This window comes from Rhizobium sp. G187, from assembly GCF_051549525.1.
Classification (GTDB): Bacteria; Pseudomonadota; Alphaproteobacteria; order Rhizobiales; family Rhizobiaceae; genus Allorhizobium.
This window is the reverse complement of sequence record NZ_JBPUGM010000005.1, coordinates 343160-400267: the sequence shown is the minus strand read 5'-3', so window position 1 is coordinate 400267 and position 57108 is coordinate 343160. Positions and strand designations below refer to the sequence as shown.

Sequence of the window (57108 nt, the reverse complement as noted above, 5' to 3'; positions counted from 1 at the left end):
CCGACAAGCCCTTGGCGCGGGCCGTGCGGATGTAGTCGGACTTCATCACGCTTAACATGGCCGAGCGGGTATGACGCATCAAGGTCGCGGCGAGTGCTGTGCCCAGCACGAAGGCCGGCATGATCATGGTTTCGATCGACCGCACCGGATCGACAAAGATCGACTCGTAGCCAGAGGCCGGCAACCAGCCGAGTTTGACCGAGACCAGCAAGATCAGCATGATGCCGAGCCAGAAATTCGGGATTGAGAGGCCTGACAGCGCGACGATATTGGCGATATAGTCGATGACAGTGTTTTTCTTGACGGCAGCCAGGATGCCCATGGGAACGCCGATGACAAAGGCGAAGATCATCGACATGATCGCCAGCTGGATCGTGACGGGAAGTTTCTCCCCGATCAGTTCAAGCACCGGCTGGTTGGTGCGCAGCGACATGCCGAAATCACCCTGAAGCACGTTGGCGATCCAGTAGCCGTATTGGTAGATCACGGGGTCGTTCAGACGATATTTGTCTCGCAGGAATTCGATCACCTGCGGATCACGCTCTTCGCCGGCCATGGCGAGGATCGGATCGCCCGGCAGCAGCTTCTGCAGCGAGAAGACGAAGATCGACACGATCAATAGCGTCGGTATGGCGACCAACAGCCGTTTTCCGATGTAGATATGCATGAACTTCCGGTCCTGATTTCAAAGGATGCCTGCGGAGCGTCAGACGCTCCGCAGGAGAGATCGAGGCGGATCAGCCCTTCTTCACGCCGAGCAGGCGGATCATGCCATCGGGCGACGGAACGAAGCCGGTGACCTCTTTCTTCGTTGCCCAGATCCACGACTGGTGGCCGAGATAAATCACCGGCAGGTCCTCATTGAGAATCTTGCCGGCGGCATCGTATTTCTGCTTGCGCACGGCATCATCCGTCGAAGCGCGGGCTTCGTTGAGCAGCGTATCGACTTCAGGATTGCAGTATTTGGTGTCGTTGATGCCGCCCTCGCAGGTGACAAACTGGTGCAGGTTGCCGTCGGGATCGACGCGGCCGGACCAATCGGAGCGGCTGAGCTGATAGTTGCCGGCGGTCTGTTCGCTGAGCAGCGTGGCGAACTCGGTGGTCTTCAGGCTGACATCGAAGCCGGCCTCGGCCACCATGGCCTGGACGATCTGCATCATCTGGGCCGCAACCGGATTGTTGGGGATCTGCATTTCGATCGGCACCCGCTCGAAACCGGCTTCCTTGATCAGGGCCTTCGCCTTTTCGAGGTCGCGGGCCGGAACCGGCAGCTCCTTGTTGAACCACGGGCTGTTCGGCGGGAACGGCTGATTGCCGCCAACGGCCGTGCCTTCATAGACGACCTGGTTGAGCGCCTCGCGGTCGATAGCGAGCGAGAAGGCCTGGCGCAGGCGCTTGTCCTTGCCAAACGGATTGTCGGCGCGGGCGCCATTGGCGATGTTCACGTAGAGCGCCATGTAGCCGATGTTGACGACGTCGGAATAAGTCAGGCTCTCGTCTGCCTTGACGGATGTTGCATCGGTTGCCGCCAGTCGCTCGATCATGTCAAGTTCGCCTGAGCGCAGGTTGGCAAGACGGACCGTCGTGTCAGGGATCGGTAGATAGGTCACCTTGTCGATGAAGACCTTATCCTTGTCCCAGTAGTCGGCGAATTTTTCGAGCACGATACGGTCCTGCTGCACACGCTCGACGAATTTGAATGGTCCGGCGCAGACCGGCGCGGAGCCGAAATTGGCGCCGAGTTCTGCGGCAGCCTTCGGCGAGACAATCATGCCGGCACGGTCGGACAATTGAGCCAGCAGTGTGACATCGGGCGCCTTGAGCGTGAACTTTACGGCGTAGTCGCCGGTGGCTTCCACCTTGTCTACAGAGGACAATTCGCTCTTGCGGCGCGATTCCGGCAGGGTCTTGTTGCGCTCAATGGTGGCGACGACGGCTGCTGCATTGAAAGGCGTACCGTCATGGAACTTGACGCCTTCGCGCAGCTTCATGGTCAGTTCTTTGCCGTCTGCCGACCAGGCCCATTCGGTGGCCAGTTGCGGCACGATCTTCAGGTCGGGCGAAACGTCGACAAGCTTGTCGCACATGGCGGTGTAGACGATACGGCCGACAAAGGTTCGCGATTGGGCCGGATCTAGTACGTCGGCATCGTCCTGCAAGCCGATGCGAAGCTCGGCCGAGAGTGCGGGGCCTGCAAACATGGCGCTCGCCAGGAGTAGGGCGGAAAATCGGGACAGTATCTTCATGGTCGACAAATCCTCTGGTGTGGTTTTCTGTTCTCATGGGTGTCGCCGATTATGGCTCCGGCGTTTAAGGGTAGGCCGGCCGTAGCCGGAATGCGTTTGGTCAGGGCAAGTCGCCCTGCGGGTCGCCCTCCAGATGGTCCATGGATGTCTGGCGGATCAGCCGCTCCTGCAGCATCAGGAGATGCTGTCTCATGGCTTCGCCGGCTTTGGCCGGATCACGGGATGCGATGGCATCGATGATCGTTGCATGCTGGGCATTGGACACGTTCATCGTGTTGGCGCTGTTGCGGGCACGCTCCCGGATAGCCTGCCAGGCATCGTCCTGACGGACCCGGTTGATCACATCGAAGATCGACAGAAACAGCTGATTGCCGGCCGATTGCGCGATTTGGCGGTGCAAAGCGCCGTCCCAGAGTTCCTTGGCGTCGGCGTCCTCGCTGCCGGCGATTTTCTGGGCCAGGTCGCGCATGCGGTCGATATCGCTGCCCTTGGCGCGAAGAGCGGCGAGCTGCGCCAGCTGCGGTTCGATGCGCAGACGGACTTCCATGATCTCCATGAAATTGGTCCCAGCCACGATGGTCTCGAGCTGGCCGCTCCACTCGTCAGGCTTCTGGCCGGCATAGGTGCCTGACCCCTGCTTACGCCAGATCGCGCCTTCCGCCTCCAGAACTTCAAGCGCACGACGGATTGCCCGGCGGCTCAGCCCAAGTTTTTCGGACAGGGTGCGCTCTGTCGGCAATTTGCCTTCCGTGCCGAGATCTCCGTGCCGAAGAAGATCCCGCAGCTTCTCGAGAGCGTAATTCGAATTTTCCTTGGGAGACGTCTCTGGCATGAATGGTCCGAACCAATTTGTGATTGGTTCAGTGAACGTTGAATCTCACCGTCCGTCAAGACAGTTTTTGTGCAGAAAATAATCCGCCTAATTTCAGGGCAATTCCGGAGATGAGACGGACTGCAGCCTCACTTGGTTAAGCGACCAAGCACTCCCGGCCCTAATGTCATTCAAAGCTTCTTTTGAAGGGGCCATAACGGCCGAGCCGTGGCTCAGGAGACTGGCTGCTCAGGTCAACTCGAGTCCGCCGGACCTTTCCGTGCAAACACCAGATCGAGCAAACGGGAGCTTGGATTGTTAGTCCGGCAACCGAGCTAAAGTTTTGGCTCGGCAGCCTTCCAATCTCGTCTTAGCCGATTGCCATGAGGCTTGCGTTTCCGCCGGCCGCAGCCGTGTTGATGGACGTCGAAACTTCTTCAACCAGCCAATTCAGACAATAAGCCTCGATATCGTTCTCGATTTCTGACGTCGTGGCAGACTGGACGAGCACGAGCGGACCGTCGAGCGCCGCAATCGCCTGGTTCACCTTCACGATCCGATCTGCGTCACCTTCGACAAGAGCAGAGCTGAAGGGCCCGTCCTTGTTCCAGTCTGATGTCCACGTGATGCGGTGAGAGACGCTCGCCGGGATATCCGTCAGTATCGGGCGAAGACCAAAGGCCTCATCGATGACGAGTTGGTTGCCGGTTGCCAGTGCTGCCGCAATCTGCCTGTAGAGCCCCCGCTCACTCACTGGGGCAAGCAGCACACGGCCCCGGGGGTGAAGCGAGTAGAGATTGCGTTCGCCGACCGGGCCGACAAGCTCCTTGTGCAAGCCGACAGCCGAAAGGCTTCCGAGTTCGTGAGCGGCATCTGCATCCTCGGTTCTGCCCTTGGATGAGAGCCAGACCGCAAAATCGGCGATTGCGGGATCTTTGTGAACGGAACTGTGCTGCGGTGGCACCGGCGCCTTTTGAACGAGACGGCCGATATAAAGCGGACCGCCGGCCTTTGGTCCCGTGCCGGAGAGGCCGCGACCACCGAATGGCTGGACACCGACAACGGCACCGATGATGTTTCGGTTCACATAGAGATTGCCTGCCTGCACCCGGCTCGTCACATGCGCGATTGTTTCGTCGAGGCGTGTGTGCAAGCCGAAGGTCAGGCCGTAGCCAGAGCCGTTGATGTCATCGATCAGCCGGTCGAGGTCCTCGCGGCGGTAACGGATGACGTGAAGAACGGGCCCGAAGATCTCCTTCTTGAGATCGGAGAGTGACTTGATCTCGATGATTGTTGGAGCCACGAAGGTCCCGAGGTCGGCGGAGGCGGGAAGCGGCAGCTGATCGACCTTGCAGCCCAGCCCCTTCATCCTTTCGATGTGCGCGTTGATGTCTGCCTTCGCTGCTTGCGTAATGACAGGACCGACATCGATGTTCAGCCGGTCTGTGCGACCGATCGAGAGTTCCTGCAGCGCCCCCTTCAGCATCGTTAGCGTCCGGTCGGCCACATCCTGTTGCAGGCAAAGCACCCGCAGGGCGGAGCATCGCTGCCCCGCGCTGTCGAAGGCAGATGCGATCACGTCGCCGACCACCTGTTCGGCAAGGGCGGAGGAATCGACGATCATCCCATTCTGGCCGCCGGTCTCGGCAATCAGGGGAATGGGCTTGCCCACCTTCGAAAGACGGTTGGCCAGCTGCGACTGGATCATCCGCGCAACGCCCGTCGAGCCGGTGAACATCACGCCCGCCGTTTCCGGGGCGTCGATCAGGGCTGCCCCCAGGCTTCCACCGCCCGGTGTGAACTGGAGGGCTGCGCGCGGAATGCCGGCCTCATGAAGGATCTTCACGCTTTCGAAGGCGATGATGGGTGTTACGCCCGCGGGCTTGGCCATCACCGAATTGCCGGCGACGAGCGCTGCAGCAACCTGCCCGGTAAAGATCGCAAGCGGGAAGTTCCATGGGCTGATGCAAACAATCGGGCCGAGAGGCGCGTGGGAGGGGCCGAGCGTGCGTCTTGCCTGCTCAGCATAGTACCGCAGAAAATCAATGGCTTCGCGCACTTCACCAATCGCGTTTGCGGCCGATTTTCCAGCCTCCCGCATGATGATCCCCATCAGGGGTTCAATGCGTGCTTGCATGATGTCGGCTGCGCGGTCGAGGCACCGTGCCCGGTCCGCCGGCGCGACCTTTGCCCATTCCTGTGCGCCCATTTCCGCCAGCTTGGCAATCCTAGAGGCCGCATCGATCTCGACCTCGGTCACCTGACCGATGATGTCGCCGTGGTCGGCCGGATTGACGACGGGCTGGATCGAGCCCTCAATGGAGCCATCTGCCAGAAGCGGTGTGGCGTGCCAGGAGGTTTTCGCGGTTTCAACCAGGCTTGCGGCGAGCCGCGCCAGTTCCGTCTCGTTCGAAAGATCGATGCCTGCGGAATTCTGTCGCTCGGCTCCGAAAAGGTTTGCCGGCAGCGAAATCAGGTCATGTGACTTCCCAACTGGGCTGAAGGCTTCCACGAGGTCAACCGGATCGGCCGTGAGGTCGTCGACTGAAACCTTCGGATCTGAGATGCGATTGACGAAGGACGAGTTCGCACCGTTTTCAAGCAGGCGACGGACAAGATAGGCGAGCAGTGTCTCATGCGTGCCAACAGGCGCATAGATGCGGCAGGGTCGGTCGAGGTTCTGCTTGCCGACGACTTCGTCATAGAGCGGTTCCCCCATGCCGTGAAGGCACTGAAACTCGTATTTGCCCACTTGAAAATCAGGGCCTGCAAGATGGTGGATGGTGGCAAGCGTCTGAGCGTTGTGCGTGGCGAATTGCGGGAAAATCGCATCCGTCGCCGCCAGCAGTTTTCTGGCGCAGGCGATATAGGCCACATCGGTGTGGATCTTGCGCGTATAGACCGGGAAGTCCGAAAGGCCATCCAGCTGGGCGCGCTTGATTTCAGCGTCCCAATAGGCGCCCTTGACGAGGCGTACCATCATCCGGCGACCGGAGCGGCGTGCCAGATCGATGATGTAGTCGAGGACAAAGGGGCAGCGCTTGCCATAAGCCTGAACGACGAAGCCGAGCCCGTTCCAGCCGGACAGGTCCGCGTCGAGGCCCAGCTCTTCAAGCAGGTCGAGCGAAAGCTCAAGCCGGTCGGCTTCCTCGGCATCGATATTCAGGCCGATATCATAGCTGCGTGCCAGCAATGCCAGCGCCCGAACACGCGGCAGAAGCTCGTCCATGACGCGCTTCGACTGGCCACGGACATAGCGGGGGTGAAGGGCTGATAACTTGATCGAGATTCCTGGGCCTTCATAGACGCCGCGCCCGGCTGACGCCTTGCCGATGGCATGGATCGCGTTTTCGTAGTCCAGGTAGTAACGCTCGGCGTCCTTGGCGGTGGTCGCCGCCTCACCCAGCATGTCGTAGGAATAGCGGAAGCCGCGTGCTTCAAGCGGACGGGCGCGCTTCAGGGCTTCGTCGATTGTCTCGCCGGTGACGAACTGTTCGCCCATCATCCGCATCGCCATGTCGACGCCGCGCCGGATCACAGGTTCGCCGCAGCGTGCAATCAACCGGGTAAGCGCAGCCGAGAGGCTGCGATCGTTGACGGTCGAGGTCAGCTTGCCGGTAACGACCAGACCCCAGGTGGCCGCGTTGACGAACAGCGAGCGCCCGCCGCCGACATGGGATTTCCAGTCACCTTCGGAAATCTTGTCGCGGATCAGCGCATCCCGCGTTGCCGTGTCCGGAATGCGCAAAAGGGCCTCGGCAAGACACATGAGGGCAACGCCCTCCTGGCTCGACAGCGAATATTCGTGAACCAGCCCTTCGACACCCGTGCCCTTGTGCTTGGCCCGAAGCGCTTCGATCAGCTTGCGCGCAACGCCCTTGATCGCCGTCTTCTCGCTGTCCGAAACGCGCGCAGCCTCGACAAGCGGCGGGAGGCATTCGGTTTCCGGGCGGCGATAGGCGGCGGTGATCGCCTTGCGCAGTTCTGACTGTTCACGGATCGGCGGGGCAAACTGCGCGAAGGGCAGGGTGGAGGCGTCTGGCGCGTTTTCAGCAACTGTTTTCAGCATCGCAGCGGTCCTGGTTGAGCGTTGAATGGAGCCTGGCGGCTCAAAAATCCGGGAGATGTTCAGGGACAAGAAATCTGTCGAGCTTGTCTTTCCGGCCGTCCTCAGCGGGTTTGGCGGAGGGGATGCTGACAGCGGCACGCACTGCAGACAGGCCTATCGGACCATATCTGTCGATCAGCCTGTTTGCGTCACATGTTGCTTCGTCAAGATGCGTCGTCCTCAGACCCATCGACCCTGCCTCCAATTCGATGTCTGGAATGCTACCACAAGAGCGATAGTGAAGTTGTCTTGATTTTGGATCTTTGGGTGGCTAAATATCTTTTATAAGGGGAGATTTCAGATCAAAATGGCTACAAGTTCGGGTGTAACTGGTGATCTTGATCCGTTCGATAGAAAGATACTCGACGCTGTCGTGGAGGATGGGCGGATTTCGATTACCGATCTGGCCGTCCGTGTTGGTCTGTCCAAGACCCCCTGCCAGATCCGTTTCAAGCGTCTGGTCTCTGAAGGCTACATCGAAGGCTTCAGGGCAATTCTCAGTCCGGTCAAAATGCAGCTCGACCATGTGGCCTTTGTCGAGGTTAAGCTGTCCGATACGCGCGAAGAGGCGCTGAGGAGCTTCAACGAGGCCGTCAAGAAGGTCCGGGAGATCGAAGAATGCCACATGATTGCCGGCCGCTTCGACTACCTGTTGAAGGTCCGCACGCGTGATATTGGCCGGTATCGCCGGGTCCTCGGTGAGAAGATTTCCACTCTGCCTCATGTCGCAAGCACATCGACGAACCCGGCCATGGAAACGGTGAAAGAAGGGTGGAACCGCCTCTCGCAAGCGACGTGATGTTGCAGCAGTTTGGCCTCTTTTTACAATCTTCGCTGTAAGTCCAAATTGGTGATGGACCTGCCTCTACCGTCATTGGCTTTTCGGGAGGAGGGGATTGCCGCGAATAATTTGTACATGAGGCTAGTGGAAGCAAAAATCCGGATCTTTGTCTCAGGTCTTGAGTTAAACGACATTCCATCTGCAGTGAGAATGCCTGCGCGAAATCCCACCTTGTTCGCCATGCCTTGGCCGGTTATACTTTTTTTGAAAAACAGTATAACGCCGGAGGCGTGCTGATGAAGTCCATCGATCTCATGTACCAGACGATGCTCGCCGAATTGGGGCAGCGCTCGCTTGATGCTGCATGGACGGCGGACTTTCCTTCGGAAGGCCGTTTCACTCCAGCGACCGTGAAGGGGCGAAAGTACTGGTATTTCGACACGCCTGATGGACACGGTGGGACGAAACGCCGTTACGTCGGCCCTGCGGAAGATCCGGATATCGCCGCCCGGGTCGCGGATCACAAACGGGACAAGGACGATCTGCGTGCGCGACGGCGCATGGTCAACACGCTGACCCGCGAAGGCGGCATGGTTTCTCCCGATGCCATGTCGGGCGATATCGTTGCCGCGCTCGCCGAGGGCGGGCTGTTCCGACTTCGGGGTGTCCTGATCGGAACGGTGGCCTTCCAGTGCTATTCGGGCCTGCTCGGCGTCCGCCTTCCCATGGCATCGATCCTGACGGGAGATGCGGACATTGCTCAGGATTATGCCATCAGCCGAGAGGTCGAAGACAGTCTGCCGCCGATTGTAGAGCTGCTGCAGGGCGTCGACGCCAGCTTCAGGCCAGTTCCCCATCGATCGGGCGTTGCGGCGTCATCCGCCTTCCAGAACGCCGACGGCTACCGGGTCGAATTCCTCACCTCGAACCGGGGGTCGGACGATTACGTCGAACAACCGGCGAAGATGCCCGCCCTCGGGGGCGCCAGTGCCGATCCACTGCGCTTTCTCGACTTCCTCATCCGGGAACCGGTGAGGACAATACTGCTCCACCGGAGTGGTGTTTCGGTGGTCGTTCCGGAACCGTCCCGCTATGCGATTCATAAACTTATCGTGGCCAGCCGGCGACACACAGACGGGCAAGGTCCAGCCAAGCGGGAGAAGGACATCCGCCAGGCGGCACTGCTCTTCGAAGCCCTGCAACAAACAAGGCGATCTGCCGATCTGGCGCTGGTCTACAATGAAGCATGGGAGCGTGGACCTGCGTGGCAGGAAGGTTTGCGAACTGGGGCGGCCATGCTCCCAGGAGAGGATGCCGAGCGGCTACGGATTGCTCTGACCGAGGGAGCCAAGAAGAATCGGGAAGACATTGAGCTTCCGGTTTGAGCATTGACCAGTGCATCAAGAGGCGAGACTGTCGCATCTCTAACTGGCCCAACTGTCGCATTACCAAATAGCCCCTACAGCTTATGATCGCATAATATTAATTATGGAACTGAGAGAGAGCGCTACGAGCAGCGTCTTGTGCCGTATCGCTCTGCGAGTGATGGACGAGGGCAAGGTGCTGCATTGGGGTCTCTCCGAGATGGGGCTGAACACGCTTCGCCGCGCGCATGCGGTGCTGCCGATCACCGCGGTCCAAAGCGAATATTCCATGCTGTGGCGCGGCCCGGAAACGGGAGCAATTCCGGTATGCGAAGAGCTTGGCATTGGCTTCGTTCCTTGGAGCCCGCTCGGCGTTGGCTTCCTGAACGGCGCAATCGATGCGCGAACGCGCTTCGCCGAGGGCGACATCCGCGGCGTTGAGGGGCGCTTTGCACCGGAGAGCCTGCCGAACAACCTCGCTCTCGTCGAGGTCCTGAAAGTTTGGGCGGAACGCAAGCAAGCTCGTCTTGGTCAGATCGCTCTGTCCTGGCTGCTGGCCCAAAAGCCGTTCATCGTTCCAATCCCCGGCACCACCCAAATGGCACACATGATCGAGAATATTGGCGCTCCCTCCGTCTCGTTCTCACCGTCTGAGATCGCGGAACTGAACGCTGCCGTCGCCGCCGTCAGTATCAAGGGTGCGAGACTTCCTGATGTGGTGCAGGCGTATTCAGACGTTGAGGCGCCTGCAAAGACCTAGAACAGAAAGAGCCTGCTCGCGGTTTGGCCGCAAGTAGGCAATCACCTGAAGCGATATCGGCTTCTACGCACTCGATGACGAGTTCAGCAATTGGGGTGAATATGCAAGGTTTTAGCGCGCTCTGCCGACGCACGTCGAGCATCCCACACAAAAACGGCGCCTTCTCATCAACCTTGAGTGAACTCGACGAGAGTTGTGTAGCCGATCACCGCATTAGATGCAGGCGAATAGATCGCCTGATGCACTGACGTGGCTTCTGCCCCGGCGCGCTGATGCTCGGGGCAGTACGTCAGACATGCATTTCGTCTTATGCGAAACGGTGTTCCTTGCCGCTCATAGGTGACGCATGAATGACGTCTCCGGATTCAATTTTGAAATCACCGGGCACACGAGCGACAATCTGTTTCAGCAGAGGGTGTACGAGGTAGACGACGGTGTCTGCACCCAGCCTTTCGATATGACGGACTTGGCCCTGCCATTTCCCTTCACTCTTTGACAAAGCAAGATGCTCGGGACGGATGCCGTAAGTGGCGCAGCCTTCAGCGGCGGCAACCTCGCCATCGTAGAGGTTCATTTTTGGCGATCCGATAAAGCCAGCGACGAAGGGGCTGACGGGGTTGTGATAGAGGTCCATTGGTGAGCCGACTTGTTCGATGCGCCCAGCATTCAGGACCACGATCTTGTCAGCCATTGTCATCGCCTCGACCTGGTCATGGGTGACGTAGATCATGGTGGCGCCGAGCTTTGCGTGCAGGTCGGTCAGTTCCATGCGCATCTGTGAACGAAGCGCTGCATCAAGGTTGGAGAGCGGTTCGTCAAACAGGAAAACCTTGGGATTGCGGATGATGGCACGTCCGATCGCCACCCGCTGGCGTTGTCCGCCTGACAGGGCCTTCGGCTTACGGTCGAGCAGATGGGTCAGTTGCAGGCTTTCCGCAGTTTTTTCCACCTTCTCGGCGATCTCGCTCTTCGGAAGACCGGCGAGCGATAACCCGAAACCGATGTTTTCGCGCACTGTCAGATGCGGATAGAGCGCGTAGGACTGGAAGACCATGGCGATGCCGCGCTTTGACGGCTCGGCATGGGTCACGTCCTGGTTGTCGATAATGATCTGTCCCGAGGTCGAGGTTTCAAGACCTGATATCATCCTCAATAAGGTCGACTTCCCGCATCCGGATGGGCCGACGAAGACGCAGAACTCGCCTTTTTCGACTGTCAGATCGATCCCCTTGATGACCTCAAGGCTGCCGAAACTCTTGCGAATGTCCTGAAGAACAACACTGGTCATACGACTATCCTTTGACGGCTCCGGCGGTCATGCCGGCAACAATCTGTCGATTGAAGAAAATGTAGACGATGAGCGGCGGGATCGTGACCAGAAGAATGTTCATGAAGAGCAGATTGAACTGGGTCTGGAACTGGCCCTGGAAATTATAAAGTGTCAGCTGAACCGTGACGTTCTCGCGCCCCGGGAGGTAATAGAGCGGATTGGTGAAATCGTTGAAGATGGTGATCGACTGGACGACGATGACCGTGACTGTCACAGGCTTCAGCAGTGGCAGGATCACGCGGAAGAAGATCTGCAATGGCGTTGCGCCATCGATCAGGGCCGCCTCGTCTAGGTCGCGCGGGATCGTGGCAATGAAGCTGCGGAACAGGAGAACCGAGAAGGCAAGGCCATAGGCGACCTGAATGAAGATCATGCCGGTGATCGTCTTGAACAGACCGATAGACTGCAGCACCCAGATTGTCGGCACGACTGCTGGCGGGATCATCAAGCCTGCCAACACGAACGCGTAGATGACCGTGTTCCAGCGGGATGGACGTCGCTGGAGAACATATCCGACCATCGCACCGAAGAGAACGAGCAGCGTAACGGCGAAGACGGTGATCACGGTGGAGTTGAGGTAGGCAAGTAGCAGCAGGTAGTTGCGTGTTTGCAGGACCTGGAGGAAGTTTTCCCACAACTGCCAGTCCAGTGGCCAGGAGAAAGTGAGCCGCGAGGCATCCTGCCGTGTCTTGGCGGCAGTCAGAAAGATGAAGATGAAAGGCAGTATGAAGATCACGGACGCAAGCGCGAGCGAGACGATGCCCGTATAAAGCTGGCGGCGGGTCATAGGTCCACCTCCCGACGGTTGAACCAGGCCGTGAGCGGTAGAATGATCAGCGCGATCAACAGGAAAAGGATCACGTTGCCAGCGGTCGAAAGCCCATAAAAGCCGGCCTGATATTGCTTGTAGATAACGCTCGCGAGCACATCCGAGGAGAAGCCCGGTCCTCCCCGCGTCATCGCCCAGATCAAATCGAAGCTGCGAAGGCCGCCGATGAGCGAGAGGGTAACGACGGTGACAGTTGCTGGACGGACAAGCGGAACAGTGACGCGGAAGAACATCTGGGTTCGGGTCGCGCCATCGATGCGGGCTGCCTCATAGTAGTCCTGGCTGATCGTGGCGAGGCCGGCAATATAGATCAGCGTTGCCAGACCAACGCCCTTCCAGAGATCAACGAAGATCACCGAATAGAGCGCCAGTGAGGGGTCGGTCAGCCAACCGGGGCCCGGTAGTCCCATGCTCTTCAAGGTGACATTGATCATGCCGTTGGTCGGGTGCATTAACACGGCAAATGTGATCCCGATACCAATCGTCGACACCAGAACGGGGAAGAACACGACAGTCCGCAAAAAGCCCTGCGCCCAGATGCCGGACGTGAGTAACACGGCGAGCAAAAGGCCGATCACGGTCTTCGTGGCCGAGGTCGCTACGGCGTAGATCAGCGTATTGACCGTTCCCTGGATCAGGAAAGGCTCGCGCAGAAACTGACGGTAGTTGTCAAGGCCGATGAAATCGGCCGAAAACAGGTCCCAGCGCGTCAGGCTGAACCAGAAGGAGGCCACTGTCGGCACCAGAAACAGGACCGTGAATACGATCGCCGCCGGCAGCACAAACCAGTAGGGATAGGGGGATTTCTGCGTAACCATGTCTCTTCTCCGGTTCAGACCCCGCCCGGACCTGCGAGACCGGACGGGGTTCGAAGGGCGGGAGGTTACCAGTTCGGCAAGCCGAGTTGCTTGGCCTGCTTTTCGACATCCTGGTCATAGAGGGCTGCCGCCTCGGCAGCCGGACGAATGCCGGATCCGACTTCCACGGTAATCTGCTCGAGAGCCGGGCCCTTGACCGGTGAGAGGAATTCGAGCGCTGGCGCCGTGCGGCCCTCAGCCTCGAAATAGGGCAGCATGTCCTTCACCGCCTGGGGAACGTTGGCGGGAAGCTGGCAGCCCTTGATGAGATAGGGACCCGAAGGAACAGCCTTTGCCATCATTTCGCAGGCCTCCTTGGACGCGACCCAATCGAGGAATTTCTTCGCTTCCTCAGCGTTTTCGGCGGATGCCGGACTGTAGAGCGCGGAAGGCATCCAGATCGTCAGACCGTTATTTGCGGCGTCGTCACCCGGCTGGGCGAAGAAGCCGAGGTCGGCCAGATTGTCCGGATAGTTTTGCTGGATGTTGCCAATGCCGAAGGTCAGCATCGGGTAGTGGGCAGCTTCGCCCGTTGCGACCATGCGCATCCCATCATCGAACTTGGCAGCGCCGAAATCGGCATTGAAAAGTGCCGCCTTTGCCGTCTGCTCGAGGCGTTCGAAGCCCTTGGCGGCGGCGGGGGTTGTGGCGAACTTCGCCTTGTTGTCCGTGAATTCTATCGCGAAGTTCGGTGCTGCAGCGTTGACGTTGTAGTAATCGGCGAGCACGAAGAGCTGGGAGGTCCAGGTGTCGCCATAGGTCTGGGCGATAGCGACTTTACCAGCCGCCTTGACCTTTTCGCTATTGGCGATGAAATCAGCCCAGGACTTGGGAACCTCAAGTCCGAGCTCAGCGTAGATTTTCCTGTTGTAGAAGATCCCGCCGCCCATCGCCGGACCGAAAGGCACGCCACGCACGGTGCCATCTCTAGCACTGACCACAGGTTTGAAGCTTTCGGAGATATTGCCCGCATTCGGCATATCGGAGAGATCCACCAGCGTCTGCTCCGGCTTCAGCGCCTGGAAGAGCGAACCGGAGTTATACTGAAAGATGTCGGCCATCTCTCCAGTCGCAAGGCGGGTCTTGACGATGTTGTCGCCTTCCGCTCCACCGGCACGGTTTTCGATGTCGAAGCTGATATCGGGACGCTTCTCGCTGTAGGCCTTGGTTAGCACGTCGAGGAAGGTGATCGTTTCCTGATTGGCGTCGGCCAGTATCGTAAGCGTCACGTCGGCATGGGCCGCACTTGCCAATAGACTGGCGAGAGACGCAGCCAGGATGGTTCCTGCTGTCAAATTCATGGTCGTTTCCTCCTCTATTGACCACTTAAACATGTGTCGTATCCGTCCGCTGACGGTGCCGCGGTTCAGATGCGGAAGGTCATGCTATGCTCGCCCGCTAGTAGCCTGCTCTCCACGCCAGGCGTGACCGGGACACCATTCACGGTGAGATCCTTTCGGCCGTTTTCGGCCGTGATCGAGGCCGCGACCCCCTCGGGCAACACGACTCTGTAGGTCACCTGATCGCCCTTCAGTGTCCACTCGGCTTCGATGCGCCCCTGCTTTACATCGTGCCAGGCCTTGACGGGCGACAGCGCCGGCAGGATGGCAGGATCGAGCGTAACATGCGTGAAGCCTGCCCCCTCAGGCGTCAGCTCGAGCCCGGCCACATCTTCGAACAGCCACTGGCAGACGGCGCCATAAGCATAATGGTTGTAGCTGTTCATATCCGGATCGTAGATCGAACCATCCTCAGCCACCGCGTCCCAGCGCTCCCAGATCGACGTTGCGCCACGCTCGACCTGGTAAAGCCAGCCCGGGACCTTCCGATTGAGGAACACCTTTTCCGCAAGGTCGAGCATGCCGAGCCCGGTGAGTGCCGGCAGTAGCGCGGGAGTGCCGATGAAGCCTGTGCCGATCACGCCATCGGTTTCTTCCACCACACGGCGGAAATAGTCCCTCCCCGCCGCCTGGTAGTCATCAGGAACGAGATCATACAGGAAAGCCAGCGCCCAGGACGTCTGGTCGTTGTGTGCGATCCGGCCAGACGGCGAAAAGAACTCGTCGCGGAAGGCCGCGCGGATCTGGTTTGCGCGCTCGTCCAACTGCCGCGTCGCATCGTCACGACCGAGAATGCGGGCAATCCGCGCGGCGATCTGTGTCGAGATGAAATGATAAAGGGTGGCCGCACAATCGTCCGCGACGGTGGGTCGGGGCTTGCGGTTGTCGCCGACGGGCTGCAGCCAGTCACCAAAGGTAAAACCGTGCTCTCCCCAAACGGCTGGCGGGCGAATGATCGGACCGCCCGAAATACCCCAGAGATAGTCGAGCCACTTGATCATCGCCGGGAAGCACTCCGCGAGGACCTCTCTATTGCCGTAATGTAGATAGAGCTGCCAGGGGATGATGACGATGGCATCACCCCAGCCTGTCGAACCCGCCCAGTCGCCCCTGTCGTCGATTGGATGGAGCCGTGTCGGGTCCGGCGAGAAGTGCGGGACGGCACCATTATCACGCTGGTCGTGCATAACGTCGCGCAGATATTTGATGAGGAAGCGCTCGCTATCGGCGAGCCAGCAGGCAGTGCCCGCGAAGACCTGCGCATCTCCCGTCCAGCCGAGGCGCTCGTCACGCTGCGGGCAATCCGTGGGGATCTCGATGAAGTTCGAACGCTGTGACCAGATGGTGTTTTCGACGAGCCGATTGACCGCCGCAACCCCCGTGGTGATGCCACCGGTGGCGACCGGCACCGAGCTGATCGGCACCATCTCAATGGAGAGCAGACTGACGTCTCCTTCGAGCGTCACCCGGGCGTAGCGAAAGCCCATGAAGGTGAAGAGTGGGGCATAGCTTTCCTCGCCTTCGCCAGACAGGATGTAACGCAGTTCGGCGCGGGCGCTGCGATAGTTCCGGTTGTCGAAGACCTTGTCCGGTCCGAGGATTTCGGAGTGCTCGACGCGGACCGACGCGCCCGCCTTTCCACTGACGCGTAGCCGGATAAAGGCGCCGGCATTCTGACCGAAATCATAGAGGGTTCTGCCCTCGCCATCCTGCCACTGATCGATCGGAGTGAGCGGTGCGAGCTCCTTCACCGCATCCGCCTCGTGTGGCACCAGCAGGCCCTTGTCGAACTCGAGCAGGTCTATGCCGGCCTCGGCGCGAGGTACAATACGCGCATCATAGTCTTCACCGAAATAGATGCCATTGCGCGTCACGGGTGAGAGACCGCTCTTCCAGCTTGCGTCCGTCACGAGCGAGACTGCGCCGTCGGCCTCGATCTCTGCGATCGCCGCCACACGATCTCCCCAGCAATTGAAGATCGGGTTCGAGGCCCAAAGCAACTGGCTGCGATACCAGCCATCGCCAAGCCAGATCTCGATCCTGTTTTCCCCGACCTTAAGAAGCTCAGAGACTTCGTATGTCTGGTAGGCTACCCGGTCGTCATAGCAGGTCCAGCCGGGCGTCAGCAGATCTTCGCCTACACGCTTCCCGTTGATGAAAGCACGATAGAGGCCGAGCGCCGAGATTGCCAAGGTGGCTGTTGAGGGGAGGACATCCACTTGCCAATGCGTCTGGACGAAAGTTCCGGCAACCCCCTGCCCCTTGTCGATCTCGGGCGCGATCATCTCAGCCCGCGCAAATGGCTGACTATCAGATGCCAAAGTCGAGCCTGTCAGTGAGGGCCTGTCCATGGTGTCTCTACTCCCGCCGGCGCATACCCATCGAGCCGCACCGATCATTTTGTGTATCGTTCTATGTATATCATTCTACAAACTCGTTTGCCGCGCAAGCGCTTTTTGCATATAGTGGATCTAAGGATCATGCGCAGACGAGATTAACCATGGAAAAACAGAAGCTTGGCCCGCCGACGGATCGCGTGACGATCCGCCATGTCGCTGAGCATGCAGGCGTCTCGGTCGCCGCCGTATCCAAGGTGCTGCGCAATGCCTACGGCGTGTCAGAGGCTCTGCGGACCAAGGTCGAACACGCCATCGACCTTCTGAAGTATCGTCCGTCGACGGCGGCACGGGCCATGCGCGGGCGGACGTATACCGTTGGCATCCTTGTCGTGGAACTCACCAACCCGTTCGTCCCGGTTCTGCTGGAAGGGATCGACGCAGGTCTGGCCGAGGCGAATTACAAGGCGATGGTCGGCGTCGGTCGCGCGGCCTCCAAGCTTGAGACATCGATGATCGAGTCGATGATCGACACCAGGATGGATGGCCTGGTCCTGATCGGGCCGCAGATCTCTGGAAGCGTGGTCGCGCACTATGCGAAACAGATCCCCATCGTCGCCATTGCCCATCACGAACCCCAGGCGACCTTGTACGACACGGTCAATTCGGACGATTTCGCGGGGGCACAGATGGCCGTCGAAGCGCTGGCATCGTGCGGCTACAGCGACATCGCGATGCTGAGCTACGACCGCTCGGACAGCCCCAATTCGGTCGTCGCGGTGCAGCGTGAGGCAGGGTACAAGGCGGCGATGGCCGCAATCGGATCGGAAGAGAGGGCTCGTATCATCCGCAATCCACATCCGAGCGAGCCAAGGTCGAAGGAACTGGCGGCGTTGCTCTCTTCGGAAGACAGGCCGCGGGCGATCTTCGCCTGGTCTGATCTCGATGCCATTCCGCTGTTGGCGGCCTGTCACGAATTGGGCATCGACGTCCCCGGCACACTCGCAGTCATCGGCTACGACGACTGTTCGCTCGCCGGACAGCCGGCCGTCAGCCTCTCCAGCGTCAATCAGGATCCGCTAAGCCTTGGCGCACGCGCAAGCGAGCTGCTGCTTAGTCGCATCGAGGGGCGTGAAGATGCGCAGCACGTCATGCTGCCACCAAGGGTGGTGCTTCGTCGCAGCGTGTGATCTGGCGAAATCACGCACGTTAATTGCACCTGTCTCAACGAAGACGGCGCCAGCGGCTCCGCATTGAACCCTCTACGATCTCTGATCGCAAGGAATGGGTAAATGCCTTACGGCCGCCCTTACAAACGTTCCGCGAAACGACTTTTCAGCGTCGCGCAAATCTCGGAACGTCCAGCGAAGCTGCCAACATCTTTCGAGATTCCCTGACCAAAAATCCGCCAACAATACCAAAGTGGATGCTAAATTAACTAAAGCCGCAGATATGATCTACTCGTTCTGATGGAATTAACTGCTGTCTCACCACAGTGTACCGCCAGAAGGACGCCCCCCGCTCAGATTGGAGCGGCGGACGATGGCAGAGATTGACGCATAAGCTGATGTTGAACAGACGGGGCGGTAGGTCGGGAAATGGGTGAAGCGGCTTTCAAGACATCTAGCTTTTCTGCAGGAGCGTCTCCGACGGAGCTCTCGGACTATGTCGACCGCATGGAGGCGGCGCGCTCCTTGATTGAGAAGCGCTTCCTCGACGGTGGATCGGCACTGCTCTCCATTCTCGACGTCTTGAACAACCTCATCGCTTCGCTCGATCAACTCAACGGTGCGCTTGACGAGGAGACCGCGCGGGAAACCATGGCAAAGCTCACCTCGTCCATGGATCGCCTCTCCCAGCAGACCAGCATAGAGGCGGGGCGACAGGAGGGTTTCCAGGAAATCCTGCGGGCCGAACGGGCGCTTGAGCCCCATGTCGATCTCATGCAGGAAACGCTGCGCTATCTGCGCACCTTCGCCCTGACGGCCAAGATTACTGGAGCAAGCATTGCCGATTTTGCGGGCTTTGCCGAAGAAATCCTCGACCGCATCCAGGAGGGAACCGAACAGGTCGACGATTTCGCCGGCAAGGTCCTGACGCTGGGGAGCGGCCTCGGTCCAGCAATCCGCAAAAGCCGCGAAATCGTCTCCAGCTATGACGAGGCCGTGCCGCAGATCCTTCGAACGCTTTCGGCCGGCGCCGAGGATCTTGGCAACTATCGCAGGCTTCTGGTCGAACGGGCGACCAGTGTCCGCGCTGTCGCCAGTGGCATACAGATGAAGCTCGGCGCAATTCTTTCGTCCATGCAGGTCGGCGACATCACGCGTCAACGGATAGAGCATTGCCAGTCCAGCCTGCAGATCCTGTCGGACTATCTGGTATCGGAACCTGGACATGCGCTGACTGAGGCGCAGAGACAGTCGCTGATCCTGTTGATCCGTAGCCTCGTCTACCGGCAGTTGGAGCATACGATCGAAGATTTCGACCGAGACACCGGCAAGATCGTGGCGACCGTCTCCAGCTTTCGCTCGGAGCTTGCGGAAATCGAAGCATTGAGCGCCACCATGTCTGATCGTGCCTCGGGCGGTAACAACAACGCCATTCGACAGCTCGAGACAGGCATAGACAGTGCCCGAACTGCAGTGCGAGAAGTGGACCACGTCGGCGCAGAAGCATCGCGACTGAGCCTTGATACGGCAAATATCGTTCGCCAGCTGCTCGAAGGCATCGGCACGGTCCGCGCTGTCCGCACCGACATCCATTACATCGCGCTGAACACCAATCTCCGCTGCAGCCGGATTGGTGAAGAGGGCAAGGCCATCAATGTCGTTACGGCCGAGCTTCGGCATTTCGCCGGGAGGCTCGACGAGACCGCCGAGGATATCCTGGCCGAGCTCCACAGCCTCGAAGCTGCCGCCCAACAACTCGTCGGCCAGATGAAAGGTGAAGCTGAAGACAGCCTCGACGGACAGCTGGAACAGGTCCGCGACAATCTCCGTGCTGCCGGTGACCGGATGGATACGCAGCTGACGGCGCTCAATGAGCAAAGCCAGACCGCCCTCACCGAGATCAATGGCTCCCTCAGAAGACTGGATTTCAACGAGGCGCTTGGCGATGTGCTTCGCGATTGTGCCGCACGAATGGAGATCCTTGAAGACGTCGTGCCAGCAGAGGGGCTGACGGAGGCTCTCGATGTGATCGGGAGCCAGATCGGCCGGCTGTATACGATGGTCGCCGAGCGGGAACTGCATGCGCAGATCATGGGCACCGAGCTCCCTGCGTCATCCGCCACAGAAAGTGGCACTCTCAGTGATGACGACCTGGACGACGCATTCTTCTGAGCGGCGGCATCCGCAACCGGCGCGGCTCGCTCGTGAACCGTGCGTGTTGTGCCCATGCGCCTTTTCGGCAGGGACTGAGGAAGCGCAACCTGTCAAGGTTCAGACCACGTCTCGCATGCGAATACGCACCGCCGGGCGAGCAAGCCCAGCGCCGCTCACTCGATTTAAGCTTGAATGCAGCCCCTGGTGATCGTCCTCTGTCCGGTCGCGTCAGACTGGTAGATCACCGCCGTTTGTCGGCGGCGATGATCTCGGCGGCAATCGACCCAAGGGGCACCACGCGGTTGACGCCACCATGGGCAATGGCTTCCTTCGGCATGCCGAAGACGACGGAGGTCGCCTCATCCTGGGCAACGGTGTAGGCACCGGCGGCGTGCATTTCCAGCATGCCGCGAGCGCCGTCGTCACCCATGCCGGTCATGATAACGCCCATGGCATTGCCACCGGCCGCGCGCGCGGCCGATCGGAAAAGCACGTCGACTGAAGGCCTGTGGCGGGACACAAGCGGTCCCTGTCGGACCGAGACGTAGTACCGCGCGCCCTGCCGTTCGAGAACGGTGTGACTGCCGCCACCGGGCGCAATCAGAACATGCCCCCGCAATACCGTGTCCCCGTCTTCAGCTTCCTTGATTTCCATCGCGCAAAGACCGTCGAGGCGTCGTGCGAAGGCTGCGGTAAATTTTTCCGGCATGTGCTGTACGATAACGATGCCCGGCGAATTGGCTGGTAAGGCTTCGAGCATCTCGCGAAGGGCCTCGGTCCCGCCGGTGGAAGCGCCAACACAGACCACCATTTCCGTCGTCTTGGCCATTGCCCGGCCGGACGGCGGCGGCAGAACAGCGTCGGCTGTCAGCTTTTCTGGCGGGGCTTCCGACGGAGACCCGTTTCCAAGCCCGCGGCGCCTGACACCCGGACGGGCATGCGATGCCGCCTTCACGACATCGCAGATGTGGCTCGCCTGTTCGGCGAGATAGTCCGCGGCGCCGATCTTGGGCTTCAGGACAACGTCAACCGCACCCGCTTCCAGTGCCTGCATCAATGTTTCGGTGCCTGCTTCCGTCAGGGACGAACACATAACCACAGGGATCGGCCTTTGCGACATGAGCTTGCGCAGGAAGGTGATCCCATCCATGCGGGGCATCTCAACATCGAGCGTGATAACATCCGGAATTTCTTCCTGGATGCGCTTGGCTGCCATAAAGGGATCGCCAGCGGTGCCGATCACCTCAATATCGGGATCCGACTGCAAGACGTTCGTCAACGTCTGGCGAACGCTGGCGGAATCGTCGACGATCAGGACACGGACCTTTTTTCTCATCTGGTTCTCACAGTCGCTTGAAGACGGTATTGGCAATCTGGCGCAGCGGCAGGTTCATTCCGGAAATCGATTCCGAGTGACCGATGAACATGTGGCCGCCGACCGAAAGCTTGCTGCAGAGCTTGCTCATAACCTGAAGTTGTGTGTCTTTATCAAAGTAGATCAAGACGTTGCGGCAAAAAATCATATCTACGGGCTCGCCGATCTCGTAGGTCGGATCCATGAGGTTGAGACGGGCAAAGCCAATCCGCGACCGCAGCTTGGGAACGATGCGTACTTGGGCCCGTTCCCGATCTCTCGAAAAGCGGACATATTTGGACACCAGCGCCGGGGGCACCGGGTCGATCATCTCCTGGCTGAAGATACCCCGCCGGGCCTTGTCCAGCACGTCCGTCGAGAGGTCCGTTGCGAGAATAAAATAGTTGGGTCCGTTCTGCAGCGTCGAGAACTCCTCGAGCAGCATGGCGATCGTATAGGGTTCGGCACCGATCGAGCACGCCGAACTCCATATCCTGATCGGCTGGCTGCCGCGCCGGGCGAGTTCCGGCAGGATGTGACTGCACATGAAGTCGAAATGATTGGGCTCGCGGAAAAAATCCGTCTTGTTCGTGGTCACCACATCGATGAGGTAGACGGCCTCCTTGTCGAGCCCTCCCTCATCGAACAGGTATTCACAATATCGGTCAAAGCTCCCATGTCCGGTCACGCGAAGCCGCCGTCGCAGGCGACCTTCCAGCATGGTCAGCTTCGCATCGGTAATCTTGATCCCGCTATAATCGTAGATATAGCTCGCGAGGCGCTTGAAATTGCGATTGCTCAAGCGGTCTTCGAAATTGATCTGGGTGGCAGTGATGGATTCCGCGAACACGATACTATGCCACCTGCCGCGCGTCTAAGCTGGCGCGCTGGATCTCTTCACCCTGATGGGCGAAGAGCCGGGAAAGATCGATGATCACCACGAAATCACTTGTCCGCCGGACGACACCCTGAATGTAATCGGACTCCCAGCGCACCCCGATCTGCGGGGCACTGTCGATTTGATCCAAGTGAAAGGGTGTAACCTCGAAGACCTTGTCTGCCATCATGCCAAGTGTCAGCACCCGCCCATCACAGGGAATGTCGAGCACGAGTACGCGGGTATGGTGAGTGAGGACCGTCGCCGCCATGCCCAAACGTCGACGCAGGTCGATGATCGGCACGCCTTGGCCGCGCACATCCCTGAGGCCCAGGAGATAGTCCGGGCCCTGCGGAATTTTGAAAGCATGCTCGTGGTCGAGGATTTCACGCACCACCTCGACTGGAACCGCGAAGATCTCTTCACCCATGGCGAAGGTAACGAACTGGGCCTCGGACCGCGCCATCATGCCATCTCCCGAAATTCGTGGTCGGCTTCATCCGGTCCACCCATCGACATGTCGAGTTTGAAGCCGTTGACGCGGGCCTGCTGAGCTGCAACCGTCATGCCTGAAGCAGACTTGGCTGACTTGGCCGATGGGCTTGTGCCTTGCCGACCGGCGAATCCTGCACTCCGATGCTGTTTGGAGGCTTGATGAGGGCGACCTGCAGTGGACTGCGCGATTCGGAAGAAGCTGATCGATTCCAGCATCTCCTCAGCCTGCGCCGACAATTGTTCAGATGTTGAGGACATCGCCTCGGAGGCTCCGGCATTCTGCTGGGTCACCTTGTCGAGCTGCTGGATGGCCTCGTTGATCTGCGAGGCGCCGATATCCTGCTCGCGGCAGGCAGCGGAGATTTCCGACACCAGCTCCGCGGTCTTGCGGATATCCGGCACGAGCTTGTTGAGCATTTCGCCGGCTTGTGTCGCCACGTTGACCGTTTCACTCGAAAGCGTGCTGATCTCCGCCGCTGCAGCCTGGCTGCGTTCGGCAAGCTTGCGGACTTCGGATGCCACGACGGCAAAGCCCTTGCCGTGTTCGCCGGCACGCGCCGCCTCGACGGCTGCATTCAGCGCCAGAAGATCGGTCTGACGGGCAATCTCCTGGACGATGGAGATCTTCTCGGCAATCGTGCGCATGGCGCCAACTGCCCGATTGACTGCCCCACCCGATTCCTCGGCATCCTTCGAGGACTGGCGGGCAATCTTTTCGGTCTGCGATGCATTGTCGGCGTTCTGCTTGATGTTGGCCGCCATCTCTTCCATCGAGGCTGAAGCCTCTTCAGTCGCTGCCGCCTGCTCGTTTGCCCCCTGCGACAGCTGTTCACTGCTCGAGGATAGATTGTGGCTGCCGCTGGCAACCTGATCGGCGGCGGCACTGACTGTTGTCGCGAAGGATGTGAGGTTGTCGACCAGCGAATTGATTGCCACCTTCATGGCCTGATGATCACCTTCGCATTCGATTTCCACGCGCTCCATCAGGTTCCCCGATGAGACCTGATTGAGCACGCGGTTTCCTTCTGCGATGGGCACAAGGATCGCATCGAGCATGCCATTGATTCCGGAAACGACGGCTGCGAAGTCGCCGACGAAACGATTAGCCTCGCCTCTTTCGCTGAGCTTGCCCGCTGTGGAGGCGTCAATCAGGCGCTGGATCTCGGAGATGATGGCGCGGAAATTGGCACGAAGCGTGTCGATCGTATCGTTGATGAAAGCCTTCTTGCCCGGCAGCTGTTCCAGCTGCGCATGGAAATTACCCTCGCCGAACTCCTTGACGACCGCCATCGCCTTCTTCTTCACGGCGATATGGCCGGCGACCATTTCGTTGATGCCCTTGGCCATGGTGGCAAAGTCACCCTGGAATTTGTCAACAGGCACGAAGACGTCGATGTCACCTCTGTCGTGCTCGGACGACATGGTGTTCATTTCCGTGATCAGACCCTTGAGGTTGCCGCGCAGGGTCTCAATCGTATCATTGATGAAGGCCTTCTTGCCCGGCAGCTGTTCGAGCGGCGCATTGAAGTTGCCCTCGCTGAACTCCTTGACGACCGCCATCGCCTTCTTCTTCACCGCGATATGGCCGGCGACCATGTCGTTGATGCCCTTGGCCATTTTGGCAAAGTCACCCTGGAATTTGTCGACGGGCACGAAGACGTCGATGTCGCCCCGGTCATGCTCGGACGACATGGTGTTCATGTCCGTGATCAAACCCTTGAGGTTGCCGCGCAAGGTCTCGATCGTGTCGTTGATGAAGGCCTTCTTACCCGGCAGCTGTTCCAGCGGCGCATCGAAGTTGCCCTCGCTGAACTCCTTGACGACCGCCATCGCCTTCTTCTTCACCGCGATATGAGCGGCGACCATATCGTTGATGTCCGTGGCCATGGTGGCCAGATCGCCGTGAAAGCGATCAGCCGGCAGCACGACATCAATGTCACCTTTGTCATGCTCCAAGGCCATCCGATTGATGGCCGAATGGAGCGTGCCGACCGGACGCATGGCGACATCCAGCAAAGCGTTGACGGCGATCAGCACGTCACGAGCCTCCCCGGTCGCATCCTGTTCGCGAGCGCGGTGTGAAAGGTCACCGTCCGCAAGGCGTTTCGTGAGTTCCTGGATCTCCGAAATCGCCCATTCGGCGCGAGATGTCTTCCGCATTTGTGTGAGCAGGTTCATGATGCTGATGCTCCCCATTGTTTGACCGAGTGGACCTTTGGTCACGTTGATTGCAGGCTACTCAAGCGCTCTGGCGGAAATCGTCGTCTTCGTCGTCCGCTGCACCCATGGACATATCGAGGGCAAATCCTTTCACTCGCTCTTGTTGGCCGGCGACCGTGCCTGACGAGTGGGATCTGGTCGGCTTGGCCGGGCTTCGCGATGCACTCTGGCTTGCACGTTGCACGGGGGGCTGCGAGTGGGACCGAGACGACCCTGAAGTGTCGATGCGGAAGAATGAGATTGAAGCCTGCAACTCCTCGGCCTGCGACGCCAGTTCGAGCGAAGTCGACGAGACGCCTTCGGAGGCTCCGGCATTCTGCTGGGTCACCTTGTCGAGCTGCTGGATGGCCTCGTTGATCTGCGAGGCGCCGATATCCTGCTCGCGGCAGGCAGCGGAGATTTCCGACACCAGTTCCGCGGTCTTGCGGATGTCCGGCACGAGCTTGTTGAGCATTTCGCCGGCTTGTGTCGCCACGTTGACCGTTTCACTCGAAAGCGTGCTGATCTCCGCCGCTGCAGCCTGGCTGCGTTCGGCAAGCTTGCGGACTTCGGATGCCACGACGGCAAAGCCCTTGCCATGTTCGCCGGCACGCGCTGCCTCGACGGCTGCATTCAGCGCCAGAAGATCGGTCTGACGGGCAATCTCCTGGACGATGGAGATCTTCTCGGCAATCGTGCGCATGGCGCCAACTGCCCGATTGACTGCCCCACCCGATTCCTCGGCATCCTTCGAGGACTGGCGGGCAATCTTTTCGGTCTGCGATGCATTGTCGGCGTTCTGCTTGATGTTGGCCGCCATCTCTTCCATCGAGGCTGAAGCCTGTTCAGTGGCGGCAGCTTGTTCGGAGGCGCCCTGCGACAACTGTTCAGAACTTCCGGACAGTTGCTGGCTGCCCAGCGAGACATTGTCGGAGGCCGCAAGTGCATCTCGGACGACACTGCGAAGGCGTTCCGTCATTTCGAGCAGTGCCTGGCCGAGGACATCCTTGTCGGAGAGCGGTCGTCGAGTAACCGTCAGGTCTCCGTTGGAAATCCGGTTGGCCACTTCCGCCGTTTCGCGCAGACTATCGATCAGCGAATTGACGGCATGTTTCATCTTCTGATGGTCGCCCTCACAGTCGATTTCGACGGCTTCGGTCAGATCGCCGATCGCAACCTTGCCAAGAACGCGATTGCCCTCTGCGATGGGCACGAGGATCGCGTCGAGCATGCCGTTGATGCCGGAAACGATCGTAGCGAAATCGCCGACGAAACGATTGGCCTCGCCTCTTTCGCTGAGCTTGCCCGCTGTGGAGGCATCAATCAGGCGCTGGATTTCGGCGATGATGGCGCGGAAATTGGCACGAAGCGTGTCGATCGTGTCGTTGATGAAAGCCTTCTTACCCGGCAGCTGTTCCAGCTGTGCGTGGAAATTGCCTTCGCCAAACTGTTTGACCACTGCCATGGCCTTCTTCTTGACCGCGATATGGCCGGCGACCATTTCGTTGATGCCCTTGGCCATGCTGGCAAAGTCACCCTGGAATTTGTCGACAGGCACGAAGACGTCGATGTCGCCTTTGTCATGCTCGGCGGACATATTGTTCATTTCCGCGATCAGACCCTTGAGGTTGCCGCGCAAGGTCTCGATTGTATCGTTGATGAAGGCCTTCTTGCCCGGCAGCTGCTCCATCGGCGCATTGAAGTTGCCCTCGCCGAACTCCTTGACGACCGCCATCGCCTTCTTCTTCACGGCTATATGGCCGGCGACCATGTCGTTGATGCCCTTGGCCATTTTGGCAAAGTCACCCTGGAATTTGTCGACAGGCACGAAGACGTCGATGTCGCCTTTGTCATGCTCGGACGACATGGTGTTCATGTCCGTGATCAAACCCTTGAGGTTGCCGCGCAAGGTCTCGATCGTGTCGTTGATGAAGGCCTTCTTACCCGGCAGCTGTTCCAGCGGCGCATCGAAGTTGCCCTCGCTGAACTCCTTGACGACCGCCATCGCCTTCTTCTTCACGGCGATATGGCCAGCGACCATATCGTTGATACCCCTGGCCACGGTGGCGAAGTCACCGTTGAACTTCTCCACCGGAACGAAGACATCGATATCTCCATTGTCATGCTCGGTAGACATATGGTTCATTTCCGCGATCACACCCTTGAGGTTGCCGCGCAGGGTCTCGATCGTGTCGTTGATGAAGGCCTTTTTGCCCGGCAGCTGTTCGAGCGGTGCATCGAAGTTGCCTTCGCTGAACTCTTTCACCACCGCCATGGCCTTCTTCTTCACGGCGATATGGCTGCCTACGAGGTCGTTTACCTCTTGAGCAATCACGGCGATATCGCCCTTGAACACTGACGTCGGCACGACAACGTCGATATCGCCCTTTTCATGGGCTGCAGAGACATCGTCGATCGCCTTGCGCAAATCCGCGACGGGTGCCGTTGTGAGGTCAAGCAATTCGTTGACCATTGTCAGCAGTTCATGCGCTTCACCCGTCGCCGTCTGAAGGTTGGCACGACTGGCGATATTTCCCGTGGCCATGTTTTGCATCAGGCTGCGAATTTCAGCCATCGCCCAGGCCGCGCGAGATGTCTTTCTCATCTGATCTAGAACGGACATGCGGAATTTCCTCTTTCTGTTCTTTCGGTTCGCAACTGCTGGGCGAAACTCGGAGGTCAGGATTGATTGAATTGCCTGGACGGGCGGCCAAGCGCGTAGATTGCAAACAGATTTGGTACGATCACGAACTCGCCATCGCGCTTCACCAGGCACTCGATGAAGTCTGCGCGCCAGCGCATTCCGATGCTTGGCGGCGGCTCTCCCCGGGACCGTTGGAGCGAGGTCACTTCATGAACCTTGTCGGTGCGCACTCCGAGCAAGGTCGGCTCTCCGTCGATGTCGATTTCGATAACGATGATGCGGCTGTCGATGGTCGTCTGTGTCGCTTCCATGCCGAAAGCGAGCCTGATGTCAGTCAGCGGGATGACGCGGCCGCGAAAGTTGATCACGCTGCCGACGAAGTTGCGCGCGCCAGGCACGCTGGTTTCCGCGACGACGTCCATGATTTCGCGCACCAGTGTCGCCGCAATCGCGAACAATTCACCGTTGAGGCTGAAGGTCAGGACAGCCAGGTCCTCCTCACTCCAGATGCTGGCTGTAGTCTTCCTGTCGATCGCGATGTTCATGCTATTGCCCGCAACTGCGCCTCCTGTTGCTGCCCTGCGCTGACGATCTGAGCTACATCAAGGATGAGGGCGACGCTGCCGTCACCGAGGATGGTGGCGCCGGAGAAGGTCGTCACGTCATGGTGCAGCTTCGACATTGACTTGATGACCGTCTGGTGGTCGCCAATGATCTGGTCGACAACGAGTCCCACCCGCTCGTTGCCGGTCGAGATCACAACCATCTTCTGGTAAGTGTCCGGCGGCGTGCTGGTGTTGAAGACTTCCCTGAGCCGCAGAAACGGCACCAGGCTGTCACGCAGGGAGATGAAGCTGCGGCCCCGCGAGCGCTGATCTTCCTCGAGGGAGAGTTCGACGCACTCCTCGACGGCCGAAAGCGGAATGACGTAGTTTCCGGCCCCGACCCGGATCAGCAGTCCATCGATGATGGCGAGCGTCAGCGGAATGCGCAGGGAAATTTCAGACCCCTGGCCCGGCTCGCTCTTCACATCGATGATGCCGCGCAGGGTCTCCACTGTCTTCTTCACCACATCCATCCCGACGCCGCGTCCGGAAAGGCTGGTAATCTGCGCTGCGGTCGAAAAGCCCGGCTCGAAAATCAGCAGCATCAGTTCCTGATCGGTCAGTGGCTGACCCGGCGCGATCAATCCCGTGGATTCCGCCTTTGCCCGCACGCGGGCCCGGTCGATGCCACGGCCATCATCCTTGATGGCAATGATGACTTGCCCGCCGGACTGGCGAGCGGAAAGGGTCACCTTTCCTGCAACACTCTTGCCGGCAGCCAGTCGTTCGTCTGGTGGCTCAAGTCCATGATCAACCGAATTGCGAACCAGGTGAACCAGCGGGTCAGCAAGTCGTTCGATGACGGTCTTGTCGACCTCGGTTGTTTCACCGAGAGTTTCGAGCTCGATCGTCTTTCCAGTCTCGCGCGAAAGGTCGTGCACGAGGCGGCGAAAGCGAGCGAAAAGGCTGCCCACCGGCACCATTCGCAGACCCATCATCGTATCGCGCAGTTCTCCGGAAAGGCGCTCGACATCTTCGGACACCGAGCGAAGCATGACATCCGCGCTTGCATTGGCGAGCTGCGAAAGGCGTGACTGGGCAATCACCAACTCCCCGACCCGGTCCATCAGCTCATCAAGCCGTTCGGCTGGCACGCGCACGCTCTCGGCTGGTTTGCTACCTCGGTTGTCGGTGTTGGCGGCTACAGGTGCGGCTGCCTGCGGCGGCGCCTCCGGCATTGCAATCGGCGTCGGCTGCGGCTCTGTGGATACGGACGGCGCTTCGGGCTCTACCGCTTCAGGCGCTGCCTCGAATATCTCCGTCATCTCAAGCGACATCTCGTCGAGCACGAAGATGAACACGTCTTCAATTGCAGACTTGGGGACATTCCCGTGAAGGGTCACCGTCCAGCTGACATAGATTTCGGTTGGCTCAAGCGCTGGAAGATCGGGAATACGACTGGCATCGGCAATAACGGTGCATTCGCCGAGTTCGCGCAATTCATCCAGCAGACCAAGCGGATTGGTGCCATTGACCATGGCGCGAGGTGGCAGGCCGATCTTCAGGGTCCAGCCAATGCTCTTCTTGGACGTGGTCTCGGATGATGTCGGGATGGGATCAGCGCCCTTCTCGCCGGAAACGCCGTCCGGGGCTTCCGCCTTGCCGGATACCCCATTACCCGAAGCCCCCTCAATGGCCGCCTGAAGCTTGGCCAACAGCTCTTCGCCCGTTTCCTGCTGAACGTCATGCGGGCGATCGATCAGGGCTTTCATATGGCTCTGCGCATCCAGCACGGCCGAAACGAGCGCCGGCGTCGCCGGAACGCTGCCCTTGCGCACGGCGTCGAAGGCCGTTTCACAATGATGAGTAAAGGCTGCAAGCGCCTCGAAGCCAAACATGGCTCCCGAACCTTTGAGCGTATGCAGCCCACGGAAAACGGCATCGACCAAACCTTGGTTGGTGAGGTCGTTGTTCAGGTCGAGCAGGTTCAGCTCGATCTGTTCGAACAATTCCACCGCCTCGGTGCGGAAAACCTGAACCGGGTCGAGAGAACTCATCGTCCAAGGACCTTTCTGGCAATTTTCACCAGCTGATCGGAATCAAAAGGCTTCGTGATCCATCCTGTTGCACCGGCCGCCTTGGCCTGCGACTTGATCTCGCTGTCGGACTCGGTCGTGAGAAAGATGATCGGTGTTCCCGCATGCTTCGGTGAGCAGCGAAGGGCCTTGATCATCTCGATGCCGTTCATGTTCGGCATGTTGAGATCGGTGACGATCAGATCGAAAGCCCCTGACGTGGCCTTGGTCAGCCCGTCGCGGCCGTCGACCGCTTCTGTGACCTGATAGCCGGCATTCGTCAGGGCTATCTTGGTCGTCATGCGGATACTTGCGGAATCGTCAACAGTCAGGATCTGCGCAGTCATTGGATTGTCCCCTCATGAAACCAGAACGCCCGGCTTTCGGATGTCATGTCCGTGGTGAAGCCAGCCCGCTCCAGGACGCGCATGAGATTGGCGCTGGCGGGTGTTCTCATTGAAAATTGCTTGTCTTGGAGGGCAGCCGAAAGCCGCGCCGATTCCATCACCTGAATGAAGCTGAGATCTATCTCCGCATCCTCCGGAAGCGTGATCTCCAGCAAAGGCCGCGCTTCGAGCTCGCAGAGGAGCAATTCACGCAGTGTTGCGGCATGCGCAATCGTCAGGTTCTTGCCAACCTCCAGCGGTGCTGGAGCCGGTTCGTGAGCACTCTCTGTCACGCTGTTTCCTCCAACTTTTGCAGGCTTTGAGATCCCTGAAGCGGCGGCGTACTGCGCCATATGGCGACGGCATGCGGCGCGCTGTGCGGTGCAAGGCCGCCGCCGTTCAGGTCCTTCATCGGGGCAACGCTCATACCTCTCTCCCTGCAACCACTGATCCAGTTAGCAATTCATAACGTACTCACGTAACTGTTATCTTAATGACCCCAGCGGCGATCCGTTGCCGGATTTTGCCGTCGTAGCATGGTTGATTAGAGGTTAATTTCTCTTTGGCGCCCGGCAGGCGCCGGTTGTGTGGGATTGAGACAAGCGTCTCTGCGCTTGGCTTTCAAAGGCCATGAAAAGCCTTTGTGCGCAGGACTAAGGGCTTGAGAAGACGCAGATTTTAAACACTTATAGATTGCCGGTGCCCTGATCTCCATGCGTCGGTCTTGCAGACGGAAGAAGAGGTCCGCCGCGAAACGAAACTCGTCTCGTCCATCTCAAAACGAACCGCCCCGTTTCGAAATGATACAACTTATGATACCGGGACTGATGTGCGGGCCGGTCCGTTCACGCAAAAAAGAATCGCGGAGGAGAGAACCTGAAGCCTCCTGCTCTGTGTCCGGCCGCTCTGTTCATTGCGATTCGGAAGGAGTAAAAGGCTGAGGCAGAGACTGCCGGGCCGCCTCGGTGGTGCGCCGATCGTTTCGGCTGAGAGGCGTCTGTACGCCAAGAACATGGAACGGCTGCTGCACGGCCAATCCCTGCGTATCGAACCGGGTAAAGCAGGCGGCTTCGCCACCCAGTCTAGACAAGAGTGCGCCGGTGCAGAGGGCGCGCCTTTAGCTCAAGCGATCAAACGCGAACGGGGCACAGCTTTGCTTCGATCATGAAGCGGCACGCGCCGGAGCATCTCCAACGCGAAACAGCGCGCGTTCTGTCGTGCCTTGTCCAGGTTGCTCACACGGCCTTCATCCAAAGTATAAAGTGTCCCGCCGATGTCAAAAATGTCGCGAAAGGCAGAACGCTCGATGATGGGCGTGTTCAGGACATCAACATTGCGCTGGGCAAGCAGCATTTTCACAGCCAGAAGCGCCCGCGTCGTCACCATGGAATTCACCCGTGTCAGCACAACGGAATGCGGCACTTGCAAATTAGCCTTCTCCTCAAGATACCGGAGAAGCTCGAGCACATTCGCCCCGCCCAGGGCATCCATGGCGCAGCCTTGGATCGGGATGAGGACATGGTCCGAAAGGCCGATTGCCTTGGGCAGTAGCGGACTTTGCGATCCGGGTAGATCCAGAATGAAATAGTCCGCCCTGCTCTTATTCTGGCTAATCTGCCGATTGACAGTGTCTGCAGTTACGTAAGGAATGACGTTGAGCCTCTCATCGACCGACGAAAGGCCATGCCACCGCGCGATCCACTGCTGCGGATCGGCATCGAGAATGGTCACCCGATAGCCCTGCTCAGCCAGCTCCGTGGCAAGCAGCAAAACGGCGGTCGTCTTTCCCGCACCGCCCTTGGTATTGGCAAAGGTAATCACAGGCATCGGCGTCACCTGACCGTTTGGGAGCGCCTTGCATAACATGGCGCTGCGCTGCACGTTGATGATGTGCTCGGAACAGTGTTGCCCGCCATGGTTAATCCGAGGTAAAGATGCGTTCAGATCAGGCAACTGCGTGAGAGCGAGTTCTTCCCGCCAGATGCTGACAGGCCCTGTGAGTAGCGGGCCAATAGCGCAATAGAGCCTCACGCAGAAACGAGCAGACAGTCTCCGGAACAACACCAGAGGACATGGATCACGCATATCAGCGTCTGGGATCGTGAGGCTTGGCCGCATTGCATCACTACTCCCCAGTGCGTGGTTGACGACATAGTCCTCCAATGTCCAGCACAATGGGCAATGCGAATGAGATCGGACCGAGCGATTGCCGGGCGCCCTGGAAGATCCAGGCTATCGGGTTATCACCAGTTGGGTCGAGCAACGCATGCGACAGAGACGGTTAAACACTCAGTCGCAGATCTGCTAAACAGGCCTCCCAAAAAAAGACGCACGCCCCTTCTGCGAATCGCTATTCTACCAGTATCCAGATTCGTTGCGCACAGTCGTGGAGGGCTAGGTGAAGCGATACGTTTACTCCGCGGCAGGGCAAGTTGTCCGAAGAACGCTGGATTGCCCCGCGCTCGACCAGAACGATCATGCGCGCCGTATGGTATCGCTGGCTGGCGTTTGCGCTGTGGCTGTCTTTACGCTTGGCGCGTCAGCGACCGGAGCCATGGTGTGGGAGCAGTTGCAAGCAGGTCAGGCCCCCATCGCGGAGGCCGACGCGTTACTGGCCGGAAACTGCTATTCTGAGCTTGATGTTCATCGGGCCATGCAGGCTGTACGTAAGAATTACGCCCAGATCATCACCATCGCCTGGCAATTGGAATTGCAATCAAAAGCAAGCTAGGCTCAGCGGCAGCGCTTAACACGCTGGGCGAATATACAGCACCTCAACTGGACCCATAGTCCTTGTACGGGCTCGCCGATCGGCTTTAGGTTTTTCATCTGGCAGTTGCGGACGCAAAACCGCTTCTTACCTTTGCTGGACTTTGCTTTAGAGCCGTTTTCATGACACGCAGGATGTTGCGGATAGTTGCTTTTCGCAGTTCTGGGCGTCCTGCAGCAGCTTTGCCAGCCAATCGACGAAGACCCGCACCTTGTTGCTGAGGTGACGTGTTTGCGGATAGACGATGTAGAGTGGGATCGGGTCACGCGGCCAGTCCGGCAAGATCTCGACCAGCTCCCCCCGATCCACCGCATCCCGAACCGTGAAAGCAATAGCCTGGGCGATACCAATGCCGGCAACCGCCGCTGCAACATAGCTTCTGAATTCGTTGACTGAAGTGACATAGTCCAGCTGCACCTGGACTTCCTCGTCGTCGCGACGAAACTCCAGCGGAAACACTCGTCCTTCATAGGCCTTCATGTAACCGACACCGAAATGGCCCGTCTCAAGGTCGCGAGGATGCGTGGGAACGCCCATTTTTTGCAGATAACGGGGGGAGGCATAGGTGCGCAGCTCAAGGTCTGCCACCTTGCGGGCGACGAGAGACTGGTCGCTCGGCGTGCCCGCCCGCAAGGCACAATCGATGTTCTCTGCAATGTAGTCGACGATCCTGTCACCGATGTCGAATTCCAGCTGGATTTGGGGATACCGCGTATGGAAATCACACATGGCCGGCATGATGATGCGGTCGGCAAATGCTCCCGACAGCGCGACCCGCACTTTGCCGGATGGCTGTGCCTGTGAACTCGACAGGCTCCCATCCAGTTCATCGAGTTCAGACAAAAGGCGCGAGGCGCGCTCGTAATACAAGGCGCCATCGGTCGTGACCACGACCTGACGGGTCGTGCGGTTGAGTAGCTTCGTCCCCAGATGCGCTTCAAGCGCCTGAACCGATGTGGTGACCGTGGTTTTGGGCATCTTCAGAGAAGTCGCAGCCTTGGAAAAATTGCCGGTTTCTACGACCCGCGTGAAAACGCGCATTGCCGAAAGCTGGTCCATGTCGTCTACCTTGTTCAGAAATCGAGTTATTATCCCGTTTTGCGGAATAGAGTTGCCAGAAATTTGGATCTTGTGCGAACATTCAGGATAATAATATAAATACACAACAGAAGGAAGACGGCTTCCGTCTGCGATTGAAGAGCTGGCCCATGACGAGGCAATGGCAGAAGTCGGCCGAAGTGGAACTGAGCTTTCCTCTGGCCTTCCGGCTTTATGACGGGATGGGGACAATGCGGGCGCGACCGCTGGTTCTTTATCTCCGCGGCAATTCCTTCGGTGCCCGACCGAAACCGGAGTGCGATGCGCCTGCGGCGCTCGCCATGGCGGAGGCAGGTGCCATGGTCGTGGAAGCCGATTATGGAACGCCTTCGGGGAACACCTTTCCAGGGGCCCTTGAATGCGGATTCGAAGCGTTGAGACATCTATTGGCCAAGCGGAAGCGCTTTGCGAACAACCGGTCGCGGGTCCTTTTGGCTGGAGATGAGGCTGGCGGCAACATTGCGGCAAGCTTGGCGCTCAAAGCACGCGATGCAATGCCTGGTGAACTTGCAGGGCAGGTTCTGCTGTCACCCATGATCGATCCACGCATGGCGACGGCGTCCTTTCACCGTGCGGACGAAATCGGCATGCGAATACCCTGGTCGAACGGCTGGAGCCACTATCTGGCGTCAGCCTGTGGTTACCAGCACCCCTATGCGGCACCCTGCCTCTGTTCGCGGCTGGCAGATGTCGCTCCGGCCCTGATCGTGACTTCGGATGACGATCCGCTGCGCGATGAGACACTAGACTATGCGGCACGTCTGCAGTCGGCGGGCGTGTCCGTGACCACCCGGATCCTTTCCGACGATTGCGGATGGACCGGCCTCTATGACGGGAAGAATGGCGGGTGGCACTCGCGCTTCTCGACAGAATTTTCGCAGTTCCTCGAGGGACTGCCTACCTGACGGCGGGCTACGGCCCGCCTCCCACCACATAGCGGTTCGTTTGAACCGAAGGAGACTGTCATGACCGCAAGGATCAGGAGCGCGGCCCTGTGGGGAACCGCGATCGCCACCGCATTGGCAATTGCCGGCGGCACGCTTTATTTTGACCAGTCTCGGGAAGCCCTTGCTGCGGCTCCCGAAGTCGCAGCCGCCGCGCCGGCCATCCCGGTTACGGTGAGCACAGTCCAGCCGCGTACAGTCAATGTCTGGCGCGACTTTTCGGGAAGACTGGAAGCCGTTGATCGGGTGCAAATTCGCGCGAGAGTGGCCGGCGCCATCCAGTCCGTACATTTCCGTGAAGGTGGCCTGGTCAACCAGGGCGACCTGCTGGTGACAATCGATCCTGAATCCTACCGAGCTATCGTGGACCGCGCCCGCGGCGACGTGACATCGGCCGAGGCGAGGCTTGACCTCGCCAAGACAGAGTTAGATCGCGGAACAGCGCTCCTTTCTCGCAACACGATTTCGCAAAGCGATCTCGCGCAGCGTCAGAGCACCCATGCATCCGCCATCGCGGCCCTCCAGTCAGCGAAAGCGGCACTGCGATTGGCAGAGCTTGATCTCGCCTATACCGAAATCCGGGCCCCCATCGCCGGTCGGGTCGGCCAGTTGGAGGTGACGGTCGGCAATCTGGTTGCTGCCGGTCCCTCTTCTCAAGCGCTTACCACGCTGGTGTCAGTTAACCCGATCTATGCCGGGTTCACCATCGAAGAAGACTATCTGCAGCAAATCCTGGCCTCCCTGCCCCCGACAGATAGCCTGACGGGTCTGGACAATATTCCCGTCGAAGCGACGACCGGGGAAGGGCAGACACCGATTAAGGGCCGGCTGCAACTGATCAACAACGAGATCGACGCGTCGACCGGAACGATCCGCGTTCGCGCCGTCTTCGACAATCCTGACGGTCGCCTCATCCCAGGACAGTTCGTCCGCATCCGCATGGGCCAGACGGAGGCACGCGATAGACTGATGATCAGTGAGCGTGCCGTTGGTACGGACCAGGACAAGAAGTTCGTGTTCGTCGTTGATGCCGGCAATACCGTCGCTTATCGCCAGGTTGAGCTTGGTGCACTGGTCGACGGTGAGCGGATTGTCGAGAAGGGTTTGAATGCGGGTGACCGCATCGTGATCAGCGGCCTCCAGCGGATCCGCCCTGGCGCCGTCGTCGCGCCGCAGGATCAGACGGCGCTGAAGAACTGACATTTACCGGGCAGCACCCAGAGCCGTTCGAACAATCCTTTCCAAGAGACGTGCCATTCCCCGCGCCACAATCGCGGGGACCACTCTTTCCTTGTCCTCCGTAAGGGCTTTCGCCATGAATTTTTCCCGTTTCTTTGTCGACAGACCCGTCTTTGCCGGTGTGCTATCGATCCTGATTGTCGTTGCTGGTCTGATTGGCCTGCGCGCATTGCCGATTTCGGAATATCCGGAAGTCGTACCGCCTTCGGTCGTTGTGCGCGCTGTCTACCCTGGCGCTAACCCAACCGTCATCGCAGAGACCGTCGCGACACCGCTTGAGGAACAAATCAATGGCGTTGAAGACATGCTTTACATGTCGAGCCAGGCGACCTCCGATGGCGTCCTGACCCTGACCGTCACGTTCCGCCTGGGCACCGATCCGGACAAGGCGCAGCAGCTGGTGCAGAACCGCGTTTCACAGGCCGAACCACGACTGCCCGCAGAAGTGCGGGCACTGGGCGTGACCACCGTGAAGAGTTCACCGGACTTGATGATGGTGGTTCACCTCGTTTCGACCGGCGACCGCTACGATCTGACCTATCTGCGCAACTACGCCACGCTGAACATCAAGGACCGCCTCGCCCGCATCGATGGCGTCGGCCAGGTGCAGGTCTTCGGTGCTGGTGACTATTCCATGCGGATCTGGCTCGATCCGCAAAAGGTGGCGGAGCATGGTCTGGCCGCCAGCGATATCACCAATGCCATTGCCCAGCAGAATGTTCAGGCTGCAGCCGGTACGATTGGTGCGTCTCCGTCGCTGGCTGGCGTGGATCTGCAACTCAACGTGAATGCTCGCGGCAGGCTCCAGACGCCGGAGGAATTCGGTGCAATCGTCGTGAAGACCGGCGAAAGCGGTGAAATCACGCGACTGCAAGATCTCGCGCGGATCGAGCTCGGTGCCGCCGATTACTCGCTGCGCTCGTTGCTCGATGGTCAACCGGCCGTCGCCATCCCCATCTTCCAGGCACCGGGTTCCAACGCCATTGCCATTTCGGATGCAGTCCAGCAGACGATGAGCGACCTCCAGTTGGCCATGCCGGATGGCGTACGCTACGAGATCGTCTACGATACGACGGAATTCGTCCGCTCCTCGATCGACAAAGTGGTCGACACACTGCTTGAAGCCGTCGCTCTGGTCGTCCTCGTGGTCATCCTGTTCCTGCAGACCTGGCGCGCGTCCATTATTCCGCTGATTGCCGTTCCCGTCTCGATCATCGGCACGTTCGCAGTCATGTATGCCTTTGGCTTCTCCATCAACGCCCTCACACTGTTCGGCCTGGTGCTTGCAATCGGTATCGTCGTCGATGACGCGATTGTCGTGGTCGAGAATGTCGAGCGCAACATCGAGAACGGGCTTTCACCGAGGGAGGCTACCTACCGCGCCATGCGGGAAGTGTCCGGCCCGATCATCGCGATCGCGCTGGTGCTTGTCGCAGTTTTCGTGCCGCTTGCCTTCATCACCGGCCTCTCCGGTCAGTTCTATCGTCAGTTCGCGCTCACCATTGCCATTTCGACGGTGATCTCGGCGATCAATTCGCTGACCTTGTCGCCAGCTCTGGCTGCCCTTCTCCTGAAGGACCATCACGCGCCCAAGGATCTCGCTACCCGCGTGATGGACAGGGTACTTGGCTGGTTCTTCCGTGGCTTCAACCGGGCCTTCGGCGCGGCATCAAACGGGTACGGACGTACGGTCAGCGGACTTTTGGGCCGCAAGAGCATGGTCATGGTTCTCTACATGGCACTGGTCGCCGCGACCTATGGCATGTTCAGCGCAGTGCCGGGCGGTTTCGTACCCGCACAGGACAAGCAGTATCTCATCGGCTTTGCCCAATTGCCCGACGGAGCCACGCTGGACCGAACGGAAGAGGTCATTCGACGCATGAGCGCGATTGCACTGGAAGAGCCCGGCGTCAAGAATGCCCTCGCCTTCCCTGGCCTGTCGATCAACGGCTTCACCATCGGCTCCAATGCCGGCATCGTCTTTGCCGTGCTCGACGATTTCAGCGAGCGTCAGGATCCCGCCCTTTCCGGCGGAGCTATCGCCATGGCCTTGAACCAGAAATTCGCCGCGATTGACGGTGCCTTCATTGCCATGTTCCCGCCGCCGCCGGTCAATGGCCTTGGTTCCACGGGCGGCTTCAAGCTGCAGATCGAGGACCGGGCGGGCTTTGGCTATCAGACGCTCGACGAGACCACCAAAGCCGTTCTTGCCAAGGCCTATCAGACACCGGAACTGGCCGGCATCTTCTCGAGCTTCCAGGTCAACGTGCCCCAGCTTTTCGCCGATCTCGATCGTGTAAAGGCACAACAGCTCGGCGTCTCCGTCACCGATGTCTTCCAGACTCTGCAAATCTATCTCGGTTCGCTCTACGTCAACGACTTCAATGCGTTTGGCCGGACATTCAGCGTCCGCGTACAGGCAGACGCACAGTATCGCGCCAAACCTGAGGATATCGGGCAGCTGAAGGTGCGATCGCAGTCCGGCGAGATGATCCCTCTTTCGGCGCTGCTGAAGGTGGACGCTTCCACCGGGCCGGAGCGAACCACCCGCTACAACGGCTTCCTGGCAGCCGATATCAATGGTGGCCCGGCACCCGGCTTTTCCTCCGGTCAGGCTGAAGCTGCCATGGAGAAGATTCTCAAGGAAACCATGCCGGCCGGTATCGATTTCGAATGGACCGACCTCACCTACCAGCAGATCCTTGCTGGCAACTCAAGCATCGTCGTCTTCCCGCTGGCGCTGCTGCTCGTCTATCTCGTGCTTTCCGCGCAATATGAAAGCCTGACGCTCCCCCTGTCGATCATCATGATCGTGCCGATGGGCGTGCTCGCAGCTTTGACTGGCGTCTGGTATACGGGTGGTGACAACAACATCTTCACCCAGATCGGCCTTGTGGTCCTTGTCGGCCTGTCGGCGAAGAACGCGATCCTGATCGTGGAGTTCGCCCGAGAGTTGGAGTTCGAAGGCCGGACCCCATTCCAGGCGGCAGTGGAATCAAGCCGTCTCAGACTGCGGCCAATCCTGATGACCTCGATGGCCTTCATCATGGGCGTCATTCCGCTGGTCATCTCGACGGGTGCCGGTTCGGAAATGCGTGCCGCCATGGGTGTGGCGGTTTTCTCCGGCATGATCGGGGTCACCTTCTTCGGGATTTTCATGACACCGGTATTCTACCTGCTTGCACGGCTTCTCACCGGCAACAGACCCTTGCGAAAGCAGGGCGCGGCGGCAGGCCAACAGGAAGGCGACCACATGATCGCCTGATGCACCAAGGTTGAGGAAACGACATGTCGGAAGGCCACGGATCCTGTCGGCGTCGTTGCCCTCAGCCGTCTGGCTTTGGCAAGTGTCATCCGCTGTCGAGTGAGCAGCGGATGACTGATGGCAACTCAAAGCATTGCTTCTGCTTCGATCTCGACTTCGTAGTCGCCGACCAGGGCACCGGCTTCAATCAACGTGTTCGCCGGAAGAACTTCAGAGAAGAAGCGACCATGGGCACGAGAGACAGGCTCCCACTTTGAGGCGTCCTTGAGATAGATGCGTGTGCGGACGACATCCTCCCTCTTGCCACCGAGGGCGGAGATGGAAGCCGCGATCTTGTCGAGAATATAGGTTGCCTGAGCGCCCGCATCACCGGGAGCGACGCAGCGATCCGTGCCATGGGTCGCCGTCGTCCCTGAAACCAGGATCCTGTCACCGATGCGCACCGCCCGGCTGTAACCGGCGAGCGGCTCCCATATACTGCCGGAAGAAACACGCATGCGATCTTCCCGGCCGGGCACGGCGACGGCATTATAGACGGACGGGATCGCATCGAGGTGGTGACTGAGGTCGCCGGATGCCGTCAGAAAAGGAGGCTTTCGATATTCATCGCCGCAGTCGCCCGGAATTGGGGTGGCTTCGGCAAAGGCGCTAGTGAGCAGAGACTGATCATCTGCATCCAACTCAAAGGTGAACACCTTGAGATTGTCGTTGCGATGTTCGTTCTCCCCCAGCCGCGCCCCGATGATCGTGGCGGCCACTGCCGGATGGTCGAGAACCCATCGGCTGGCAACGTTCGAGATCGAGACATTGTGCTTGCGGGCAATCGTCGATGCCGCCCGGAGAATACCCTGATAAACGCTCCATCCACCGGCCGTATCGATGAAGCGTTTGTATTTCGAGCGGCTCCAGTCTTCGATTGAAACGGGCTCTGACTGACCGAGCCACTTCTCCGACAGGAAGCCGCCGCAAAGCGTGCCATAGGCCAGCAGCTTCACGTCGCGCTTGAGGCAAAGGGAAGACAAATCGCCGGCGGCGCGCCTGTCGATCAGGGAGAAGGAAACCTGGTTGCTGGCGATCTCGATCCCGTCTGACAGTGCGAGGTTCAAATGGGCAGCGTCGAAATTGGTGAGGCCGAGGGCGCCGATCAGGCCTTCCTCCTTCATCGCCTGCATTTCATGAAGCGCATCGAGCCAGGCGGGATGTTCAAATGTCCACCAATGGAACTGCAATAGGTCGACCTTGTCGACACCCAGGCGGGCAAGCCTGTCCTCCACCCCTCGGCGCACCACATCGCGGGTCATCGGACCTGGCTCCGGGCACCATTTGGTGAAGGCCACCGGTCGCCTTCCCTCCCCTGAGCAACGCTTCAAGAGATGCCCGGTGATGATCTCCGCCGATCCATAGTGATCGGCCATGTCGAAACTGTCGAACCCGGCTTCCGCATAGGCCTGAAGGGCATCAGCTCCCTGCTCCGGATCGACCGTGGCACCGTTCTTTTCGATATCAGCAACCTGCCAAAGACCGCAGACGAGACGGCTGATCGATAGATCCGGTGTTAGCGTGATGCGTTCGGGATGCTGGGACACGGAGATCATTCCTCGACAGTCAGGGTTGTTTGTGGCGGTTCAGGCGGGCAAGCGGGCTCACCTCGCCGAACAGGCCGCGCGGACGCAGCAGGAGCATGAGGCAGAGCCCGACGCCGATGGCGACGATCTGCAAGGCGGCGGCCCGTGCCTGCTCCTCAGGTGGCACGAAGGCGGATACGGCAGCCGCCGTCAGAGCCCAGAGCCCCCAGACGAGAATGGCACCGGCAATCGCACCGCGATTGTTGCCGGAGCCGCCGACGATCAACATCGCCCAGACCTGGAAGGTGAGGATGGGCAAGTAGTTGTCGGGCGCAATGAAGCCAATGAAGTGGGCCTGAGCGGCCCCTGCAAGGCCCATGATGGCCCCGCCGACGGTAAAGGCCTGCAAGCGAAAGCGGACAGGCCGCTTGCCGAGTGCCTGCGCGGCCACCTCATCTTCGCGGATCGCCCGCAAGACGCGTCCCCAGGGGCTGCGCGACAAATGCTGCAGCCCGAGATAGAGGGCCAAGACAACGAGGGCCATCAGGCCGCAATTGGCGAGACTGAAGAGCAGCGCATTGCCTTGCAAGTCAGCGAAGGGGCGTGGAATGAAGCCGATCCCGAAGGCTCCGCCGGTGACACTTTGCAGGTTGAGCATGCAGAGCTGGACAGTGACGGCGACGCCGAAGGTTGCGATGGCGAGGTAGTCGGATCTCAGTCGAATCGTCAGCGCGCCGACAGCCCAGGAAAGCGCACCTGAGACGATCGCCGCTCCCAGCCACCCAACGGCAATCGGCATTCCGAAGCCGCCAAAGCGCTCTGCCGTGTCCGGCGTCGTCAGGATTGCCGAGGTATAGGCGCCGACCGCGACAAAAGCGGCTATGCCGACATTGAACAGTCCCGTCATGCCCCACTGAACATTCAGCCCCAGGCAGATGATTGCATAGGTGAAGGCCATGGTGAGGAAGAAGGCGCCATAGGCGATAAGATCGATGCTCATGTCGCTTTTCCAAACAGGCCGCGGGGGCGGACGAGAAGAACCGCAATCAGGATGGCAAAGGACACCGCCGCCCGCCATTCGGCCCCGATGAGCTGGACCGTGAAGGCTTCGGACAGGCCGATGAACAGGCCCGCGATCATGGCGCCCGGAACCGATCCGATACCGCCGAGAATGGCGGCCGCAAACAGCGGCAGCAGGAGGTCATGGCCCAGATAGGGGCGGATCTGGATGATCAGGCCGCTCATGATGCCGGCGATGCAGGCGAGCGCGGCCCCAAGGAACCACGCGGTGCGAATAACGCGGCGGACATCGATCCCGGCGATGCCAGCAAGGCCGGGATTTTCGCTGACAGCGCGCATGGCCCGGCCGATATCGGTCCGCGTCATGACGATATGGACGGTAATCACCGAGATAACTGCGACTGCCAGCATGGCCAGCTGGTCAGGTGTTGCTCTGAGGCCACCTCCGAGTTTCATGGCAATCTGCAGCGCCTGGCTGAAATAGGCGGGTTTCGACGTGAAAAGGAACTCGAGCAGGCTGCGCAGGGCAAGCGACGCACCAAAGCTTGCCATGACCATGATGATAATGGCGCTGCCGCGCCGCCGGAAGCTCGAAAACAGTGCGGCGTCCACAGCAAGTGCAAGCAACCCCGTCAAGGCGACGGCAAGCACGGCTGCGATCGGCAGCGACCAACCGAAGGAGAACGGCCCAATCGGCGTGGTGAGCCCTGCCGCCATGGCGCCAAGCGCACTGCTGATACCGAGCGCGAGATAAGCACCCCAGGATAGAAGCTCCCCATGCGCAAAATTGGAAAAGCGCAGGATCGAATAGGTGAGTGTCACGCCAACCGCGCCGAGGCCAATGATCGCCCCGGCAATAAGGCCGTCCATCAGGAATTGCGGGTTCATGGCGCCACCTCACTGGCTGCGCGCCCGGTCGTGCCGAGATAGATTTTGCCGATGAGGGGATCATCGGCGAGATCGGCAGGTGTCCCTTCGTGGCGGATCTGCCCTTCGGCCAGAATGACGGCGCGATCGGCAATCGCCATGGCCGCCTTCACGTTCTGCTCGACCAGGACGATCGTCACGCCCTCGCTATTGATGCGCCTGAGCATGGAAAAGACTTCACCGACGATCTTGGGTGAGAGGCCGGCAGACGGCTCGTCAAGGATGAGTACTGGCGGATCAAGCGCCAGCGCGCGCGCCACCGCCAGCATCTGCCGCTGACCACCAGACAGCGCGCCGGCCAATCGCTTTGGCTTGACGGCGAGGTCGGGAAAGCGGGTCAACATCGTCTCGATGGCGAGATTACGCTCGGATTTCGGAAGAAGAGCCACGGCGATCTGGAGGTTTTCCAGAATGCTCATGCTGGCAAAGACATTGTCCGTCTGCGGCACGAAAGCCAGACCTTCGGCCAGTTTGCGGTGCGGAGCGACATCCGTGATGTCCCGGCCTGCCAGATGGATCCGTCCCGAATGCACAGGCACCATGCCGGCAATCGCCTTGACGAAAGTGGATTTGCCAGCGCCGTTCGGACCCAAGAGGATGACCAGCTCGCCCTTTGCAACGGCAAAATCCACGCCGCGAACGATGGGGAGGTCCGGTTCATAACCCGCGACCAGCGCGGAGGTTGCAAGCACGATATCGGTCATGCGCCACCGCCAAGATAGGCGTCAACAACTGCGGGGTCGGCGGAAACGTCAGCGGGCGATCCTTCCGCGAGCAGTTTGCCGAGTGCCATGGCCACCACCCGCGAGCATAGCCGCGATATCATGTCCATGTTGTGTTCGATCAGAAGTATGGACTTGCCCTGTGCGTTGAGTGCGACCACCCGTTCCGTGATGACTTCGAGCAAAGCGGGGTTCACGCCGGCCGCCGGTTCATCGAGCAGTATCACCTGCGGGTCCGCCATCAGGACACGGGCCAGTTCGAGAAGCTTGCGTTGTCCGCCGGAGAGCACGCGGGCGGGCTCGTGGGCAAGCCTTGAAAGTGTGACAAATTCGAGGAGACTACGCGCCTTTTCAAGCGCCGCCTTCTCTTCGCGCCGCACGCGGCCCGGCGTGAGGAAATTGGCAAACAAGCGTTCGCCCGTCTGCTTTTGAGCGCCGACCAGCAGGTTTTCGAGCACGCTCATTTCGAGAAAGGGGCGCGGGATCTGGAAGGTCCGGGCGACCCCATGGCAGATACGCTGCTCCGGGGCTTCGCCTGACACTTCCCGCCCTTCGACCCAGATCTCGCCGGAGCTCGGCTTGAGGCTGCCCGCGAGCAAATTGAACATGGTGGTTTTGCCGGCCCCATTCGGGCCGATCAGGCCCAGAATTTCCCCTGGCGCGAGTTGGAGCGACATGTCTGAAACCACCGTCAGCCCATCGAAATGCTTCGTCAGTTGCCGTGCTTCGACGGCAGGCGGTGCTGAGGCGCTGGGCAACGGTGCTGATGGTTGGGAACGCGCCGCAGTCATCTTCAAAAATGAGCCTTGATTTGATCGGTGATGTTTGATCAAACTTTACACGGACGCGAAAATCAACCGATATTTCCGGGAAATTTGGAGGCGGGAATGACGGATACGATTGGCCAGACGGATGACTTCCTCACGCCTGTCGGGCGTGAGACGTTGCAGGATCGCGTCTACGACCAGTTACGCCGCACATTGATCAACGGCGGCTTTGCCGCAGGCGACATGCTGCGGATCGTTGACATGGCAGATCGGCTGAAGACGAGCACCATGCCTGTGCGAGAAGCGCTGGGCCGGCTCGTCTCCGAACAAGCACTGGAAGCCCTGCCAAATCGCTCCGTCCGCGTGCCGCTGATTACCCGAGAACGCCTCGATGATCTGGAGCGTGCCCGCATCCTGATCGAGGGTCGTCTGGTAGCGCTCGCCTGTCACCGGCTGACGACAGAAGACTTGGAAAGCCTGAAGCAGACCAACCGGGATTGCGAGGCAGCTTTTGAGCGGCATGGCCAGGATGTTGGCCCGGTGACCTCCGAAATCAACCAGCGTTTCCATTTCCATATCTACCGTGCGGCCGGTTCGCAGGTGCTGATCCCGGTGGTGGAAAGCCTCTGGCTGCAGTCTGGTCCGGTGGTTCGCGCTGCCGCCCATATTCACGATGAGCAGGGCGGATTGGCTGCGACGAACCACCATTGGACACTGATCGCAGCGCTTGAGGCGCGCGATGAACCGGCTGCGGTCAATGCGCTTGCCAATGACATCGGACGCTCGTTCGATTTGGTCCGAGGGCGTCTCGACGCCGGCGAAGTAGCGGCGTGAGGGAGAGCATCGATGAGCGGCATTGACGACACATTCGAGCTCTTTGACCTGCGTGTCGAGGTGGTGATCCCGGAGGGGGGTGTCGTCTACTGCGGCGCAAAGCCCGGCGACTATTTCGAGCTGCATGGCGAGATGCTCTATCTTCCGCCGGGACAGGGACTGTCGATTTACTCCCTCGCCTCCGTCCTTCCCCTGCTCGCCGCCAAGCAGCGTCCGACTCATGCGCATGACTGGATGACGACGGATGCGGACATCGCCTGTCCAGATCCCAACTGCTCCAGCCGATTGAGAATCCGGCGAACTGGACTTCGCCGTTTCAGCCATGCCGCAACAACAGCCGTGCCCCTCGAAGGAAAAGAGTAAGATGCAGCGTATCTCCATCGCCCCCGGTTATGAGATCTCCCGCGTCATCCGCGGCGGATGGCAGCTGGCCGGTGGCCATGGTGCTATCGATGAAGAAATGGCCATTGAAGACATGGTGGCCTTCGCCGATGCGGGCATCACCACCTTCGACTGCGCAGACATCTACACCGGCGTGGAAGATCTGATCGGACGCTTCCGGCTGCGCTACCGCGACATCCGAGGCCAGGCCGCGCTCGACCGCATTCGCGTCCATACGAAGTTCGTACCCGATCTCGGCGTCCTGCCGATGATCACCAAGGCCTATGTGGAAGGCGTGATCGACACGTCACGCAAGCGCCTCGCCATGGAGCGCCTGAATCTCGTCCAGTTTCACTGGTGGGACTACGAAATGCCTGCCTGGCTTGAGACGCTCGGCTGGCTGAAGGAGCTTCAGAAAGATGGGCGGATCGACAAGATCAGCGCCACGAATTTCGACAGCGACCATGTTACGGCGATCCTCGAAGGCGGGATCCCGCTGACCTCGCTGCAACTGCAATATTCGCTTCTCGACCGGCGCCCGGAAAAGCGCATGGTCGACCTGGCGGCGCGCCACGACTTTGCGCTGTTCTGCTACGGCACGGTCGCCGGCGGCTTTCTTTCCGACCGCTGGCTCGGCAAACCCGAACCGGAGCATCCGCTCGAGAACCGTTCGCTGACCAAGTACAAGCTGATCATTGATGACCTCGGTGGCTGGGATCTGTTCCAGGCATTGCTGTCGACACTTCGCAAGGTGGCCGACCGCCATGCAACCGACATCGCAACGATTGCCAGCGCCGCCATGCTGCGCCGGCCCGGTGTGACGGCTGTCATTGTCGGCGCCCGCAATCGCGATCACCTCGCCTCCAACCTCGCCATCTCCAATGTCGTCCTCTCCGACGCCGACTTGGCGCAGATCGAGACCGCCCTCGCAGGTGCATGCGATCTGGAAGGCGACGTCTACACGCTTGAGCGGGACCGCACCGGGCGTCACGGCAGCATCATGAAATATAATCTCAACAAAGGGGAATGACATGAACAAGGGACACCAGATGAAAAGCCTCGTCCTGGCTTCAACCATGCTTGCGGGCATTGCGGTCGGTGCAGCACCTGCCGCAGCACAAGAATGCGACATCACCGTCGGCGTGGTCATGGAACTGACCGGCCCTGCCGGCGAATATGGCAAGGCCGGCGCGAAATCCGTCGAAATGGCCTTCCGTGACTTCAACGAAGCGGGTGGCGTCGGTGGCTGCAAGCTGGTCATGGACACCCGTGACAGCCAGAGCCAGGGCAATGTCGCCGTCGACCAGGCCACACAGCTCGTCAACATCAAGAAGGTGCCCGTCATCATCGGCGGGATCATTTCCTCGGTCTCGATCCCGATCCTGACCTCCGTCACAGCGCCGGCCGGCGTGGTCCAGGTGTCTCCGGCTTCTTCCTCCCCGACGCTGACGGCGCTCGGCCGCGAAGGCAAGACCAATGGCGTGTTCTTCCGCACCATCACGTCTGATGCGCTGCAGGGCACGGCGGCTGCCAAATATGCGCTCGATCAGGGCATGAAGAAGATCGCCATCATTCACGTCAACAACGACTTCGGCAATAATCTGATGCAGGAGTTCACGGCTGCCTACACCAAGCTCGGCGGAACGATCACCTCGACGACACCCTATAACGAGAAGCAGGCCAGCTATTCCTCCGAGGCGTCGGTCGCGATGGAAGGCGAACCGGATGCCCTTTACCTCGTCTCGACACCTGTCGACGGTGCAACGATCGCTCGCGCCTGGATCTCTGGCGGTGGCGTGCAGAAGTTCCTGTTCAATGATGGCATGAACTCCAAGGATTTCATCGCCAGCGTCGGCCCGCAATATCTGAACGAGGCCTATGGCACATCGTCCGGCACGACACCGACGACCTCGACCGAATATTTCAACGCTAACTATGAACAGTTCTCCGGTGGGATCGCGCCCTCCGCGCCTGCCGCCGATCGGTCCTACGATGCTGGTGCCATCGTAGCGCTTGCAATTGCCAAGGCTGGCAAGGCGGACAAGGACGCCATCAAGACCGCGATTTCAGAAGTGACGGCGCCTGGCGGCACGCCGATCTACGCCGGCAAGGCGGAATTCGAAAAAGCACTCGCTCTGCTCAAGGACGGCAAGCCAATCAAGTATGAAGGCGTCATCGGCCCTGTCAGCTTCGACCAATACGGCGACATAACCGGCTCCTTCCGCCTCTGGAAGATCACTGACGGAGAGGTGACGACCGTCGGCGAAATGGCATCGGACGCGGTCTCCGAGATCAAGGCCTCTCTCTCGAAGTAGTGTCTTGAGGAGAGGTTGCGTGACCGGGTGGCTTCGCAAGGCCACCCGATTGTCGTGATGCAGGAGGACTGTGAGGTAGCGACTGTCGGGTCTTGGCCACGATGACATGCTCGTCATAGAGATGATCTGGATGGGCGACCTCATAAGGGGTAAACCGCCGCCCGGCATCGAGCACGCGCACGCTGGATGCGCCATGCACCCGGTCGTGATCGGCCTCGGATGCCTGGACCCGCAGCCGCTCGGCCCGCTCGGCCTGCGTCACCGAGCCGATGTGGGCGGGATATTCGTAGAGCTCGCGCCTGATCGCATCCGGCATCTAGATGAGCGAGGGCGTCTCCGTCTCCGTCCCCGGCACCATGGAGGGCGTCTCGAAGTTCCAGTCCGCCCCGGAGCCCTTGCCCGCCCCTCGCACCGTCGCTCGGCAGTGAGGGACGTGAATGTCTCCGCCGCGCCTAGATTGTTGGGGTGACGACAAGATCCATGCGTTGGCCATCCCCTAACAAGGATACCCTTGACGGATCTTACACGGGCACAAAGTGCGATCCGCACCGCTGATGTTGGAATGGAGCGTACTAGACAGAAAACTGTTACATGGTGCCATTTCGGTTTAGTGGGGGGCGGTTGTCACAGATCAGGCAACCAATGATCTCAGATTGTCTGCAGAGGCCGCGAACCACTCCTCGTAGCTTTGTGGCGCACGACCAGTGAGGTAACGGAAATCGTCTGTTGTCATCGACAGGCCGCCAACCCCAACAGTGGTGTCGACCGAGGCAAAGACGCGCGCTATCGGTTCTGGCAAGCCACCGCAGATCATCCCGTTCACGAGCGCTTCTAGCGGTACATCGACGACGGTTACATCTTTCGCCGTTGCTTGGGACAGCAGTGCTGCGACGTCACGATATGCGTAGGTTTTCGAACCGGTGAGTGTAAAGGTCTGCTTGCCCTCATTGGCTTCAACCAGGGCCTTGGCCGCTGCAAGAGCAACATCGTCGCGGGCGATGTAGGCAACGCGGCCTTCGCCGGCCGACGAATGCCAATGACCGCTCGCCAGAGCCGTTGGGGCCTTCTTGTAGACGTTTTCAAAATACCAGTTTGAGCGCAGAATGGTCCACGCAGGGATAGTGCTGGCCGCGATCGCGGCTTCTGTGCCTTCGTGGTCCGGGGCAAACAGCAGTGGTGAATTCGCCGGATCGGGCATGGATGTGTAGAGCAAGTGCCCTACGCCCGCTTGCTCGGCTGCCAGAATTGCAGCCTGGTGCTGGTTGAGCCGATGTCCCGGCCGATCAAGGCTGTTGGTGCTGATCAGCATCACACGACGCGCTTCGGCAAATGTATGTCGAAGAGATGAAGGCTCGTCGAAGTCCACCCGCCGCACCGTGACGCCGCGATCTTTCCACTCCTTCAGCGTTTCCGGTCTGCGGCTGGCAGCGACGATATCGCCTGCGGGCACCATGAGTGTTTCAAGGAGATGATGGAGAACGCGGCGACCCAGCTGACCGGAAGCGCCCGTAACGAGATATTGCGCTGACATGGCAATCCTTTCGGCGGATATTCTGCAGAACGGCTGTGACCGATAACATCAATGCAAGCGTTGGTTGCAGATTGGAACGCTGCGGTAAAGTGGAAGATGTTCACATCCTCGGCATACCGCCTGCAGCATGGACCGTAAGTGAGCATCGACAAAAACACGATTGTCGCGCTTTACGGGCACACGGACCTGAGCTTACATTCCCGTGCTTTTGCTGTCTGTGACATGCGTGTCTCAACCCTACGGGCGGTGCTTGATTCCAGGCAACTCACAGGCAGGCTGCGTATTCATAAATTTCTCTGACGCGTGCCATGCAGATCGAACTTGATCAACAGGGCACGCGTCATAGCAACTGGAGGACGCAGCAGTTTCGCCTGGGCGTCCAGCTTGATGGCGGCAGTCTCAGGATTCCGCGTTGGTCCGAACCCGGCTGAACGAAACCGATGAATCGTCCTGGAAGTGCAAGCCTTCCTTCTCGAAAGCTTCGCGAATTGCGATCAGCGAGGCAGGACGTGTCACCCGTTCGCCGCCCGCTTCGATGCGACGGATGGATGAAACCGATACACCCGAGATGCGTGACAGGTCGTCCAGTGTCCATTCCAGGATGGCGCGCGCCGCGCGAATCTGTGCCGGCATGATCGTCTGGTAAGAGTGATCGTCGGGCAGATGCGAGGCATGGATCTCGTCAGTCCGGATCAGGATACCAATCCATTCATGCGTCTGGCCACCCTTCTTAATGATTGGAACGGCCCGCGCATGGAACCATTCGTAGATCCCGTCCGCCCTGCGGATCCGCAGATTGTTTCGATAGGGGCTGTTGGTCGACACTGCACGCGCCCAGTCGGAAGCGACACGGCTCTGGTCTTCCGGATGCACGGCTGCCAGCCAGCCACCGCCCGCCGCCTGCATCTCGTTCTGACCAGTCAGGCCATTCCAGTTCGACTGGGTCAGCGAGGTCCCGTCCCCACTGATGCGCCATTCCATGCTGACCAGAGAGCCCATGGCCTTCTGGCGGTCGAGCATATCCTCCAGCGCATGGCGGGATTCGTGCATCGCAGTCACGTCAAGAAGCATGCCGATTGCACGGCTCGGCTTGTCATGCTGGTCGAGGACTATTTCCGATCGAAGCTCGATCCAGCGAACGGTCCGGTCGGAACGAATGATGCGGAAATCGCGGTTGACCGGAACGCCGAGGCGGATCATCGACCATAGATCTTCAACCAGCACCCTATCCTCCGGGTGAACTTGTTGAGCGATGCCGGAGATTTCGAAGGGTGTGCCGGGCTGCAGGCCGAGGATTCGGTAGAACCCGGTGCTTGGCCAGCATTTTCCACTTGAGACATCGCAGGACCAAAAACCAATGGTTCTGCGTTCTTCGATAAGTTTCAGGAAGTGTGCAGATGAAACGCCGGACGCCTTGAAGGGAGTTGTCGCAGTATCCGGTAGATTGACTGTTAGCTCGAAATTTTGCATTGAAGAAAATCTCTATCTCTTGGATAAGTTGTATTCCCGCTATTCTTCGTGCCCATTCTGCGAAGCTCCTCACTTCGAGATAGACCTGGCGCTTGGGAGGCGTTGAGGAGAAGGTAATTAAGTTTATCGCAATGGAGCAAGGCCTAATTGCCCTGAAGAGGAGCACTTGCCCAAATTAAATCATAATTGTACATCGTTTAAACAATTATGGGGTGTATCGACTTTTTGATTAAAGCCAATGCGAGCCGAAGTCACGTTTTTAGCGTCAAGGTCGAGAGCAATTTGCGGTCGCCGATTCATCAGGATGGATATTTTGCCCGCGCTGGATCTTGTGATTCGTGTCACTTCCGTGCAGGGAAAGAGGGTCAAGCAGGACCAAGGTTGAAGAGGACCTCATGTCGAACGTGATCAAGTTCGAGCGCCCGCCCGAACCGAAGGTGCCGAAGCCCAAGAAGACGCTGTCGCCGATGCTGCGCCGCCGGCTGACTTGGGGCGTACTTGTGCTGGCATTCGTCGCGACCTGGGCCTATTTTACGCTGGCTGGCGCTTGACAGACGCGTAGGTCAAGTCGGCGCAACCTCGGTTGCAGAACGGACCAGAGCGCCTCTTTCACCGATGACACGCCCTGCGAGCAAGGCTCCTGCAGTTACGGATTGCTGGATTGTTGCGCCAGTGAGCTCTGCTGCGAGAAATCCGGCATTGAAGCTGTCTCCCGCGGCAGTTGTGTCTGCAATCGCAGGGGCTGGAGGCACTGCAAGTTTTTCCAGGCTGCCGTCCCGGTCGAGGATTGTAATCTCTCCCGCGCCATTTTTGACGATGACGCGCTGCGCGCCCGTGTCACGGAAACGGCCTGCGGTTGCTTCTGGGTTCCTGTCGCCATAGTGCGCTGCTTCGTCATCGAAGGATGGCAATGACAGATCGCTGATGGCAATGGCACGATTGATCCACCCACGCATGGTTTCGACATTGTCCCAAAGGCGAAGTCTGAGATTGGGGTCGAACACCACGCGACCTCCAAGACCTGCAAAGCGTGACAAAGTGTCAATCAGGGTCAATCTGTCCGCAGGTGGCAGGATGGCGAGAGTTATGCCAGAGAAGTAGGCGATATCGGCGCCGTCCAGCGCGGCCTCAAGGCGGGCCGGGTCACTGGCCAGCCGGCGGGCGGCACTGTCATTGCGCCAGTAGGTGAAGGAGCGCTCACCATCTTTCAGAGTGATGTAGTAGAGACCAATCGTCTTGTCGGTCAATCGCTGCACATATTCGGTGCCGATCTCTTCCTGGTCCAGGAAGTCGATGAGCCGGTCCGAAAGACCATCACTGCCAATCGCGGTGACATAGTCGATCTGCCAGCGGGCATCCAGGAGACGACGCAGATACCAGGCGGTATTGAGCGTGTCGCCGGCAAAGCCCATGTTCAGTACGCCGGGCGCGCCTGTTTCCGACAATTCGCCCATGCACTCGCCGATCGATACGATCCGTCCCATCTTGATTGAATTCCTTGTAGTTTCGATTGACTATGAAAAGGTTGGGGTGGTCAGGTTCCGCCACGCGGGGACCACGCGTTGGCGGTCATCAACGAAGAGCATTGGATCAAGCATGTCGTGCTCCTCGATTTCTTCGATCATTCGGCCGATATGCAGACGCATCGCTTCGACCGCCAGCCGGTCATTCCCGGCTGCAATTGCTTCGATCACGGCTGCGTGCTCATCAACGACGAGGGTGATCCGCCCTGATTGCGGCAGAACCAATGAACGATAGCGGTCCAGCTGGATCTTGCTGCGCTCGATGACCGACCAGATGCCCGGGCATCCGGCGATCTCTGCGATCAACTGGTGGAATGCGGTATCGATCACATGGATGCGGGCAATGTCCCCCTGCCCCGCGGCTTCCGCAAGTTCTCGCTGATTGCTACGAAGCAGCGCGATTGCCTCGTCGCTGGACCCCGCGATCGCCAGTGAGACGGTTGTTGCTTCAAGGGCAGTGCGGATCAGAATTGCCTCACGCAGCGCGCTGGCCGGTATGCGGGCAACACGAGTACCCGATTGGGGAACGATCTCTACAAGCCCCTCGTCGGCAAGTCGCAGCAATGCCTCGCGAATAGGTGTGCGGCTGACGCCGAAACGGGTCACGAGCTGCTTTTCGGCAAGGATGTCGAGGGGGCGCAGGCGCATATGAATGATGTCATCACGCAGTGTGGCATGGATCCGGTGGGCCGCACCCCTCGTCGTTGCCGGTGCAGTTGCATCGACGGCTATCTGGGTTTTGCCAAGCGCAGGCATGGGAGATCAATCTCGGAGTCTCGAACTGATATACTAGTATATCAGTTCGACCGAGGGGTAAATACGCTTCTGTCGGTCCAAGTCCTCAGCTGAGACCCATGTAGCGTCCCGGCTTGTGATTGATCGCCAGAATTAGATTGGCAATGGCTGCGCCCAAAACTGACAAGGCCAGTCGGTCGGCCGGAAGCACGAAATATGCGGCGGCGAGGATGGTAAGGTCTACGCCGAGTTGGAAGTAGCCGGCGCGGAGCCCGGTCTTTTCCTGGAGATACATTGCTAGAATGTTGATGCCGCCAAGGCCGGTGCGATGGCGAAACAACATCAGCAATCCTGTTCCAATCAAGCCTCCGCCGATGACGGTGGCATAGAGCGGATCGAGGTGTGAGAAGTCGATCCACTGACTGTTTAGCCGCGACAAGACCGAAACCAGAGCTACGGCCGTAAACGTCCGGATGGCAAACGGCCAACCCATTCGCTTCACTGCGAGGAAGTAGAATGGGAGATTGATGAGGAAGAAGATCGGGCCGAAACCCCAGCCGCTCGTATAGGACACGAGAAGTGCGAGACCGGCACTCGAGCCGACGGTCAGCATGGTTTTGGCATAGATCAGCGTGCCGAGGGAGACGAACATGGTCCCAGATATCATTGCCAGCAGGTCTTCATAGAGACGGTGGCGCTCGGCTCTCGCCTCGGTGTTGGCGATTGTCGTGGTCATGGCGTCATCCCAAAAGCGGCTTGAGAATGGATGCAACACGCGCGACGTCGGTCTTTTTCAGGCCCGCGATATTGATGCGGCCGGAGGTCGGCATATAGATCCCGTGCTGGGTGCGCATCGACAACACATCAGCTTCCGTCAAGGGCAGGAGCGAGAACATGCCTTGCTGTTCGGCAATTTGTGGTGCCAGTTGCCACGAATCCGAGAGCGCTGTTGCCAACTCTCGGCGGAGTTCGTTCAGGCGGTATCGCATGCTGTTGAGCTCGTCGGCCCAGGTCTGGCGAAGGCTGTCAAAGGAGAGAATGGTGCGCACTACGGCTGCTCCATGATCGGGCGGCATGGAGTAGCTGGTGCGCGCCATGGTGACGAGGTTGGTGCGCGCCGTATCGGCTGCGGATTGCGTTTCGGCGACAGCGAAGATCGCGCCGGTCCGTTCACGGTAAATTCCGAAGGATTTTGAGCAAGAAACAGCGACAAGCGCTTCAGGTGCTGCAGCAATCACCCGGCGCAGCCCCAGAACGTCCTCCTCGATACCGGAGCCGAAACCCTGATAGGCAGAGTCAATCAGTGGTATCAGACGGCGTTCCGCAATTGTGGTTGCAAGCTCCTCCCACTGGGCTGCTGTCAGGGTGGCACCTGTAGGATTGTGGCAGCTTGCATGGATCAGTACGGCATCGCCTCTTTGGGCGCTGCTGAGAGCCTTCATCATGCTGGAGAAACGAACGTCCTGCGTAGCCACATCGAAATACGGATGGGTCTCGACGGTAAGGCCGGTTGCGCCGAAGATGCCCGCATGATTCGGCCAGCTCGGTAGCCCGAGATGCAGGCGTCCGGTTCCGGCCCGCGCGATGAGCTCTGCGGCGAGCCGCAAGGCGCCGGACCCTCCAGGGGTCTGGACGCCGGCTGCAAATTTTCCAGTTCCCGTACCACCGACAAGATCCCACAGAAGATCAAGGAAGATGCGATCGCCTTCAGGGGCCACATAAGACTTGCTCTCCTGTGTTTCGAGGAGCAACGTTTCTGCTGACTTCACCGCTTCCATGACCGGTGTGCGGCCTCGATCGTCGCGATAGACGCCTACGCCAAGGTCGATTTTGTCGGGCCTGCCGTCCGCATTGTAGAGCCCGATCAAAGCGAGCAAGGGGTCTGTCGGCTGTGAGGCGAGTTTGTCGAACATGAAGCGAGCCTGCGGGGGAGAGGGATGGGTGTCGCACACATAGCAATACCGCAACGCAAAATCTTGTGCGATTTCGACAATTTGCAGGAGCATATCTTACAAGGAATTGCGTGCTTTAGGCAATTGCCGCAATGCAACCGGCCTTGCAGGGAAATCGCGGTCCATTCTGATCTGGGGGGATTGGCATATGATTGAACTGGATAAAACCGACAAGCGGATCATTCAATGTCTGCAGTTGGATGCAACTCTGACGAATTCTGAACTGGCAGAGACGGTCGGTTTGACGGCGGCGCCCCTCTCCCGACGCCTTGCCCGACTTTATGAGACTGGTGTCATCCGCCAGGTCATCGCCGTCGATCCCGCCTGTGTCGGCCTGGGTTTCCAAGCCTTCATAGAGATCACGTTGCATCATAGCACACGCCATGGAAGCGGCCGGTTCGTGGAGCATGTGCGCCGTCTTCCCGAGGTGGTCGAGATCCATGCGGTGGCGGGGGGCTTTGATTTCCTTTTGAAGATCTCGGTGCGTGACATGGCGGACTACAAGCGGCTCATCTGGCAGGAGTTCGACCAATTGACTGATATCAAGACGATCAACTCAATAATGGTCTTCGATAGCCCAAAGGTCGTCTATGGCTATTTGCCGGAGTAGGCTTGCCAGTCATAGCATCGGAGAAGGCGCCGTTTGGCGCCCTCCCCTGCTCTCGTTTCATCCGGCTGCGAGGGCCAGCTTGCGCTTGGCCATGCGGGCACGGATCGATTCTACATCTGCTCGCGGCGTGGCCGCAAACAGCGTGCGGGTATATTCGTGCTGAGGGTCGGAGAACACCGCGTCGCGGCTTCCATATTCGACGGCCTCGCCGAAATACATCACCATGACTTCGTCAGCGATGTATTTGACGACCGAGAGGTCGTGGCTGATGAAGACATAGGTCAGGCCGAATTCATCCTGCAGGTCGGCAAGCAGGTTCAGAACCTGGGCCTGCACCGACAGGTCGAGTGCGGAGACCGGCTCGTCCAAGACAAGAAGCTTCGGATTGAGCATCAGCGCGCGGGCAATCGCGATACGCTGGCGCTGACCGCCGGAGAACATGTGAGGATAGCGGTTATAGTGCTCTGGGCCGAGGCCGACCTTGATCAGCATCTCGGTCGCACGCTCGCGACGCTCCGCAGCACTCATCTTGGTGTTGATCAGAAGCGGTTCACCGAGCACATCGCCGATCTTCTGGCGTGGATTGAGTGAGCCATAGGGGTTCTGGAAGACGATCTGCACCTTCTGACGCATTTCAGCTGTCAGATGTCCTGGACGTGTATCCACCTTCTGGCCGTCGATCAGCAGCTCGCCGGCTGTCGGTTCGTCGATAAACGTCAAAATGCGGGCAAGTGTCGACTTGCCGCAACCGCTTTCGCCAACGATCGCCAGCGTCTTGCC

The 57108-nt window shown here is 59.3% G+C and carries 47 protein-coding genes and 4 pseudogenes (2 of these 51 only partly in view); 16 read left to right on the top strand and 35 right to left on the bottom strand.

Translation table 11 applies throughout. The annotated features are described in order from the left end of the window. The 4 genes from ACSV9I_RS16855 to putA form a co-directional block, all read right to left on the bottom strand. Positions 1-667, bottom strand: the 5' portion of a protein-coding gene (locus ACSV9I_RS16855) for an ABC transporter permease (RefSeq protein ID WP_438330001.1). The gene continues 281 nt to the left of window position 1, outside the view; 667 of the gene's 948 nt are visible here — the first part of the coding sequence; it begins with the start codon at positions 665-667; its stop codon lies off the left edge, out of view. Between the two features lie 70 nt (positions 668-737). Further along, positions 738-2246: an ABC transporter substrate-binding protein gene (locus ACSV9I_RS16850; protein ID WP_438330000.1), complete on the bottom strand. Its 1509-nt coding sequence runs from the start codon at positions 2244-2246 to the stop codon at positions 738-740. 100 nt (positions 2247-2346) lie between these two features. After that, positions 2347-3078 (bottom strand): FadR/GntR family transcriptional regulator, encoded by a 732-nt coding sequence (locus tag ACSV9I_RS16845; RefSeq protein WP_438329999.1) that lies wholly within the window; start codon positions 3076-3078, stop codon positions 2347-2349. Positions 3079-3427: 349 nt separating this feature from the next. Beyond that, positions 3428-7126: a trifunctional transcriptional regulator/proline dehydrogenase/L-glutamate gamma-semialdehyde dehydrogenase gene (gene putA / locus ACSV9I_RS16840; protein ID WP_438329998.1), complete on the bottom strand. Its 3699-nt coding sequence runs from the start codon at positions 7124-7126 to the stop codon at positions 3428-3430. A 346-nt stretch (positions 7127-7472) separates the two neighbouring features. Here putA and ACSV9I_RS16835 point away from each other — a divergent pair, with 346 nt between their 5' ends. The 3 genes and pseudogenes from ACSV9I_RS16835 to ACSV9I_RS16825 all read left to right on the top strand — a co-directional run. After that, on the top strand, positions 7473-7964 hold the full coding sequence (locus tag ACSV9I_RS16835; RefSeq protein WP_438329997.1) for an Lrp/AsnC family transcriptional regulator: 492 nt from the start codon (positions 7473-7475) through the stop codon (positions 7962-7964). Between the two features lie 278 nt (positions 7965-8242). Then, complete coding sequence (locus tag ACSV9I_RS16830) at positions 8243-9331, top strand: nucleotidyltransferase family protein (RefSeq protein WP_438329996.1); 1089 nt, start codon at positions 8243-8245, stop codon at positions 9329-9331. A gap of 157 nt (positions 9332-9488) precedes the next feature. Further along, positions 9489-10070: pseudogene (locus ACSV9I_RS16825) on the top strand (aldo/keto reductase); the annotation flags it as partial. A 307-nt stretch (positions 10071-10377) separates the two neighbouring features. Here the strand turns inward: ACSV9I_RS16825 and ACSV9I_RS16820 are convergent. From ACSV9I_RS16820 to ACSV9I_RS16800, 5 genes are all read right to left on the bottom strand, one after another. Beyond that, on the bottom strand, positions 10378-11358 hold the full coding sequence (locus tag ACSV9I_RS16820; RefSeq protein ID WP_054158172.1) for an ABC transporter ATP-binding protein: 981 nt from the start codon (positions 11356-11358) through the stop codon (positions 10378-10380). A 4-nt stretch (positions 11359-11362) separates the two neighbouring features. After that, positions 11363-12187, bottom strand: coding sequence for a carbohydrate ABC transporter permease (locus tag ACSV9I_RS16815; protein ID WP_054158173.1), 825 nt, complete (start codon positions 12185-12187; stop codon positions 11363-11365). Continuing rightward, positions 12184-13047 carry a carbohydrate ABC transporter permease gene (locus ACSV9I_RS16810; RefSeq protein WP_054158174.1) on the bottom strand — a complete coding sequence of 288 codons (864 nt, stop codon included), beginning with the start codon at positions 13045-13047 and terminating at the stop codon, positions 12184-12186. Before ACSV9I_RS16810 ends, ACSV9I_RS16815 begins: the two co-directional genes overlap by 4 nt. A 65-nt stretch (positions 13048-13112) precedes the next feature. Next, positions 13113-14387: an ABC transporter substrate-binding protein gene (locus tag ACSV9I_RS16805; protein ID WP_438329995.1), complete on the bottom strand. Its 1275-nt coding sequence runs from the start codon at positions 14385-14387 to the stop codon at positions 13113-13115. Positions 14388-14452: 65 nt separating this feature from the next. Then, a complete protein-coding gene (locus ACSV9I_RS16800; protein WP_438330026.1) occupies positions 14453-16711 on the bottom strand; it encodes a family 78 glycoside hydrolase catalytic domain in 2259 nt (752 codons plus the stop codon). A gap of 215 nt (positions 16712-16926) precedes the next feature. Here ACSV9I_RS16800 and ACSV9I_RS16795 point away from each other — a divergent pair, with 215 nt between their 5' ends. Both ACSV9I_RS16795 and ACSV9I_RS16790 read left to right on the top strand, forming a co-directional pair. Then, positions 16927-17952: a LacI family DNA-binding transcriptional regulator gene (locus ACSV9I_RS16795; protein ID WP_438329994.1), complete on the top strand. Its 1026-nt coding sequence runs from the start codon at positions 16927-16929 to the stop codon at positions 17950-17952. A gap of 408 nt (positions 17953-18360) precedes the next feature. Beyond that, complete coding sequence (locus ACSV9I_RS16790; protein WP_438329993.1) at positions 18361-20103, top strand: chemotaxis protein; 1743 nt, start codon at positions 18361-18363, stop codon at positions 20101-20103. A gap of 223 nt (positions 20104-20326) precedes the next feature. On the opposite strand, the gene ACSV9I_RS16785 is transcribed toward ACSV9I_RS16790, so the two are convergent. The 12 genes and pseudogenes from ACSV9I_RS16785 to ACSV9I_RS16730 all read right to left on the bottom strand — a co-directional run bounded on the left by ACSV9I_RS16785 (position 20327) and on the right by ACSV9I_RS16730 (position 32487). Then, positions 20327-21421, bottom strand: coding sequence for a protein-glutamate methylesterase/protein-glutamine glutaminase (locus ACSV9I_RS16785; protein ID WP_438329992.1), 1095 nt, complete (start codon positions 21419-21421; stop codon positions 20327-20329). A gap of 7 nt (positions 21422-21428) precedes the next feature. After that, positions 21429-22289, bottom strand: coding sequence for a CheR family methyltransferase (locus ACSV9I_RS16780; protein WP_082352492.1), 861 nt, complete (start codon positions 22287-22289; stop codon positions 21429-21431). Positions 22290-22293: 4 nt separating this feature from the next. After that, positions 22294-22785: a chemotaxis protein CheW gene (locus ACSV9I_RS16775; protein ID WP_438329991.1), complete on the bottom strand. Its 492-nt coding sequence runs from the start codon at positions 22783-22785 to the stop codon at positions 22294-22296. Beyond that, positions 22782-24989, bottom strand: coding sequence for a methyl-accepting chemotaxis protein (locus ACSV9I_RS16770; RefSeq protein WP_438329990.1), 2208 nt, complete (start codon positions 24987-24989; stop codon positions 22782-22784). Before ACSV9I_RS16770 ends, ACSV9I_RS16775 begins: the two co-directional genes overlap by 4 nt. Positions 24990-25050: 61 nt before the next feature. Continuing rightward, positions 25051-27147 (bottom strand): annotated as a pseudogene (locus tag ACSV9I_RS16765) (methyl-accepting chemotaxis protein); the annotation flags it as partial. A gap of 36 nt (positions 27148-27183) precedes the next feature. Beyond that, positions 27184-27483: pseudogene (locus tag ACSV9I_RS16760) on the bottom strand (methyl-accepting chemotaxis protein); the annotation flags it as partial. Between the two features lie 206 nt (positions 27484-27689). Further along, positions 27690-28199 (bottom strand): chemotaxis protein CheW, encoded by a 510-nt coding sequence (locus ACSV9I_RS16755; protein ID WP_054156149.1) that lies wholly within the window; start codon positions 28197-28199, stop codon positions 27690-27692. Beyond that, positions 28196-30256, bottom strand: coding sequence for a chemotaxis protein CheA (locus tag ACSV9I_RS16750; protein ID WP_438329989.1), 2061 nt, complete (start codon positions 30254-30256; stop codon positions 28196-28198). Before ACSV9I_RS16750 ends, ACSV9I_RS16755 begins: the two co-directional genes overlap by 4 nt. After that, positions 30253-30621, bottom strand: coding sequence for a response regulator (locus ACSV9I_RS16745; RefSeq protein ID WP_054156147.1), 369 nt, complete (start codon positions 30619-30621; stop codon positions 30253-30255). Before ACSV9I_RS16745 ends, ACSV9I_RS16750 begins: the two co-directional genes overlap by 4 nt. Next, entirely contained in the window at positions 30618-30953 is a 336-nt protein-coding gene (locus ACSV9I_RS16740) for an STAS domain-containing protein (protein ID WP_438329988.1), read from the bottom strand. Before ACSV9I_RS16740 ends, ACSV9I_RS16745 begins: the two co-directional genes overlap by 4 nt. After that, a complete protein-coding gene (locus tag ACSV9I_RS16735; protein ID WP_438329987.1) occupies positions 30950-31087 on the bottom strand; it encodes a hypothetical protein in 138 nt (45 codons plus the stop codon). The genes ACSV9I_RS16740 and ACSV9I_RS16735 overlap by 4 nt, the downstream gene beginning before the upstream one ends. A 695-nt stretch (positions 31088-31782) precedes the next feature. Next, the gene (locus tag ACSV9I_RS16730) at positions 31783-32487 is read right to left on the bottom strand and encodes a ParA family protein (RefSeq protein ID WP_438330025.1); all 705 of its coding nucleotides are present in this window, start codon (positions 32485-32487) and stop codon (positions 31783-31785) included. 571 nt (positions 32488-33058) lie between these two features. On the opposite strand from ACSV9I_RS16730, the gene ACSV9I_RS16725 reads away from it, so the two are divergent. Next, positions 33059-33391, top strand: a complete 333-nt coding sequence (locus ACSV9I_RS16725; protein WP_438329986.1) for a hypothetical protein — start codon at positions 33059-33061, stop codon at positions 33389-33391. 159 nt (positions 33392-33550) lie between these two features. Here the strand turns inward: ACSV9I_RS16725 and ACSV9I_RS16720 are convergent, their stop codons facing one another. Beyond that, complete coding sequence (locus ACSV9I_RS16720; protein WP_438329985.1) at positions 33551-34489, bottom strand: LysR substrate-binding domain-containing protein; 939 nt, start codon at positions 34487-34489, stop codon at positions 33551-33553. Positions 34490-34638: 149 nt separating this feature from the next. Here ACSV9I_RS16720 and ACSV9I_RS16715 point away from each other — a divergent pair, with 149 nt between their 5' ends. The 3 genes from ACSV9I_RS16715 to ACSV9I_RS16705 all read left to right on the top strand — a co-directional run bounded on the left by ACSV9I_RS16715 (position 34639) and on the right by ACSV9I_RS16705 (position 39976). Further along, positions 34639-35433 (top strand): alpha/beta hydrolase fold domain-containing protein, encoded by a 795-nt coding sequence (locus tag ACSV9I_RS16715; protein WP_438329984.1) that lies wholly within the window; start codon positions 34639-34641, stop codon positions 35431-35433. Between the two features lie 60 nt (positions 35434-35493). Further along, complete coding sequence (locus ACSV9I_RS16710; RefSeq protein ID WP_438329983.1) at positions 35494-36672, top strand: efflux RND transporter periplasmic adaptor subunit; 1179 nt, start codon at positions 35494-35496, stop codon at positions 36670-36672. Positions 36673-36787: 115 nt separating this feature from the next. After that, positions 36788-39976 carry an efflux RND transporter permease subunit gene (locus ACSV9I_RS16705; RefSeq protein WP_438329982.1) on the top strand — a complete coding sequence of 1063 codons (3189 nt, stop codon included), beginning with the start codon at positions 36788-36790 and terminating at the stop codon, positions 39974-39976. 125 nt (positions 39977-40101) lie between these two features. Here ACSV9I_RS16705 and ACSV9I_RS16700 read toward each other — a convergent pair whose 3' ends face one another. Genes ACSV9I_RS16700 through ACSV9I_RS16680 form a run of 5 tightly spaced genes read right to left on the bottom strand, consistent with a single transcriptional unit; the run spans position 40102 to position 44887 of the window. Next, complete coding sequence (locus ACSV9I_RS16700; protein WP_438329981.1) at positions 40102-41571, bottom strand: aldo/keto reductase; 1470 nt, start codon at positions 41569-41571, stop codon at positions 40102-40104. 10 nt (positions 41572-41581) lie between these two features. Beyond that, a complete protein-coding gene (locus ACSV9I_RS16695; RefSeq protein WP_438329980.1) occupies positions 41582-42541 on the bottom strand; it encodes a branched-chain amino acid ABC transporter permease in 960 nt (319 codons plus the stop codon). Beyond that, on the bottom strand, positions 42538-43449 hold the full coding sequence (locus tag ACSV9I_RS16690; RefSeq protein WP_438329979.1) for a branched-chain amino acid ABC transporter permease: 912 nt from the start codon (positions 43447-43449) through the stop codon (positions 42538-42540). Before ACSV9I_RS16690 ends, ACSV9I_RS16695 begins: the two co-directional genes overlap by 4 nt. Continuing rightward, complete coding sequence (locus ACSV9I_RS16685) at positions 43446-44192, bottom strand: ABC transporter ATP-binding protein (RefSeq protein ID WP_438329978.1); 747 nt, start codon at positions 44190-44192, stop codon at positions 43446-43448. Before ACSV9I_RS16685 ends, ACSV9I_RS16690 begins: the two co-directional genes overlap by 4 nt. Further along, a complete protein-coding gene (locus ACSV9I_RS16680; RefSeq protein WP_438329977.1) occupies positions 44189-44887 on the bottom strand; it encodes an ABC transporter ATP-binding protein in 699 nt (232 codons plus the stop codon). The genes ACSV9I_RS16685 and ACSV9I_RS16680 overlap by 4 nt, the downstream gene beginning before the upstream one ends. Here ACSV9I_RS16680 and ACSV9I_RS16675 point away from each other — a divergent pair. The 5 genes from ACSV9I_RS16675 to ACSV9I_RS16655 all read left to right on the top strand — a co-directional run bounded on the left by ACSV9I_RS16675 (position 44886) and on the right by ACSV9I_RS16655 (position 48507). Next, the gene (locus ACSV9I_RS16675) at positions 44886-45020 is read left to right on the top strand and encodes a hypothetical protein (protein ID WP_438329976.1); all 135 of its coding nucleotides are present in this window, start codon (positions 44886-44888) and stop codon (positions 45018-45020) included. The two genes, ACSV9I_RS16680 and ACSV9I_RS16675, sit on opposite strands and share 2 nt — an antisense overlap. A gap of 77 nt (positions 45021-45097) precedes the next feature. After that, a complete protein-coding gene (locus ACSV9I_RS16670; protein WP_438329975.1) occupies positions 45098-45811 on the top strand; it encodes a GntR family transcriptional regulator in 714 nt (237 codons plus the stop codon). Between the two features lie 12 nt (positions 45812-45823). Further along, positions 45824-46174 (top strand): TIGR04076 family protein, encoded by a 351-nt coding sequence (locus tag ACSV9I_RS16665; RefSeq protein WP_438329974.1) that lies wholly within the window; start codon positions 45824-45826, stop codon positions 46172-46174. A gap of 1 nt (position 46175) precedes the next feature. Next, entirely contained in the window at positions 46176-47222 is a 1047-nt protein-coding gene (locus ACSV9I_RS16660) for an aldo/keto reductase (RefSeq protein WP_438329973.1), read from the top strand. Between the two features lie 46 nt (positions 47223-47268). Beyond that, positions 47269-48507 (top strand): ABC transporter substrate-binding protein, encoded by a 1239-nt coding sequence (locus tag ACSV9I_RS16655; RefSeq protein WP_438330024.1) that lies wholly within the window; start codon positions 47269-47271, stop codon positions 48505-48507. A gap of 97 nt (positions 48508-48604) precedes the next feature. Here ACSV9I_RS16655 and ACSV9I_RS16650 read toward each other — a convergent pair. From ACSV9I_RS16650 to ACSV9I_RS16640, 3 genes and pseudogenes are all read right to left on the bottom strand, one after another. Then, positions 48605-48910, bottom strand: a pseudogene (locus ACSV9I_RS16650) (phage late control D family protein); the annotation flags it as partial. 228 nt (positions 48911-49138) lie between these two features. Beyond that, positions 49139-50038: an SDR family oxidoreductase gene (locus tag ACSV9I_RS16645; RefSeq protein WP_438329972.1), complete on the bottom strand. Its 900-nt coding sequence runs from the start codon at positions 50036-50038 to the stop codon at positions 49139-49141. Between the two features lie 399 nt (positions 50039-50437). After that, positions 50438-51397: a PAS domain-containing protein gene (locus ACSV9I_RS16640; protein WP_438330023.1), complete on the bottom strand. Its 960-nt coding sequence runs from the start codon at positions 51395-51397 to the stop codon at positions 50438-50440. A 506-nt stretch (positions 51398-51903) separates the two neighbouring features. On the opposite strand from ACSV9I_RS16640, the gene ACSV9I_RS16635 reads away from it, so the two are divergent. Further along, positions 51904-52059: a hypothetical protein gene (locus tag ACSV9I_RS16635; protein WP_438329971.1), complete on the top strand. Its 156-nt coding sequence runs from the start codon at positions 51904-51906 to the stop codon at positions 52057-52059. Positions 52060-52071: 12 nt separating this feature from the next. Here the strand turns inward: ACSV9I_RS16635 and ACSV9I_RS16630 are convergent, their stop codons facing one another. The 4 genes from ACSV9I_RS16630 to ACSV9I_RS16615 all read right to left on the bottom strand — a co-directional run bounded on the left by ACSV9I_RS16630 (position 52072) and on the right by ACSV9I_RS16615 (position 55679). After that, positions 52072-52992 (bottom strand): sugar kinase, encoded by a 921-nt coding sequence (locus ACSV9I_RS16630; RefSeq protein WP_438329970.1) that lies wholly within the window; start codon positions 52990-52992, stop codon positions 52072-52074. A gap of 30 nt (positions 52993-53022) precedes the next feature. Continuing rightward, positions 53023-53787, bottom strand: a complete 765-nt coding sequence (locus ACSV9I_RS16625) for a GntR family transcriptional regulator (RefSeq protein ID WP_438329969.1) — start codon at positions 53785-53787, stop codon at positions 53023-53025. Positions 53788-53872: 85 nt separating this feature from the next. After that, a complete protein-coding gene (locus ACSV9I_RS16620; protein WP_438329968.1) occupies positions 53873-54502 on the bottom strand; it encodes a YitT family protein in 630 nt (209 codons plus the stop codon). A 4-nt stretch (positions 54503-54506) separates the two neighbouring features. Then, positions 54507-55679, bottom strand: a complete 1173-nt coding sequence (locus ACSV9I_RS16615) for an amino acid aminotransferase (RefSeq protein ID WP_438329967.1) — start codon at positions 55677-55679, stop codon at positions 54507-54509. A 187-nt stretch (positions 55680-55866) separates the two neighbouring features. Between ACSV9I_RS16615 and ACSV9I_RS16610 the strand changes: the two genes are divergently transcribed. Beyond that, positions 55867-56328: an Lrp/AsnC family transcriptional regulator gene (locus ACSV9I_RS16610; protein WP_438329966.1), complete on the top strand. Its 462-nt coding sequence runs from the start codon at positions 55867-55869 to the stop codon at positions 56326-56328. Positions 56329-56385: 57 nt separating this feature from the next. On the opposite strand, the gene ACSV9I_RS16605 is transcribed toward ACSV9I_RS16610, so the two are convergent. Continuing rightward, on the bottom strand, positions 56386-57108 hold the 3' portion of the coding sequence (locus ACSV9I_RS16605; protein WP_438329965.1) for a dipeptide ABC transporter ATP-binding protein. It continues 138 nt past the right edge of the window; only the last 723 of its 861 coding nucleotides appear in the window; the start codon falls outside the window, past its right edge; the stop codon is at positions 56386-56388.

What these genes read in the sequence shown, in the direction of transcription:
- ACSV9I_RS16850 (WP_438330000.1), bottom strand. Translation starts at nt 2,246, where the DNA reads ATGAAGATACTGTCCCGATTTTCCGCCCTACTCCTGGCGAGCGCCATG.
- ACSV9I_RS16845 (WP_438329999.1), bottom strand. Translation starts at nt 3,078, where the DNA reads ATGCCAGAGACGTCTCCCAAGGAAAATTCGAATTACGCTCTCGAGAAG.
- putA (WP_438329998.1), bottom strand. Translation starts at nt 7,126, where the DNA reads ATGCTGAAAACAGTTGCTGAAAACGCGCCAGACGCCTCCACCCTGCCC.
- ACSV9I_RS16835 (WP_438329997.1), top strand. Translation starts at nt 7,473, where the DNA reads ATGGCTACAAGTTCGGGTGTAACTGGTGATCTTGATCCGTTCGATAGA.
- ACSV9I_RS16830 (WP_438329996.1), top strand. Translation starts at nt 8,243, where the DNA reads ATGAAGTCCATCGATCTCATGTACCAGACGATGCTCGCCGAATTGGGG.
- ACSV9I_RS16820 (WP_054158172.1), bottom strand. Translation starts at nt 11,358, where the DNA reads ATGACCAGTGTTGTTCTTCAGGACATTCGCAAGAGTTTCGGCAGCCTT.
- ACSV9I_RS16815 (WP_054158173.1), bottom strand. Translation starts at nt 12,187, where the DNA reads ATGACCCGCCGCCAGCTTTATACGGGCATCGTCTCGCTCGCGCTTGCG.
- ACSV9I_RS16810 (WP_054158174.1), bottom strand. Translation starts at nt 13,047, where the DNA reads ATGGTTACGCAGAAATCCCCCTATCCCTACTGGTTTGTGCTGCCGGCG.
- ACSV9I_RS16805 (WP_438329995.1), bottom strand. Translation starts at nt 14,387, where the DNA reads ATGAATTTGACAGCAGGAACCATCCTGGCTGCGTCTCTCGCCAGTCTA.
- ACSV9I_RS16800 (WP_438330026.1), bottom strand. Translation starts at nt 16,711, where the DNA reads ATGATCGCGCCCGAGATCGACAAGGGGCAGGGGGTTGCCGGAACTTTC.
- ACSV9I_RS16795 (WP_438329994.1), top strand. Translation starts at nt 16,927, where the DNA reads ATGGAAAAACAGAAGCTTGGCCCGCCGACGGATCGCGTGACGATCCGC.
- ACSV9I_RS16790 (WP_438329993.1), top strand. Translation starts at nt 18,361, where the DNA reads ATGGGTGAAGCGGCTTTCAAGACATCTAGCTTTTCTGCAGGAGCGTCT.
- ACSV9I_RS16785 (WP_438329992.1), bottom strand. Translation starts at nt 21,421, where the DNA reads ATGAGAAAAAAGGTCCGTGTCCTGATCGTCGACGATTCCGCCAGCGTT.
- ACSV9I_RS16775 (WP_438329991.1), bottom strand. Translation starts at nt 22,785, where the DNA reads ATGATGGCGCGGTCCGAGGCCCAGTTCGTTACCTTCGCCATGGGTGAA.
- ACSV9I_RS16770 (WP_438329990.1), bottom strand. Translation starts at nt 24,989, where the DNA reads ATGAACCTGCTCACACAAATGCGGAAGACATCTCGCGCCGAATGGGCG.
- ACSV9I_RS16755 (WP_054156149.1), bottom strand. Translation starts at nt 28,199, where the DNA reads ATGAACATCGCGATCGACAGGAAGACTACAGCCAGCATCTGGAGTGAG.
- ACSV9I_RS16750 (WP_438329989.1), bottom strand. Translation starts at nt 30,256, where the DNA reads ATGAGTTCTCTCGACCCGGTTCAGGTTTTCCGCACCGAGGCGGTGGAA.
- ACSV9I_RS16745 (WP_054156147.1), bottom strand. Translation starts at nt 30,621, where the DNA reads ATGACTGCGCAGATCCTGACTGTTGACGATTCCGCAAGTATCCGCATG.
- ACSV9I_RS16735 (WP_438329987.1), bottom strand. Translation starts at nt 31,087, where the DNA reads ATGAGCGTTGCCCCGATGAAGGACCTGAACGGCGGCGGCCTTGCACCG.
- ACSV9I_RS16730 (WP_438330025.1), bottom strand. Translation starts at nt 32,487, where the DNA reads ATGCCTGTGATTACCTTTGCCAATACCAAGGGCGGTGCGGGAAAGACG.
- ACSV9I_RS16720 (WP_438329985.1), bottom strand. Translation starts at nt 34,489, where the DNA reads ATGGACCAGCTTTCGGCAATGCGCGTTTTCACGCGGGTCGTAGAAACC.
- ACSV9I_RS16715 (WP_438329984.1), top strand. Translation starts at nt 34,639, where the DNA reads ATGACGAGGCAATGGCAGAAGTCGGCCGAAGTGGAACTGAGCTTTCCT.
- ACSV9I_RS16710 (WP_438329983.1), top strand. Translation starts at nt 35,494, where the DNA reads ATGACCGCAAGGATCAGGAGCGCGGCCCTGTGGGGAACCGCGATCGCC.
- ACSV9I_RS16705 (WP_438329982.1), top strand. Translation starts at nt 36,788, where the DNA reads ATGAATTTTTCCCGTTTCTTTGTCGACAGACCCGTCTTTGCCGGTGTG.
- ACSV9I_RS16700 (WP_438329981.1), bottom strand. Translation starts at nt 41,571, where the DNA reads ATGATCTCCGTGTCCCAGCATCCCGAACGCATCACGCTAACACCGGAT.
- ACSV9I_RS16695 (WP_438329980.1), bottom strand. Translation starts at nt 42,541, where the DNA reads ATGAGCATCGATCTTATCGCCTATGGCGCCTTCTTCCTCACCATGGCC.
- ACSV9I_RS16690 (WP_438329979.1), bottom strand. Translation starts at nt 43,449, where the DNA reads ATGAACCCGCAATTCCTGATGGACGGCCTTATTGCCGGGGCGATCATT.
- ACSV9I_RS16685 (WP_438329978.1), bottom strand. Translation starts at nt 44,192, where the DNA reads ATGACCGATATCGTGCTTGCAACCTCCGCGCTGGTCGCGGGTTATGAA.
- ACSV9I_RS16675 (WP_438329976.1), top strand. Translation starts at nt 44,886, where the DNA reads ATGTCTGAAACCACCGTCAGCCCATCGAAATGCTTCGTCAGTTGCCGT.
- ACSV9I_RS16680 (WP_438329977.1), bottom strand. Translation starts at nt 44,887, where the DNA reads ATGTCGCTCCAACTCGCGCCAGGGGAAATTCTGGGCCTGATCGGCCCG.
- ACSV9I_RS16670 (WP_438329975.1), top strand. Translation starts at nt 45,098, where the DNA reads ATGACGGATACGATTGGCCAGACGGATGACTTCCTCACGCCTGTCGGG.
- ACSV9I_RS16665 (WP_438329974.1), top strand. Translation starts at nt 45,824, where the DNA reads ATGAGCGGCATTGACGACACATTCGAGCTCTTTGACCTGCGTGTCGAG.
- ACSV9I_RS16660 (WP_438329973.1), top strand. Translation starts at nt 46,176, where the DNA reads ATGCAGCGTATCTCCATCGCCCCCGGTTATGAGATCTCCCGCGTCATC.
- ACSV9I_RS16655 (WP_438330024.1), top strand. Translation starts at nt 47,269, where the DNA reads ATGCTTGCGGGCATTGCGGTCGGTGCAGCACCTGCCGCAGCACAAGAA.
- ACSV9I_RS16645 (WP_438329972.1), bottom strand. Translation starts at nt 50,038, where the DNA reads ATGTCAGCGCAATATCTCGTTACGGGCGCTTCCGGTCAGCTGGGTCGC.
- ACSV9I_RS16635 (WP_438329971.1), top strand. Translation starts at nt 51,904, where the DNA reads ATGTCGAACGTGATCAAGTTCGAGCGCCCGCCCGAACCGAAGGTGCCG.
- ACSV9I_RS16630 (WP_438329970.1), bottom strand. Translation starts at nt 52,992, where the DNA reads ATGGGACGGATCGTATCGATCGGCGAGTGCATGGGCGAATTGTCGGAA.
- ACSV9I_RS16625 (WP_438329969.1), bottom strand. Translation starts at nt 53,787, where the DNA reads ATGCCTGCGCTTGGCAAAACCCAGATAGCCGTCGATGCAACTGCACCG.
- ACSV9I_RS16620 (WP_438329968.1), bottom strand. Translation starts at nt 54,502, where the DNA reads ATGACCACGACAATCGCCAACACCGAGGCGAGAGCCGAGCGCCACCGT.
- ACSV9I_RS16615 (WP_438329967.1), bottom strand. Translation starts at nt 55,679, where the DNA reads ATGTTCGACAAACTCGCCTCACAGCCGACAGACCCCTTGCTCGCTTTG.
- ACSV9I_RS16610 (WP_438329966.1), top strand. Translation starts at nt 55,867, where the DNA reads ATGATTGAACTGGATAAAACCGACAAGCGGATCATTCAATGTCTGCAG.